This window comes from Pseudomonas migulae NBRC 103157 (assembly GCF_002091715.1).
In the GTDB taxonomy this organism is placed as follows: Bacteria; Pseudomonadota; Gammaproteobacteria; order Pseudomonadales; family Pseudomonadaceae; genus Aquipseudomonas; species Aquipseudomonas migulae_A.
The window spans coordinates 1-55,833 of sequence record NZ_BDAG01000010.1 but is presented as its reverse complement, the minus strand read 5'-3'; the positions used below and the strand labels follow the sequence as shown (position 1 = coordinate 55,833).

At 56.5% G+C, this 55,833-nt stretch carries 64 protein-coding genes and 4 tRNA genes (1 of these 68 only partly in view); 14 read left to right on the top strand and 54 right to left on the bottom strand.

The window, feature by feature from the left end:
• The 3 genes in view from PMI01S_RS10135 to PMI01S_RS10125 are tightly spaced (each overlapping or abutting the next) and all read left to right on the top strand, a layout consistent with a single transcriptional unit that may run on beyond the window.
• Nucleotides 1–83, top strand: partial view of an endonuclease/exonuclease/phosphatase family protein gene (locus tag PMI01S_RS10135; protein WP_084319657.1) — the final stretch only. It extends 715 nt beyond the left edge of the window; the window shows 83 of its 798 coding nt (coding positions 716–798); its start codon lies beyond the left edge, outside the window; the stop codon is at nt 81–83.
• Entirely contained in the window at nt 80–1,375 is a 1,296-nt protein-coding gene (gene clsB, locus PMI01S_RS10130; protein WP_084319656.1) for a cardiolipin synthase ClsB, read from the top strand. The genes PMI01S_RS10135 and clsB overlap by 4 nt, the downstream gene beginning before the upstream one ends.
• Entirely contained in the window at nt 1,362–2,363 is a 1,002-nt protein-coding gene (locus tag PMI01S_RS10125; RefSeq protein ID WP_084319655.1) for a lysylphosphatidylglycerol synthase domain-containing protein, read from the top strand. The genes clsB and PMI01S_RS10125 overlap by 14 nt, the downstream gene beginning before the upstream one ends.
• A 108-nt stretch (nt 2,364–2,471) precedes the next feature.
• On the opposite strand, the gene PMI01S_RS10120 is transcribed toward PMI01S_RS10125, so the two are convergent.
• The 3 genes from PMI01S_RS10120 to PMI01S_RS10110 form a co-directional block, all read right to left on the bottom strand.
• The gene (locus tag PMI01S_RS10120) at nt 2,472–3,230 is read right to left on the bottom strand and encodes an alpha/beta hydrolase family protein (protein WP_084319654.1); all 759 of its coding nucleotides are present in this window, start codon (nt 3,228–3,230) and stop codon (nt 2,472–2,474) included.
• Nucleotides 3,220–4,329, bottom strand: a complete 1,110-nt coding sequence (locus PMI01S_RS10115; RefSeq protein ID WP_084319653.1) for a DUF3182 family protein — start codon at nt 4,327–4,329, stop codon at nt 3,220–3,222. The genes PMI01S_RS10120 and PMI01S_RS10115 overlap by 11 nt, the downstream gene beginning before the upstream one ends.
• 303 nt (nt 4,330–4,632) lie before the next feature.
• Nucleotides 4,633–5,628 carry a GlxA family transcriptional regulator gene (locus PMI01S_RS10110; RefSeq protein ID WP_084319652.1) on the bottom strand — a complete coding sequence of 332 codons (996 nt, stop codon included), beginning with the start codon at nt 5,626–5,628 and terminating at the stop codon, nt 4,633–4,635.
• Nucleotides 5,629–5,729: 101 nt separating this feature from the next.
• Between PMI01S_RS10110 and PMI01S_RS10105 the strand changes: the two genes are divergently transcribed.
• From PMI01S_RS10105 to PMI01S_RS10060, 10 genes are all read left to right on the top strand, one after another.
• Nucleotides 5,730–6,278, top strand: a complete 549-nt coding sequence (locus PMI01S_RS10105; protein ID WP_084319651.1) for a cysteine hydrolase family protein — start codon at nt 5,730–5,732, stop codon at nt 6,276–6,278.
• A 347-nt stretch (nt 6,279–6,625) separates the two neighbouring features.
• Nucleotides 6,626–7,207: a YjfI family protein gene (locus tag PMI01S_RS10100; protein ID WP_090473980.1), complete on the top strand. Its 582-nt coding sequence runs from the start codon at nt 6,626–6,628 to the stop codon at nt 7,205–7,207.
• A 24-nt stretch (nt 7,208–7,231) separates the two neighbouring features.
• Nucleotides 7,232–7,930 carry a PspA/IM30 family protein gene (locus tag PMI01S_RS10095; RefSeq protein WP_084319650.1) on the top strand — a complete coding sequence of 233 codons (699 nt, stop codon included), beginning with the start codon at nt 7,232–7,234 and terminating at the stop codon, nt 7,928–7,930.
• Nucleotides 7,931–8,041: 111 nt separating this feature from the next.
• A complete protein-coding gene (locus PMI01S_RS10090) occupies nt 8,042–8,605 on the top strand; it encodes a rhomboid family intramembrane serine protease (RefSeq protein ID WP_084319649.1) in 564 nt (187 codons plus the stop codon).
• A 71-nt stretch (nt 8,606–8,676) separates the two neighbouring features.
• Complete coding sequence (locus PMI01S_RS10085; protein WP_084319648.1) at nt 8,677–9,711, top strand: ion channel; 1,035 nt, start codon at nt 8,677–8,679, stop codon at nt 9,709–9,711.
• Nucleotides 9,698–10,372, top strand: a complete 675-nt coding sequence (locus tag PMI01S_RS10080) for a DUF2491 family protein (protein WP_084319647.1) — start codon at nt 9,698–9,700, stop codon at nt 10,370–10,372. Before PMI01S_RS10085 ends, PMI01S_RS10080 begins: the two co-directional genes overlap by 14 nt.
• A gap of 14 nt (nt 10,373–10,386) precedes the next feature.
• Nucleotides 10,387–10,815, top strand: a complete 429-nt coding sequence (locus PMI01S_RS10075; protein ID WP_084319646.1) for a DUF350 domain-containing protein — start codon at nt 10,387–10,389, stop codon at nt 10,813–10,815.
• An 18-nt stretch (nt 10,816–10,833) separates the two neighbouring features.
• Entirely contained in the window at nt 10,834–11,547 is a 714-nt protein-coding gene (locus PMI01S_RS10070) for a DUF1190 domain-containing protein (RefSeq protein WP_084319645.1), read from the top strand.
• Nucleotides 11,548–11,559: 12 nt separating this feature from the next.
• A complete protein-coding gene (locus PMI01S_RS10065) occupies nt 11,560–12,717 on the top strand; it encodes a glutathionylspermidine synthase family protein (RefSeq protein WP_084319644.1) in 1,158 nt (385 codons plus the stop codon).
• A gap of 156 nt (nt 12,718–12,873) precedes the next feature.
• Complete coding sequence (locus PMI01S_RS10060) at nt 12,874–15,078, top strand: OsmC domain/YcaO domain-containing protein (protein WP_084319643.1); 2,205 nt, start codon at nt 12,874–12,876, stop codon at nt 15,076–15,078.
• Between the two features lie 187 nt (nt 15,079–15,265).
• On the opposite strand, the gene PMI01S_RS10055 is transcribed toward PMI01S_RS10060, so the two are convergent.
• Both PMI01S_RS10055 and PMI01S_RS10050 read right to left on the bottom strand, forming a co-directional pair.
• Nucleotides 15,266–15,793 (bottom strand): single-stranded DNA-binding protein, encoded by a 528-nt coding sequence (locus tag PMI01S_RS10055; RefSeq protein ID WP_056743429.1) that lies wholly within the window; start codon nt 15,791–15,793, stop codon nt 15,266–15,268.
• 9 nt (nt 15,794–15,802) lie between these two features.
• Nucleotides 15,803–17,200, bottom strand: coding sequence for an MFS transporter (locus PMI01S_RS10050; protein ID WP_084319641.1), 1,398 nt, complete (start codon nt 17,198–17,200; stop codon nt 15,803–15,805).
• 191 nt (nt 17,201–17,391) lie between these two features.
• Here PMI01S_RS10050 and uvrA point away from each other — a divergent pair, with 191 nt between their 5' ends.
• Nucleotides 17,392–20,226 carry an excinuclease ABC subunit UvrA gene (uvrA, locus tag PMI01S_RS10045; protein ID WP_084319639.1) on the top strand — a complete coding sequence of 945 codons (2,835 nt, stop codon included), beginning with the start codon at nt 17,392–17,394 and terminating at the stop codon, nt 20,224–20,226.
• Nucleotides 20,227–20,362: 136 nt separating this feature from the next.
• Here uvrA and bfr read toward each other — a convergent pair whose 3' ends face one another.
• The 49 genes from bfr to birA form a co-directional block, all read right to left on the bottom strand.
• On the bottom strand, nt 20,363–20,827 hold the full coding sequence (gene bfr, locus PMI01S_RS10040) for a bacterioferritin (RefSeq protein WP_084319637.1): 465 nt from the start codon (nt 20,825–20,827) through the stop codon (nt 20,363–20,365).
• A 149-nt stretch (nt 20,828–20,976) separates the two neighbouring features.
• Nucleotides 20,977–22,431: a catalase gene (locus PMI01S_RS10035; protein WP_084319636.1), complete on the bottom strand. Its 1,455-nt coding sequence runs from the start codon at nt 22,429–22,431 to the stop codon at nt 20,977–20,979.
• A 194-nt stretch (nt 22,432–22,625) separates the two neighbouring features.
• On the bottom strand, nt 22,626–23,012 hold the full coding sequence (rplQ, locus tag PMI01S_RS10030) for a 50S ribosomal protein L17 (protein ID WP_007943777.1): 387 nt from the start codon (nt 23,010–23,012) through the stop codon (nt 22,626–22,628).
• Nucleotides 23,013–23,054: 42 nt separating this feature from the next.
• The gene (locus PMI01S_RS10025; protein WP_003186012.1) at nt 23,055–24,056 is read right to left on the bottom strand and encodes a DNA-directed RNA polymerase subunit alpha; all 1,002 of its coding nucleotides are present in this window, start codon (nt 24,054–24,056) and stop codon (nt 23,055–23,057) included.
• A gap of 22 nt (nt 24,057–24,078) precedes the next feature.
• On the bottom strand, nt 24,079–24,699 hold the full coding sequence (gene rpsD / locus PMI01S_RS10020; protein WP_003210056.1) for a 30S ribosomal protein S4: 621 nt from the start codon (nt 24,697–24,699) through the stop codon (nt 24,079–24,081).
• An 18-nt stretch (nt 24,700–24,717) separates the two neighbouring features.
• Nucleotides 24,718–25,107: a 30S ribosomal protein S11 gene (gene rpsK, locus PMI01S_RS10015; RefSeq protein WP_002555466.1), complete on the bottom strand. Its 390-nt coding sequence runs from the start codon at nt 25,105–25,107 to the stop codon at nt 24,718–24,720.
• A gap of 30 nt (nt 25,108–25,137) precedes the next feature.
• Nucleotides 25,138–25,494, bottom strand: coding sequence for a 30S ribosomal protein S13 (rpsM, locus tag PMI01S_RS10010; protein ID WP_003186020.1), 357 nt, complete (start codon nt 25,492–25,494; stop codon nt 25,138–25,140).
• Nucleotides 25,495–25,624: 130 nt separating this feature from the next.
• Nucleotides 25,625–25,741 (bottom strand): 50S ribosomal protein L36, encoded by a 117-nt coding sequence (rpmJ, locus tag PMI01S_RS10005; RefSeq protein ID WP_002555468.1) that lies wholly within the window; start codon nt 25,739–25,741, stop codon nt 25,625–25,627.
• Between the two features lie 27 nt (nt 25,742–25,768).
• Nucleotides 25,769–27,097: a preprotein translocase subunit SecY gene (gene secY / locus PMI01S_RS10000; RefSeq protein ID WP_003228718.1), complete on the bottom strand. Its 1,329-nt coding sequence runs from the start codon at nt 27,095–27,097 to the stop codon at nt 25,769–25,771.
• The gene (gene rplO, locus PMI01S_RS09995; RefSeq protein WP_007896782.1) at nt 27,098–27,535 is read right to left on the bottom strand and encodes a 50S ribosomal protein L15; all 438 of its coding nucleotides are present in this window, start codon (nt 27,533–27,535) and stop codon (nt 27,098–27,100) included.
• A gap of 3 nt (nt 27,536–27,538) precedes the next feature.
• Nucleotides 27,539–27,715: a 50S ribosomal protein L30 gene (rpmD, locus tag PMI01S_RS09990; RefSeq protein ID WP_003186033.1), complete on the bottom strand. Its 177-nt coding sequence runs from the start codon at nt 27,713–27,715 to the stop codon at nt 27,539–27,541.
• A gap of 2 nt (nt 27,716–27,717) precedes the next feature.
• Nucleotides 27,718–28,218 (bottom strand): 30S ribosomal protein S5, encoded by a 501-nt coding sequence (gene rpsE, locus PMI01S_RS09985; RefSeq protein ID WP_003186035.1) that lies wholly within the window; start codon nt 28,216–28,218, stop codon nt 27,718–27,720.
• A gap of 3 nt (nt 28,219–28,221) precedes the next feature.
• Nucleotides 28,222–28,572: a 50S ribosomal protein L18 gene (rplR, locus tag PMI01S_RS09980; RefSeq protein WP_003186037.1), complete on the bottom strand. Its 351-nt coding sequence runs from the start codon at nt 28,570–28,572 to the stop codon at nt 28,222–28,224.
• A 10-nt stretch (nt 28,573–28,582) separates the two neighbouring features.
• The gene (gene rplF / locus PMI01S_RS09975) at nt 28,583–29,116 is read right to left on the bottom strand and encodes a 50S ribosomal protein L6 (protein WP_003176412.1); all 534 of its coding nucleotides are present in this window, start codon (nt 29,114–29,116) and stop codon (nt 28,583–28,585) included.
• A 12-nt stretch (nt 29,117–29,128) separates the two neighbouring features.
• Nucleotides 29,129–29,521 carry a 30S ribosomal protein S8 gene (rpsH, locus tag PMI01S_RS09970; protein WP_003186040.1) on the bottom strand — a complete coding sequence of 131 codons (393 nt, stop codon included), beginning with the start codon at nt 29,519–29,521 and terminating at the stop codon, nt 29,129–29,131.
• A gap of 210 nt (nt 29,522–29,731) precedes the next feature.
• Entirely contained in the window at nt 29,732–30,037 is a 306-nt protein-coding gene (rpsN, locus tag PMI01S_RS09965) for a 30S ribosomal protein S14 (protein ID WP_003176414.1), read from the bottom strand.
• A 13-nt stretch (nt 30,038–30,050) separates the two neighbouring features.
• Nucleotides 30,051–30,590 carry a 50S ribosomal protein L5 gene (gene rplE / locus PMI01S_RS09960; RefSeq protein ID WP_003176415.1) on the bottom strand — a complete coding sequence of 180 codons (540 nt, stop codon included), beginning with the start codon at nt 30,588–30,590 and terminating at the stop codon, nt 30,051–30,053.
• A 22-nt stretch (nt 30,591–30,612) separates the two neighbouring features.
• Nucleotides 30,613–30,927 carry a 50S ribosomal protein L24 gene (gene rplX, locus PMI01S_RS09955; protein ID WP_003176416.1) on the bottom strand — a complete coding sequence of 105 codons (315 nt, stop codon included), beginning with the start codon at nt 30,925–30,927 and terminating at the stop codon, nt 30,613–30,615.
• Nucleotides 30,928–30,938: 11 nt separating this feature from the next.
• Entirely contained in the window at nt 30,939–31,307 is a 369-nt protein-coding gene (gene rplN / locus PMI01S_RS09950) for a 50S ribosomal protein L14 (protein WP_002555479.1), read from the bottom strand.
• A gap of 23 nt (nt 31,308–31,330) precedes the next feature.
• On the bottom strand, nt 31,331–31,597 hold the full coding sequence (gene rpsQ / locus PMI01S_RS09945) for a 30S ribosomal protein S17 (RefSeq protein ID WP_003176419.1): 267 nt from the start codon (nt 31,595–31,597) through the stop codon (nt 31,331–31,333).
• A gap of 2 nt (nt 31,598–31,599) precedes the next feature.
• Nucleotides 31,600–31,791 carry a 50S ribosomal protein L29 gene (gene rpmC / locus PMI01S_RS09940; protein ID WP_008030901.1) on the bottom strand — a complete coding sequence of 64 codons (192 nt, stop codon included), beginning with the start codon at nt 31,789–31,791 and terminating at the stop codon, nt 31,600–31,602.
• Complete coding sequence (rplP, locus tag PMI01S_RS09935) at nt 31,791–32,204, bottom strand: 50S ribosomal protein L16 (protein ID WP_007943783.1); 414 nt, start codon at nt 32,202–32,204, stop codon at nt 31,791–31,793. Before rplP ends, rpmC begins: the two co-directional genes overlap by 1 nt.
• Nucleotides 32,205–32,216: 12 nt before the next feature.
• The gene (gene rpsC, locus PMI01S_RS09930; RefSeq protein ID WP_003176422.1) at nt 32,217–32,903 is read right to left on the bottom strand and encodes a 30S ribosomal protein S3; all 687 of its coding nucleotides are present in this window, start codon (nt 32,901–32,903) and stop codon (nt 32,217–32,219) included.
• 13 nt (nt 32,904–32,916) lie between these two features.
• Nucleotides 32,917–33,249, bottom strand: coding sequence for a 50S ribosomal protein L22 (rplV, locus tag PMI01S_RS09925; RefSeq protein ID WP_003103908.1), 333 nt, complete (start codon nt 33,247–33,249; stop codon nt 32,917–32,919).
• Nucleotides 33,250–33,260: 11 nt separating this feature from the next.
• Nucleotides 33,261–33,536 (bottom strand): 30S ribosomal protein S19, encoded by a 276-nt coding sequence (rpsS, locus tag PMI01S_RS09920; RefSeq protein WP_002555486.1) that lies wholly within the window; start codon nt 33,534–33,536, stop codon nt 33,261–33,263.
• Nucleotides 33,537–33,552: 16 nt separating this feature from the next.
• Nucleotides 33,553–34,377: a 50S ribosomal protein L2 gene (rplB, locus tag PMI01S_RS09915; RefSeq protein ID WP_008030897.1), complete on the bottom strand. Its 825-nt coding sequence runs from the start codon at nt 34,375–34,377 to the stop codon at nt 33,553–33,555.
• A 14-nt stretch (nt 34,378–34,391) separates the two neighbouring features.
• Entirely contained in the window at nt 34,392–34,691 is a 300-nt protein-coding gene (gene rplW, locus PMI01S_RS09910) for a 50S ribosomal protein L23 (protein WP_002555488.1), read from the bottom strand.
• Nucleotides 34,688–35,290 (bottom strand): 50S ribosomal protein L4, encoded by a 603-nt coding sequence (gene rplD / locus PMI01S_RS09905; protein ID WP_007896707.1) that lies wholly within the window; start codon nt 35,288–35,290, stop codon nt 34,688–34,690. Before rplD ends, rplW begins: the two co-directional genes overlap by 4 nt.
• Nucleotides 35,291–35,302: 12 nt before the next feature.
• Entirely contained in the window at nt 35,303–35,938 is a 636-nt protein-coding gene (gene rplC / locus PMI01S_RS09900; RefSeq protein WP_003186059.1) for a 50S ribosomal protein L3, read from the bottom strand.
• Nucleotides 35,939–36,018: 80 nt separating this feature from the next.
• Nucleotides 36,019–36,330, bottom strand: a complete 312-nt coding sequence (gene rpsJ / locus PMI01S_RS09895; RefSeq protein WP_003186070.1) for a 30S ribosomal protein S10 — start codon at nt 36,328–36,330, stop codon at nt 36,019–36,021.
• A gap of 156 nt (nt 36,331–36,486) precedes the next feature.
• Nucleotides 36,487–37,680: an elongation factor Tu gene (gene tuf / locus PMI01S_RS09890; RefSeq protein WP_007896660.1), complete on the bottom strand. Its 1,194-nt coding sequence runs from the start codon at nt 37,678–37,680 to the stop codon at nt 36,487–36,489.
• Nucleotides 37,681–37,710: 30 nt separating this feature from the next.
• Nucleotides 37,711–39,816: an elongation factor G gene (gene fusA, locus PMI01S_RS09885; protein WP_008030893.1), complete on the bottom strand. Its 2,106-nt coding sequence runs from the start codon at nt 39,814–39,816 to the stop codon at nt 37,711–37,713.
• Nucleotides 39,817–39,846: 30 nt separating this feature from the next.
• On the bottom strand, nt 39,847–40,317 hold the full coding sequence (gene rpsG, locus PMI01S_RS09880; RefSeq protein WP_002555493.1) for a 30S ribosomal protein S7: 471 nt from the start codon (nt 40,315–40,317) through the stop codon (nt 39,847–39,849).
• A gap of 119 nt (nt 40,318–40,436) precedes the next feature.
• Nucleotides 40,437–40,808 (bottom strand): 30S ribosomal protein S12, encoded by a 372-nt coding sequence (gene rpsL / locus PMI01S_RS09875; RefSeq protein WP_002555494.1) that lies wholly within the window; start codon nt 40,806–40,808, stop codon nt 40,437–40,439.
• A 216-nt stretch (nt 40,809–41,024) separates the two neighbouring features.
• Entirely contained in the window at nt 41,025–45,224 is a 4,200-nt protein-coding gene (gene rpoC, locus PMI01S_RS09870; protein ID WP_084319634.1) for a DNA-directed RNA polymerase subunit beta', read from the bottom strand.
• Between the two features lie 64 nt (nt 45,225–45,288).
• A complete protein-coding gene (gene rpoB / locus PMI01S_RS09865; RefSeq protein ID WP_084319632.1) occupies nt 45,289–49,362 on the bottom strand; it encodes a DNA-directed RNA polymerase subunit beta in 4,074 nt (1,357 codons plus the stop codon).
• Nucleotides 49,363–49,582: 220 nt separating this feature from the next.
• Nucleotides 49,583–49,948 (bottom strand): 50S ribosomal protein L7/L12, encoded by a 366-nt coding sequence (rplL, locus tag PMI01S_RS09860; protein ID WP_084319630.1) that lies wholly within the window; start codon nt 49,946–49,948, stop codon nt 49,583–49,585.
• 80 nt (nt 49,949–50,028) lie between these two features.
• Complete coding sequence (gene rplJ / locus PMI01S_RS09855; RefSeq protein ID WP_007896629.1) at nt 50,029–50,529, bottom strand: 50S ribosomal protein L10; 501 nt, start codon at nt 50,527–50,529, stop codon at nt 50,029–50,031.
• A 198-nt stretch (nt 50,530–50,727) separates the two neighbouring features.
• A complete protein-coding gene (gene rplA / locus PMI01S_RS09850; protein ID WP_008041297.1) occupies nt 50,728–51,423 on the bottom strand; it encodes a 50S ribosomal protein L1 in 696 nt (231 codons plus the stop codon).
• Nucleotides 51,423–51,854, bottom strand: a complete 432-nt coding sequence (gene rplK / locus PMI01S_RS09845; RefSeq protein ID WP_017341076.1) for a 50S ribosomal protein L11 — start codon at nt 51,852–51,854, stop codon at nt 51,423–51,425. The genes rplA and rplK overlap by 1 nt, the downstream gene beginning before the upstream one ends.
• Nucleotides 51,855–51,971: 117 nt before the next feature.
• Nucleotides 51,972–52,505, bottom strand: a complete 534-nt coding sequence (gene nusG / locus PMI01S_RS09840; protein ID WP_007896622.1) for a transcription termination/antitermination protein NusG — start codon at nt 52,503–52,505, stop codon at nt 51,972–51,974.
• A 9-nt stretch (nt 52,506–52,514) separates the two neighbouring features.
• Nucleotides 52,515–52,883, bottom strand: coding sequence for a preprotein translocase subunit SecE (gene secE / locus PMI01S_RS09835; RefSeq protein WP_007896620.1), 369 nt, complete (start codon nt 52,881–52,883; stop codon nt 52,515–52,517).
• 45 nt (nt 52,884–52,928) lie between these two features.
• Nucleotides 52,929–53,004 (bottom strand) — tRNA-Trp (locus PMI01S_RS09830).
• A gap of 166 nt (nt 53,005–53,170) precedes the next feature.
• Nucleotides 53,171–53,246, bottom strand: a tRNA-Thr gene (locus PMI01S_RS09825).
• 26 nt (nt 53,247–53,272) lie between these two features.
• Nucleotides 53,273–53,346 (bottom strand) — tRNA-Gly (locus PMI01S_RS09820).
• A 24-nt stretch (nt 53,347–53,370) separates the two neighbouring features.
• Nucleotides 53,371–53,455, bottom strand: a tRNA-Tyr gene (locus PMI01S_RS09815).
• A 143-nt stretch (nt 53,456–53,598) separates the two neighbouring features.
• Complete coding sequence (locus PMI01S_RS09810) at nt 53,599–54,039, bottom strand: hypothetical protein (protein WP_084319628.1); 441 nt, start codon at nt 54,037–54,039, stop codon at nt 53,599–53,601.
• A gap of 7 nt (nt 54,040–54,046) precedes the next feature.
• Nucleotides 54,047–54,796, bottom strand: coding sequence for a pantothenate kinase (locus tag PMI01S_RS09805; protein ID WP_084319626.1), 750 nt, complete (start codon nt 54,794–54,796; stop codon nt 54,047–54,049).
• Complete coding sequence (gene birA / locus PMI01S_RS09800) at nt 54,786–55,745, bottom strand: bifunctional biotin--[acetyl-CoA-carboxylase] ligase/biotin operon repressor BirA (RefSeq protein WP_084319624.1); 960 nt, start codon at nt 55,743–55,745, stop codon at nt 54,786–54,788. The genes PMI01S_RS09805 and birA overlap by 11 nt, the downstream gene beginning before the upstream one ends.
• Nucleotides 55,746–55,833 lie beyond the last annotated feature (88 nt).

Sequence of the window (55,833 nt, the reverse complement as noted above, 5' to 3'; positions counted from 1 at the left end):
CCAGCCACCCGAAAGTCCTGGCGACGCGGCCTTGGTCGCACCTTTCCGACCACGCACCGCTATCGGTGGAGATCGAGCTATGAGCAGCGCTCCGATGGAGAAAAGCACCGTGGAACACGTGTCCACCAACCCGCCGATCCGTGAGCCCGGCGCGGTCGACGTCCAGTACGGCTGGCAGGGCAACAACCTGGTGGAACTGCTGGAGAATGGCGAAGCATATTTTCCGCGGGTGTTCGAGGCCATGCGCCAGGCCAAGACTGAAATCCTCCTGGAAACCTTCATCGTGTTCGAGGACAAGGTTGGCAACGAACTGCAGCAAGTGCTGATCGAAGCGGCGCAACGCGGCGTGCGGGTCACCGCCAGCCTCGACGGTTTTGGCTGCGGCGAGTTGACCACCGGCTATCTCGCCGCATTGAGCGAGGCCGGCGTGCGCATTCAGATATTTGACCCGGCGCCGAAACGGCTCGGCATTCGCACCAATTGGTTTCGGCGCCTGCACCGCAAGATCGTGGTGGTCGACGGCACGATCGCGTTCATCGGCGGGATCAACTTTTCCGCTGACCATCTGGCCGACTTCGGCCCCGAGGCCAAGCAGGATTACTCGGTTGAAGTGCAAGGCCCGGCGGTGGCCGACATTCATCACTTCGCCCTGCTGCAAAGTGGTCGTCCGGCGCGGGCCAAATACTGGTGGCAACGAAGGCGGCAGCGGCGTTCGGAACTGGCTTTCAGCGATCACGATGGCCAGGTTCGCTTGGTGTACCGCGACAACGGCGATCACCAGACCGATATCGAAGAGGTTTATCGACAAGTCCTGCGCAGCGCCCAGCGTCGCGTAGTCATCGCCAATGCTTACTTCTTTCCCGGGTATCGCCTGCTGCGCGAGATACGCAACGCCGCCCGCCGTGGCGTCGAGGTGCGGCTGATTCTGCAAGGTCAGCCGGACATGATGGTGGCCAAACTGGCGGCGCGCATGACTTATGACTACCTGCTCAAGGCCGGAGTGCAGATTCATGAATATTGCGAGCGCCCGCTGCACGGCAAAGTCGCGCTGGTGGACGAGGACTGGAGCACCGTCGGGTCGAGCAACCTCGACCCGCTGAGCCTGTCGATGAACCTGGAAGCCAATGTGCTGATCCGCGATCGTGCCTTCAACCGCGACTTGTTCGAACGCCTCGAAACGCTGAGCAACAACCACTGCAAAGCCATGTGTGCGGACAAATCCCCGCGCGGACGGGTCTGGCACATGACCGTCGGTTTCCTGGTGTTTCACTTTCTGCGGCACTTCCCGGCGTGGGCCGGCTGGCTGCCGGCACACAAGCCGCGCCTGAAACCCTTCACCCACCTCGATGGAGGCGACCATCATGAACCGCGTTGAAGCGCACCCGGCGCCTCACGCCGACAGCCCGACACCCGACTCGATAAAAAAATCACGCTGGAGCCGCTGGAAAAAACCGCTGACGATGGTGTTTTTCCTGGCGCTGATCGTGCTCTTCACGATGCTGGCCCAGCGCATCGAATGGAGCGAGGTGTTCGACAACCTTGCCGACTTCAAGGTGCGCACGCTGATCATTGCCTCCGGGCTGACGCTGGTGAGTTTTCTGGTGTACGCCTGCTTCGACCTGATCGGCCGCACCTACATTCGTCAGGACCTGACCTGGAAGCAGATCCTGCCGGTGGGCATCATCAGCTACGCGTTCAACCTCAATCTCAGCGCCTGGGTCGGTGGCATCGCCATGCGTTATCGTCTGTATTCGCGACTCGGCGTGAGCAAAAGCAACATCGCGAAAATCCTCGGCCTGAGCCTGGCGACGAACTGGTTCGGCTACATGGTGATTGCCGGCGCGGTATTCAGCAGCGGCCTGGTGCGCATGCCGCCCGGTTGGAAACTCAGCACTGACGCGCTGCAAGGTGTGGGGATTTTATTATTGCTGGTGAGCGCGGGTTATCTGGCGGCGTGTCGGTTTTCCACGCGGCGCGAGTGGGCCATTCGGGGCGTGGAAATCAACCTGCCTTCCTTGCGCATGGCGATCCTGCAACTGTGTCTCGGCGCACTGAACTGGTCGCTGATGGCGGCGGTGATTTTCACCTTGCTGCCGAGCAAACTGGATTATCCGCTGGTACTCGGGGTGTTGCTGATCAGCGCCATCGCCGGGGTCATCACCCACATTCCGGCAGGGCTCGGGGTGCTGGAAGCGGTGTTTGTGGCATTGCTGCAGCATGAAGTTTCGCGGGGGAGCCTGGTGGCGGGGTTGCTGGCGTATCGGGCGATTTATTTTATCTTGCCGTTGCTGATTACGTTGGTGATGTATCTGATTGTCGAGGCCAAGGCCAAGTCGCTGCGGATTGCGAAAAAGCCCAAGTGATTGGGTGCCTTTGAAAACGCTATCGCGAGCAAGCCCGCGCCCACATTAGACCGCATTGCAATGTGGGAGCGGGCTTGCTCGCGAATGATCTCGAGAACACTGCAAATCTCATGTCGACTGGATAATACTCAACCGCTCACCCACCACCATCTCGGTAATCCAGTCCACCAGAATCGAGGTGTACGCCTGTTGCGAAACCGGCTCGCTCAATGCGTGATCGGCACCGTCGATAATGCGGTGCGTCAGCGAATGCGTCTGCTGGCACGCGGCGCGGTAGCTCATGATCGTCGCGTGTGGCACGTAGTCGTCGTTCTCAGACTCCACCAACAGCACATCCCCGGTAAATTGCGAACAGGCGTGCAACGCGCGATTGCTGTCGGCACGAACCAGCGTGCTGCGGTAATCACGCAAATCCATCTTGTCCAGATCGCGCTTGGGCGTATGCCATTGCTCGTCGCGATACAGCGCCGGCACCCGCAGCGCCAGCCAGCGTACCGGCCGCAAGGAAGTCAGGATCGACGCCAGGTAACCGCCATAACTGGTGCCGACCACGGCAATCGCCGAGGTATCGAGCGCCGGGTGCGCGAGCAATCGGTCGTATGCCGCCAGCAGGTCGCGCAGGTTGTCTTCGCGGGAGACCCGCGTCAGCGGAATGCCGGTCCCGCCGGTGTGCCCGCGCAAGTCGAACGTCAGGCACACGCAGCCTAGACCGGCGATGCCTTTTGCCCGCTCAAGGTCGCGTTCCTGGCTGCCACCCCAGCCGTGCACGAAGAGCACGCCGGGGACTTTCGATTTGGGGCTGAGAAAAGTCCCGCTCATCTGTTCATCGTCGATGTCGATCTGAATGGTTTCGCTTCTAGCCGTCATAGGAATGGACCGTTACGTACTTGAGAAGAAATTCACTGTTTTGCGCCGGCCCGCGGTACACCTCGATGGCGTCCGCCGGCAGCGCCTGATCGACGTAGGTTTCCACCGAAGACACGCGGATGGCGCGCATGCCCGGGTGATTGACGAAACTCTGCAACGCCGCCACTTCCGCACTGCTCGCGCCGCCCATGCGCCAGGACTGTTCGAGTACACCGCTGCGCTGCCGGCCGTTAGTGTCCAGGCCTTGCGCGATGTCGTAGTTGCGACGCGACGCGTAGAAACCGGGATAGGCCTCATTCGCGGCGTTGTCGAACACCTGGGCTTGCCGGATCGCCAATCGCACCTCATCGGGCAGATCCAGCCTGAGCAGATCGTCGTAGTCACCCTGCACCACCAGCAGGTTGGACCCTCCGTAAACCTGCTCGCCCTGAGCGTCTTTGGTCAAGTATTGATCACCGCAATAGCTCAGCACGTTGTCGCCGATGAAGCTTTGCCCGACGCTGTGGGTCACCACATCGGTCAGGTCCTGTTCCAAAACCACGCCTTCGGTGAACAGTGTTTGGGCCTCGGGCCTGGCCAGGATTTCGTCGAACTGATCAAGGCTCTTGATCACCTCCTGACCCCGCCCGGCACAGGCATGAATCGGCTTCAAGCGAATCGGGCCGCTGTACAGCAAGTGTTCCGCCGCAGGACGCGCATCGTCGAAGGAAAACACGCTGAAGCCATCGAGCACCACGCTGCGCACCCGCTCGGAAAACAGCGGCGACCAACCTTGCGGAGCATGGGCATTCTTGTTGCGCAGGCCGTGGCTGATGGCTTTGGTGCAGATGAAATCATGCTCGACGTAGCCACCCCACAAATCCTCCGGTCCGCTGACTCCGAGCTGTCGCGCGGCAGCGGCACCGACCAGGGTTTGAGTGGGCAACAGATAAAGGTCTCGACCGCTGTGCCGTTCGGGATCGTAACTGCCACCGAATTTGAGCCCGAGGATAAGCGCGAGCCAACGGGCCAGCGCGCGGTTGGTTTCGACTTCATGTTGTGGCGCGTCGGGGCGCACCGAATGGGCGACTACCAGCTTCTTGCGGTTTGTTGGGGTCATGCGTCCCCCTTCAATCGGCGCTAGATGAATGTAGTGGTAGGGGTGCAGAGATCAGGCCAATGGCACCCGGTGTGAAATGAGCGGCAAATCAAGAAGTTGTTGAAAAGGTGATAGCACTACGCCTGTCTTATTCTGCACGACACCTGTTTCAGTTCCGGCATTTTGCACGACTCTCGCCTTGCACAGATCAACTGTGGGAGCGGGCTTGCTCGCGAAGGCGGCATGTCAGTCAGCATCAATGTCGACTGACATGCCGCCTTCGCGAGCAAGCCCGCTCCCACATTTTGATCTGCGGCGTTCTGGCTAACGAGCCATGGCGGCAGTCGGCGTCACGCCAAACCGAGACCGATAATCACTCGGCGCCAGCCCGGTTATCTTCTTGAACGTCGCGCGAAAGGCACTCGGGTCCTGATAGCCCACGGTCCAGGCAATGTGATCGATGGTGCCGTTGGTGAATTCAAGCATTTCCCGAGCCTTGCCGACCCGCAGGTGCTGGCAGTATTCGGTGGGTTTCAACCCGGTCGCGGCGCGGAATCGGCGCAGGAACGTGCGCTCTTCCAGCCCTGCCCGTTCGGCCATCGCCGTCAGCGACACATCCGTCGCCCCCGTGCTTTGCAGCCAGTGCTGAACCTTGAGAATCGAGGCGTCGCCATGGCTGAGGATCGGTGAAAAATTACTGCCGCATTCGCTCGCGCTGTCGCTGTGTTCCACCACCAGAAAACGCGCCGTGCCGGTGGCGATGCTCGGCCCCAGCAGCCGGTCGACCAGACGCAAACCCAGCTCGGACCAGGCCATTAACCCGGCGGTGGTAATCAGGTCGCCGTCATCGACGATGGGTGTATCAGCCTTGAGTCTGATCGCCGGGTAACGTTCGGCGAAGGCCTTGGCCGAGGTCCAGTGGGTGGTAGCGCTGCGGCCGTCGAGCAGACCGCTTTCGGCCAATAGAATCGAGCCCACGCAAACGCCGCCAAGGGTCGCACCTTGTGCGTGTTGCTGCCGAATCCAGCTCAGCAAGCCTTGCGGCGCCTGTCCTTCGGAAAAACCGGCAATCGACGGCGGGATCAACACCGCCACCAATGCACCGTCCGGCGCGGGATGGCTGTCGTAGACGCGCTTGGGCGCCTGATCGCCATCGACCTGCCAATGGCTGACCCGCAACAGCGGCAACTGCGCCGCCTGATAGTCGGCGGCAATCCGGTTCGCCACCCCGAACAAGTCCGTCAGCCCGTGCACCGCCGCCATCTGCGCGCCCGGATAAATCAGCACGCCCAGCTCGGCGATTGCCCTTTGTGCGTCCATTGTCAGTTTTCCCCCTTCTATTGTCGGTGCGGCCAATCCTCGGACGGCCCGCCAGACCCGATACTTCATTCCACACCCAACACACACTCGAGGAAACAGTCATGGCCAAGCAAGCACTCATCGTAGTCGATATCCAAAACGACTACTTCCCCCAGGGCAAGTGGCCGCTGGTCGGTGCGGATGCCGCTGCGGACAATGCCGTCCGCCTGATCAAGGCCTTCCGCGATGCCGGCGATTCGGTGGTGCACATTCGCCACGAATTCACCTCCGATGAAGCGCCGTTCTTCACCCCCGGCTCTGAAGGCGCGAAGCTGCACCCCAAAGTCCTCAACCGCGCCGACGAGCCGGTGGTGCTCAAGCATTTCGTCAACTCGTTCCGCGAAACCGAACTGAAGTCGATCCTCGACGAACAAGGCATCAAGGAACTGGTGGTGGTCGGCAGCATGAGCCACATGTGCGTCGACGGCATTACCCGTGCCGCCGCTGACATGGGTTATGTCGTCACCGTCATTCACGACGCCTGTGCCTCACGGGATCTGGAGTTCAACGGCCTCACCGTTCCGGCCGCCCACGTTCACGCAGCCTTCATGTCGGCGCTGGGTTTTGCGTATGCCAGCGTGGTGTCTACCGACGAGTTCCTGGCTGGTTAAGACGAAAACCTGTGGGAGCGGGCTTGCTCGCGAAGGCGCCGGGTCAGTTGACATCAACGTTGACTGACCCGGCGCCTTCGCGAGCAAGCCCGCTCCCACAGTGGTGCGTGACGTACACATCAGTTGTGAACCCACAGGTTCAATAGCCCGAAAAAATCTCACGCGTGAGCTATTGAGGGCGGCGGAAATTGCCTGTAGTGTTTCTCACGCGTGAGTTTTTTCACAACGAGGTCAGCATCATGAACAGCAGCTCTCCACCAGATCCGGCTTCCGGTTCTGTGACCGATTCCGCGAGCCGCAAGGGAGAGCGCTCGAAGCCGTCCGCGAAAAAACCGTCGAGCTTCTACATGAAGCAGATGCGCGCGGGCCTGGGTGCCGCCGGTTATGTGAAACACGAGACTTGGGTGCTTCCCGAAAACCGAAGCCTGCTCAAGCAGATGGAGAAACAGCTACGCCAACCGATTCTGGCTGGCTCATTCATGTCGGAGAATTACATGAGCGCAGGTAACACCTGGAACATCGATCGCCTCTACAGCGCCCTTCAAGCCCTGGACGAAGTGGTCTCGAACGACATCACCCTCTCCCTGGTTCAAGGCTCCGAGTCCAGCATCAAGCTGGAAATGAACGACTTCGGTGGCTTGCCGATTTACATCGCAGTGGTGGGCGACCAGATCATCGTCGATACCGTGCTGGTCGACATCGAGTCGATCAAGGACGTGCCGGCCTTCAATGAGGCCGTGTTGCGCAGCCGGGAAATGTTTCCGCTGTCGTCGATCGGTATCGAGTCCATGCCCAACGGCCAGGTCGTTTACAACATGTTCGGCGCGTTGAGTTCCGACTCGAGCCTGACCAACGTCGTGACCGAGGTGAAAACCCTCGTCGACAACGTCCAGCGCGCCAGCGAAGCCTTCGAACGTTTCTTCAATTAATTATTCGGGATTAGGGAGTATCCAATGACTCAGTCCATCTGGAGCAAATTGTTCACCGCGCTGCGTGGCGGTGCCAATGAGGTCGGCGAATCGATCGTCGACCAGCAGGCCCTGCGCATCCTCGACCAGGAAATTCGCGATGCCGACAGCGCACTGGCCAACGCCAAGCGTGAGCTCGTCACCATCATGGCCAAGCACAAACTGTCGGCCGATCGCGTCGGCGAGTACAACGCCAAGATCAAGGACCTGGAATCCAAGGCTCTGGCCGCGATCCAGGCCAATCGCGAAGACCTGGCACTGGAAGTGGCCGAAGCCATTTCGACCCTGACCAACGAACTGGATGTCGAGCAAAAGCAGGCCACCGAATTTGGCGGTTATGCGGACAACATGCGCAAAGACATTACCAAGGCTGAAAGCCGCATCAGAAGCTTGCGCCAGCAAGTGGACATGGCCAAGGCGCGCGAAAGCGTACAGAAAGCCCAGGTCAGCGCGTCCATCGCCAGTGGCGGTGCCAACGGCAAGCTCGAAACCGCGGTCGGCACGCTGAACCGCTTGCAAGCCAAGCAGCAGCAACGCGCCGCTGAACTGGAAGCGCAGGACCAACTGGCCGATGCGTCGACCGGCACCGACCTGGAGCGCAAGCTTCGCGAAGCCGGCATCACGCCGGATACCGGCAGCGCCAACGCGATTCTGGAACGCCTGAAGCAGAAATCGGCTGAGTAACAGAGGCCGGATGCATAACCTGTGGGAGCGGCGGTGCGAGCAAGTCGAATCGTCGCACCGCCGCTCCCACATGGATTCTGCGCCATGTTTTTTGTTGATTCGAGGTCAAGGATGGATGCCCTGAAGGGTTTCAAGACAATCGCCAGCCTCGCCATTTTCATGGTGGCGCTGCAACTGCTCAATGTCGCGACCGGTTACAGCCTTGTGGCCTTCGGCCTGGTGCCGAGAACAGTCCACGGACTGGGCGGCATCATCACCTCACCCTTTTTGCACGCGTCCTTTGCACACCTCAGCGCCAACCTGATTCCCTTCCTGATTCTGGGCACCCTGGTCATTGTCGACGGGCTCAACCGGTTCCTGGGCGTCAGCGCGATCATCATTGTGCTGGGTGGCGCGCTGGTCTGGTTGTTCGGTTTTTCAGGCGTGCACATCGGCGCCAGCGGCTGGGTATTCGGATTGTGGGCGTACCTCCTGTCTCGTGCCTGGTTCCACAGGAGCTGGGGCAACCTGATCACGGCCAGCGTCGTGGCCTTGCTCTATGGCGGCCTGGTCTTTGGCTTCCTTCCCCGCCAGGGTGTTTCCTTCGAAGGGCATCTGTTTGGTGCGCTCGCCGGATTTATTGCAGCCAAGATACTTTTATCTGCACCGCGCAACAGGTTTAATGCCGCTCGGTAGCCGCACTCCAGCATTCAGACGCCGGGGCGATTACCTCGCCAGGAATGAGCCCCCATGGAGTCAGGGACGAAATGTCGATTTTCCTATTACTGCGCATGTACGCCTCGTCCCTCTTCCACCGGTTCGGTTGGGCAGGACTGGTCATTGCCTTGGGCGTGCACCTGAGCACAGCGTATCTGGGCCTGGTGTTGCTGGGCGAACAGCACCTCACCGCCCCCGCCACGTTTACCTACTTCTATCTCACCACCACGCTCACCGTCGGCTATGGCGATCTCGCGCCACAGACATCGGCGGGACGCATTTTCGTGGCCACCTGGGTCATGCTCGGGGGCATTGCGCTGTTGACGGCAGCCATTGGTAAAACCACCAGCAGCGTTATCGATGTATGGAGAAAAGGCATGAAGGGCAAAGGTGATTACACCGGCAAAGTCGGGCATACGGTGCTCATCGGCTGGGAGGGTGCAGCCAGCGAGCGGGTCGTTGAATTGTTGCTTCAGGATGAAACCTCCAACGACAACCTGATCGTCATTTGCGATTGCACCCTTGAAGAAAACCCCATGCCGGGCCAGGCATCTTTCATCAAGGGTGAAAGCCTGTCCTCGGTGACGCTGTTACTGCGCGCGGGTGTTCCGGGGGCCGAACGCGTCCTGGTGCGAACCCATTCAGACGACCTGACCCTGGCCACGGTGCTGGCGGTCAATCAACTGAAGCCTGTCGGGCATGTGGTCGCGCACTTCAATGACAGTGAAATCGCTGCGCTCGCCAGCGCCTACGCGCCCAGCCTGGAATGCACGTCTAGCATGGCCATCGAGATGCTGGTGCGCGCCTCTCAGGATCCGGGTTCGTCCGTGGTCATCAACGAGTTGCTGTGTGTGGGCCAAGGCGCCACCCAATACTTGATGAAACTGCCCGAGACGTTCAACGCTACGTTCGGCGATCTGTACACGCAGATGAAGGAACACCACAACGCCACGCTCATCGGCTACCGCGCCAAAGGCGCCCGGCAACCGTCGATCAACCCGCCCAGCGCGACGCGCGTTGACGGCGGCGAACTCTTCTATATCGCCTCCACCCGCCTGAAGGAAATCTCCAATGGGATGGTTTAAGCAGCTGATGGGGCTTGAGGCCCCGAACGCGAATACGGAATCGAATTGGACAGCCAGCGACACTCAGCCGACCACCGGCCCGTTGGGTCTGGCGTTGGGCAAAGGTGTGATGTTCGACAGCACGCTTAAATTGCTGTTCGACGGAAAAACCGCCGTGGCCATCCCGGACTCCCAACAGATCTGGAGCAACGGCACCCTTGACCTCGGCCAGTCGACCTGGCTGTCGCGCTACTACATGAATGACGAAGACTACTGGCTGCAAGTGCACACCACCGGCGACATCGCCGGCCAGGTCGAGTCAGTGATCCTGTTCAACTACCTCAGCTACATCACCATCAGCAGCGAAGCGGAGCTACGGCGGCTGGCCGGCCCGCAAAGCCTGATCGGGCTGCCGACTTACACACACAACGGCGTCGAGTACACCCGCGAATGGGGTACCGAGGATGGCCAGACTGAACTGGTGGCGTTGAGCGAGCAGCTGAAAAACCCGGATGAGTCCTACAGAGTCGAGCACCGTTCGATGCTGTACGCCCGCGACACCGGCCTGACCGATCGCCGGGAGTTCCTGCTGTTTTCCGTCGAAGAGGACGCCGAAGGCACCATCAGCTTGAGCACTTCGCTGGGCATTTCGCTGTACACCACCGACCTGAACACTTTTTAAAAAGGAAGAAACCCATGCTAGAAGCGCTCTCCATTTCCCTGAACAAAGCCGCCGTGTTCGGGTTTGTTGCTTACATCCTCGGCGCCGCCGTGCTGTTCGCGCTGTTCCAGTTCATCTACACCCGCCTCACCCCGCACAAAGAATTCGAACTGATCCGTTCGGGCAACGTGGCGGCCGCGATTGCCTTGGGTGGCGCGATCATCGGTTTCGCGATTCCGGCCAGCAACGTGATTGCCTACTCGATCAGCATTCTCGACTTCGTCGTCTGGGCCGTGATCGCCGCGTTCGTACAATTGCTGGCATTCCTGATGACCAGCCTGGTGCTCAAAGGCTCCTCCGAGCGCATCAAGAAAGGCGAAATCGCTGCGGGCATCTACGTGGCAGCGGTGGCCATCAGCGTCGGCATGTTGAACGCCGCCTGCATGACCCCTTCCCAGAACTGATCGCGCACGGAGCTCCCGATGAAACGAAGCAAGTACGTTCAGCTGTCGCTGGCAGCCTCGGTCGCCATGGCGATTTCAGGCTGCGGGCCGACGGAAAAAACCTACTCGATGCAGAAGAAGTACAACTTCCAGTCCGTTCAGCAATGCGCCGATGAAAAGCTTCCGGTGGACGTCTGCTCGGACGCCTTCATGACCGCTATGGCCGAACATCGGCGCATTGCACCGGTGTACGACAACCAGGCCGATTGCGAAGCCGACTTCGTCGCCGACTGGTGCCAGCAGGATTCCGCCGGCAAATTCATCCCGAAACTGGGCGGCTTCGAACTGACCGCCGATGGCGAGGTGACCCAATCCCAGGTGGACGCCGCCAAGGCTCAACTGCCCGCCTCGGAAGCGAACAGTGGCGGCTCCGGATTCTCCGGCACCAGCCTGCTGACCGGTCTGCTGATCGGCAACATGCTGAGCAACAACCGCAACAGCTACTACTCCGAGCCGGTTTACCGTTATCGGGATGACCGGGGCAGCTATTCGTCTTCGACGCTCGGCCAGCGGATTGCCAAGGGCTCGACTTTTACCAAATCCAATCAGGCGCGATACGGCAGCAGCAACTACGCCGACTCGATTCGTTCCACCAGCAAACCGATGTCCGTTGCCTCGTCCACTTCCCGTGGCGGCTTCGGCAGCAAAGCCAGTGCACGCAGCGGCTGGGGCGGCGGCGGGTCGAGCAGTTAAGGAAACAGGGCCATGAAGAAAATCCTCTGCGCAGAGCGTCATGACTGGAAACAAACTGCCGAGAACCTCGGCTTTCTGTTCCACACCATCGACGATGAACCTTATTGGGACGAGAGCGCGTACTACCAGTTCACGCTCAAGCAGATCGAGAACGATCTCGAAGACCCGACCACCGAGATTCATGAGATGTGCATGGATCTGGTGGCCCGCGTGGTGCAGAGCGAGGCGTTGCTGGAGCGCCTGAGCATTCCTGCACCGTTCCATGACATGGTTCGTACTTCATGGCTCGAAGGTCATCCGCATCTTTACGGGCGTATGGACTTTTCCTACAACGGCAGCGGCCCCGCCAAACTGCTGGAGCTCAACTACGACACGCCGACCAGCCTGTATGAAGCGGCGGCGTTTCAGTGGGGCTGGCTGGAGCAATGCATCGAACGCGGCTTGCTACCCAAGAACGCCGACCAGTTCAACAGCATCGACACCAAGCTGCATCAGGCCTTTGCTCAACTGCAGCTCTCACAGCCCTTCTATTTCGCCTCGATGAAGGACTCGGTCGAGGACAAAGGCACCACCGATTACCTGCGACTGGTGGCGGAAAAGGTCGGCATCGAATCCCGCCACATCGACATCGAAGACATCGGCCTCACCAGTGATGGACGCTTCGTCGATCTTGAAGATCGCTGGATTCCTCACCTGTTCAAACTGCACGCCTGGGAGTTCATCTTCCACGAGCCTTTTGGTACAGCGATTGCCCAGAGCGATACGCAGTTTTTCGAACCGGCCTGGAAATCCATCATCTCCAACAAAGGCATCCTGCCGCTGCTGTGGGAATTCAACAAAGGCCACCCGAACCTGCTCGCCGCCCATCTGGATACCGACCCGAACAAAGCGGTGCCCAAGGGCTGGGTGCGCAAGCCATTCTTCTCGCGGGAAGGCGCCAACATCGAGCTGCAAACGGCTGACGGCCTGATCGTGAAAGAGGACGGCCCCTACACAGACGCGCCGTTTATCCTTCAGGAGTTTGCGCCGTTGCCACAGTTTGGCGACAGCTACACCTTGATCGGTTCCTGGGTGATCGGTGATCAGGCGGCGGGGATTGGTGTGCGGGAGGACAACAGTTTGATCACCAAGGATTCGAGCCGGTTCTTGCCGCACTTGATACTCGACTGAACAATCACCGTTCGTGAAAAAGCCCACTGCCGTGCATCGGGCGTCGGGTTGAAACAGGTGTAAACCCGATCGAGGACCAGACAACCACAAGACTTACCGCTGAAAAGCCGGATAATGGCGTCCAAATCGTCTAGCCCGTTATTCTGGTAATCCCCCATGGAAATCAAGGTCAACTTTCTCGACAACCTTCGGCTTGAAGCCAAGTTCGACGACTTCACGGTGGTGGCCGATCAACCTATCCGCTACAAGGGCGATGGCTCGGCACCGGGTCCGTTCGACTACTTCCTGGCTTCGTCGGCGTTGTGTGCGGCGTACTTTGTGAAGTTGTACTGCAGCACACGCAATATCCCCACGGATAACATCCGCCTATCGCAGAACAATATTGTTGACCCGGAAAACCGCTACAACCAGATTTTCAAGATCCAGGTCGAGTTGCCGGCGGACATCTCCGACAAGGACCGCCAAGGCATCTTGCGCTCCATCGACCGTTGCACCGTGAAAAAAGTGGTGCAAGCCGGGCCTGAGTTTGTGATCGAAGAGGTGGAAAACCTCGACGCCGATGCCCAGGCCTTGTTGATGCCTGCTTCCAGTTCAGAAGCGAGCACTTACATTGCCGGCAAGGATCTGCCGCTGGAGCAAACCATTGCCAATATGTCGGCCATTCTGGCGGACCTGGGCATGAAGATTGAAATCGCCTCGTGGCGCAATATCGTGCCCAATGTGTGGTCGCTGCATATCCGCGATGCACACTCGCCGATGTGTTTCACCAACGGCAAGGGTGCGACCAAGGAAGGCGCGTTGGCGTCGGCGTTGGGCGAGTTTATCGAGCGGCTCAACTGCAACTTCTTCTACAACGACCAGTTCTGGGGCGAAGGCATCGCCAATGCAGAATTTGTGCATTACCCGGATGAGCGCTGGTTCAAGCCTGGCCGTAAAGACGCGCTGCCGACTGAAATTCTCGACGAGTACTGCCTGAAGATTTACAACCGCGACGGCGAGCTGCGCGGCTCCCATCTGATCGATACTAACTCGGGCAATGAAGAGCGCGGCATCTGCTCGCTGCCGTACGTGCGCCAGTCGGACGGCGAGGTCGTGTATTTCCCCTCCAACCTGATTGAAAACCTGTTCCTCAGCAACGGTATGAGCGCCGGTAACACGCTGGCAGAAGCCCAGGTGCAGTGCCTGTCGGAGATTTTCGAGCGCGCGGTCAAACGCGAAATCATCGAAGGTGAATTTGCGCTGCCGGATGTGCCGGCCCACGTGCTGGCAAAATACCCAGGGATCCTCGCCGGTATTCAGGCGCTGGAAGAACAGGGTTTCCCGGTATTGGTGAAGGATGCGTCCCTGGGCGGTGAATTCCCGGTGATGTGCGTCACGTTGATGAACCCCCGCACTGGCGGTGTGTTCGCCTCGTTCGGCGCGCACCCAAGCCTGGAAGTGGCGCTGGAACGCAGCCTGACCGAATTGCTCCAGGGTCGCAGCTTCGAAGGCCTCAACGACCTGCCCCAGCCGACGTTTGAAGGTCATGCAGTGACCGAGCCGAATAACTTCGTCGAGCACTTCATCGACTCCAGCGGCGTGGTGTCCTGGCGCTTCTTCAGTTCGAAGTCGGATTACGAATTCGTGGAGTGGGACTTCTCCGGCCAGGGTGAAAACTCGAATGCCGAGGAAGCTGCGACCTTGTTCGGCATTCTCGAAGGCATGGGCAAAGAAGTGTACATGGCGGTCTACGAGCATATCGGCGCAACGGCCTGCCGCATCCTGGTGCCGGACTATTCGGAAATTTATCCGGTAGACGATCTGATCTGGGATAACACCAACAAAGCGCTGTTCTTCCGCGAAGACATCCTGAACCTGCATCGCCTGGACGAAGACGAACTGCGAGCGCTGGTGGAGCGCCTGGTGGAAAGCGAGCTGGACGACTACACCGACATCACGTCCTTGATCGGCATCGAATTTGACGACAATACAGCCTGGGGTCAGCTGACGATTCTGGAGTTGAAACTGCTGATTTATCTCGCCTTGCAGCAATATGAAGAGGCGAAAGAGGCGGTGGAAATGTTCCTGCAGTACAACGACAACACGGTTGAGCGCGGCTTGTTCTACCAGGCCGTCAATGTGGTGCTGGAGATGAAGCTGGACGAAGACCTGGAACTGGAAGACTACGAGGCCAACTTCCGTCGGATGTTTGGCAACGAGCGGATGGATGCAGCGATCGGCTCAGTGGACGGCAGCGTGCGCTTCCATGGTTTGACGCCGACCAGCATGAAACTGGAGGGCCTCGACCGGCATCTGCGCCTGATCGACAGCTACAAAAAACTGCACCAGGCGCGGGCCAACGTCACGACGTTATCCCGTTGACCGCAATCCTGTAGGAGCCGGCTTGCTGGCGAAGAACGGTGACACGGTTTGCCTGATTTACCGTGTGATCTTCTTCGCCAGCAAGCCGGCTCCTACAGAACGAGGTGCAAAAGAAAACCCCCGACCAGTCCAGAGGATTGATCGGGGGTTTAGAGGCTAAACCTTATGGTCGAGTCTCAGATGTTTCCTAGAACGGGATATCGTCATCAAAGCTGTCGAAATCCGGAGCTGGCTGCGGAGCGGCCTGCTGTTGTGGAGCCGGACGCGACTGTTGCGGTGCTGCCGACTGCTGCGGACGCGGAGCCTGTTGGCGCGGGGCCGGAGCGGACTGCTGATAGTTGTTGCCCCCACCTTGTTGGTCGCCCTGCTGTGGACGGCCGCCGAGCAGTTGCATGGTGCCTTGCATGTCGACCACGATTTCAGTGGTGTAACGCTTGATACCGTCTTTTTCCCACTCACGGGTCTGCAGCTTGCCTTCGATGTAGACCTGCGAACCTTTACGCAGGTATTCACCGGCGATTTCCGCAACCTTGCCGAACATCGACACACGGTGCCATTCAGTCTTTTCAACTTTCTGACCGGTTTGCTTGTCGGTCCACTGTTCGCTGGTCGCCAGACTCAGGTTGGTCACGGCGTTACCGTTAGGCAAGTAGCGAACTTCGGGATCCTGGCCGCAAGTGCCGACCAATATGACTTTGTTAACCCCACGGGCCATAACGTTCTCCTAGGCTACGCACGCTGCCTCGGCCGGGTTGTTCACCAGGCGCTCAAGGGTGGTGCGATCCAATAGTTCGGTGTCCAATTTTATGTAAATCGCCGCTTCATCTTCGACGATTACTGCATCTGTTACCCCTACGACGGCCTTCAGGCGCTCGACCAGACCCGCTTCGCGGATCGCCTCGGGCGACAACGGCAAGCGCAGGCTCGTCACGTAAGGTGGTTCGCGCATGGTAACAGCAAAGGCCAGCCAGAGGGCAGCCAGGCCGGCGCATCCGAGGAATACCGCCGACAAACCGCCGTGCTGGAACATCCAGCCGCCGAGGATCCCGCCCAGCGCCGAACCGAGGAACTGGCTGGTGGAATAAACCCCCATCGCCGTGCCCTTGCCGCCAGCCGGTGAAACCTTGCTGATCAGCGACGGCAACGAAGCTTCCAGCAGATTGAACGCGGTAAAGAACACCACCGTCCCGATCACCAGAGCCCGCAAGCTATCGCCGAACTGCCAGAAGAATAGCTCAGTGAGCATCAGCGTCAGCACCGCGCCCAATAAAACTCGTTTCATTTTGCGTTTCTTCTCGCCGTAGATAATGAACGGGATCATGGCGAAGAAAGAAATCAGCAGCGCGGTCAGATAGACCCACCAGTGCTGTTCCTTGGGCAGCCCGGCCTTTTCGACCAGGGCCAGCGGCAATGCAACGAAGCTCGACATCAACATCGCGTGCAACACAAAAATACCCAGGTCCAGGCGCAACAGGTCCGGGTGCTTGAGCGTCGGCATCAGTGCCTGACGCGCGACGCCGGACTCGCGATGCTGCAACGGCCCGGTCGAGCGCGGCACCATGAACATCACAATCACGATACCGAACAGCGCCATGCCACCCGTGGCGAGAAACAATCCGGACAGACCGAAAGCGCGGGTCAGCAACGGTCCTACCACCATGGCGACCGCGAACGACAGACCGATCGTCATGCCGATCATGGCCATGGCTTTCGTCCGATGCTGTTCGCGGGTCAGGTCTGACAGCAACGCCATCACGGCTGCGGAAATGGCCCCGGCGCCCTGCAGGATTCGGCCGGCGATAACGCCCCAGATCGAATCGGCGTTGGCCGCCAGCACGCTGCCGAGGGCGAAGACGATCAGCCCCAGGTAAATCACCGGGCGGCGCCCGATGCGGTCGGAAATGAAACCGAAAGGAATCTGAAAAATCGCCTGGGTCAGGCCGTAAGCGCCAATCGCCAGCCCGATGAGGGCCGGGGTCGCTCCTGCCAGATCCATCCCATAGGTCGCCAATACCGGCAACACCATGAACATGCCAAGCATACGGAAGGCGAACACAAGGGCCAGACCGCTTGCTGCGCGGGTCTCACTGCCACTCATGCGTTCGCTGTGGGGATCGTGCATGGAAAAACCTCATGTGAACCGGCGGCGATTCTACCAGTCCCATCGATTGACGGGGTATATCGCGACGCTTTGACGCGCTCCGCTGACAGACTCTTCATGTACGACAGTCATCCACTCGTTTGATAGTGTGCATCCATCCAGTATTTGGCCGTATACTCCTACGTTTTCGACGCCCGCCGAGCGAGGCCACTTTGGACAAGATCCTGATTCGTGGGGCCCGAACCCACAACCTGAAGAACATCGACCTGACCCTGCCACGGGACAAACTGATCGTCATCACCGGCCTGTCCGGATCCGGCAAATCATCCCTGGCCTTCGACACGCTGTACGCCGAAGGCCAGCGCCGCTATGTCGAATCGCTATCGGCCTACGCCCGGCAGTTTTTGTCGATGATGGAAAAACCTGACGTCGACACCATTGAAGGCCTGTCGCCAGCCATTTCCATCGAGCAGAAGTCGACCTCGCATAACCCGCGTTCGACTGTCGGCACCATCACCGAAATCTACGATTACCTGCGCCTGCTTTACGCTCGCGTGGGCATTCCGCGGTGCCCGGATCACGACATTCCGCTGGAAGCGCAGACTGTCAGCCAGATGGTCGACCTGGTCCTCGCGCAACCGGAAGGCAGCAAGCTTATGTTGCTGGCACCGGTGATTCGCGAGCGCAAAGGTGAACACCTTTCGGTCTTCGAAGAGCTGCGCGCCCAGGGTTTTGTACGAGCCCGGGTCAACGGCAGGATCTGCGAACTGGATGAGCTGCCGAAGCTGGATAAACAGAAGAAGCACTCGATTGATGTAATAGTCGACCGCTTCAAGGTACGCGCCGACCTGCAACAGCGCCTCGCCGAATCGTTCGAGACCGCGCTGAAACTGGCGGACGGCATTGCCCTGGTTGCGCCGATGGACGATGAGCCGGGTGAAGAAATCATCTTCTCCGCGCGCTTCGCCTGTCCGATTTGCGGCCATGCCATCAGCGAACTGGAACCCAAGCTGTTCTCCTTCAACAACCCGGCCGGCGCCTGCCCGACATGCGATGGCCTGGGCGTGAAGCAGTTCTTCGACATCAAGCGCCTGGTCAATGGCGAACTGACCCTGGCCGAGGGCGCGATTCGCGGCTGGGACAGGCGCAACGTCTATTACTTCCAGATGCTCGGGTCACTGGCTTCGCATTACAAGTTCAGTCTGGAAGTGCCGTTCAACGACCTGCCGGCCGATCAGCAGAAATTCATCCTGCACGGCAGCGGCTCGCAGAACGTCGATTTCAAGTACCTGAACGACCGTGGCGACATCGTCAAACGCTCGCACCCGTTCGAAGGCATCGTGCCGAACCTGGAACGTCGCTACCGCGAAACCGAATCGGCCTCCGTGCGCGAAGAGCTGGCCAAATTCCTCAGTACCCAGCCGTGCCCGGATTGCCGTGGCACACGCCTGCGTCGCGAGGCGCGGCATGTCTGGGTGGGCGAGAAGACTTTGCCGGCCGTCACCAATCTGCCGATTGGCGATGCGTGCGAATACTTCGGTGTCCTGAAGCTGACCGGACGTCGCGGTGAAATTGCCGACAAGATTCTCAAGGAAATCCGCGAGCGCCTGCAGTTTCTGGTCAATGTCGGCCTCGACTACCTGTCGCTGGATCGCAGTGCCGACACGTTGTCTGGCGGTGAAGCTCAGCGGATTCGCCTGGCCAGTCAGATCGGTGCCGGTCTGGTTGGCGTTCTGTACATCCTCGATGAACCGTCGATTGGTCTGCACCAGCGCGACAACGATCGGTTGCTGGGCACACTCAAGCACCTGCGCGATATCGGCAACACGGTGATCGTGGTCGAGCACGATGAAGATGCGATTCGCCTTGCTGACTATGTAGTGGATATCGGCCCGGGGGCTGGCGTGCATGGCGGGCATATCGTCGCCGAAGGCACGCCGGCCGAGGTCATGGCCCACCCTGACTCGCTGACCGGCAAGTACTTGTCGGGCCGGGTGAAGATCGCCGTACCGGCCAAACGCACACCGCGTAACAAGAAGTTGTCGCTGTCCCTCAAGGGGGCTCGCGGCAACAACCTGCGTAACGTCGACCTGGATATTCCGATCGGTCTGCTGACCTGTGTCACCGGCGTGTCCGGCTCGGGCAAATCGACACTGATCAACAACACACTGTTTCCTTTGAGCGCTACCGCACTCAACGGTGCAACGACGCTCGAAGCGTCCGCTCACGACAGCATCAAAGGGCTGGAGCATCTGGACAAGGTCGTCGACATCGACCAGAGCCCGATCGGCCGCACCCCGCGCTCCAACCCGGCGACGTACACCGGGTTGTTCACGCCGATTCGAGAGCTGTTCGCCGGCGTGCCGGAATCCCGTTCGCGCGGCTACGGGCCGGGGCGCTTCTCCTTCAACGTGAAGGGCGGACGTTGCGAGGCCTGTCAGGGCGACGGCTTGATCAAGGTTGAAATGCACTTCCTGCCGGACATCTATGTCCCGTGCGACGTCTGCAAGAGCAAGCGCTACAACCGCGAAACGCTGGAAATCAAGTACAAGGGCAAGAGCATCCATGAAACCCTTGAGATGACCATCGAGGAGGCTCGGGTGTTCTTCGATGCGGTGCCTGCCTTGGCACGCAAGCTTCAGACGTTGATGGATGTCGGCCTGTCGTACATCAAGCTCGGGCAATCCGCGACCACGCTGTCCGGTGGTGAAGCGCAACGGGTGAAACTGTCCCGCGAACTGTCCAAGCGCGATACCGGCAAGACGCTGTATATCCTCGACGAGCCGACTACCGGTTTGCACTTCGCGGATATCCAGCAACTGCTCGACGTGCTGCATCGCCTGCGCGACCACGGCAACACCGTGGTGGTGATCGAGCACAATCTGGACGTGATCAAGACGGCTGACTGGCTGGTTGATCTTGGGCCGGAAGGTGGCTCCAAGGGCGGACAGATCATTGCGGTCGGTACGCCTGAAGAAGTCTCCGAGATGAAGCAGTCCCACACCGGTTTCTACCTCAAGCCGCTGCTGGCTCGCGACAAGGCCTGAATCAGGCCCATGAAAAAGCCCCTGTCACTTTGTCGGTGACAGGGGCTTTTTTGTGTTGAATGCAGGAGCACGGATTGCTGACGACAATAATTTCAGCGATGCCATCGCCGGCAAGCCGTGCTCCTGCAGTTCAGCGTCAGAACTGCGATTGCAGGTAATTCTCCAGACCGATCAACTTGATCAGACCCAACTGCTTCTCCAGCCAGTAGGTGTGATCTTCTTCAGTGTCGTTCAGCTGGATGCGCAACATCTCGCGACTGACGTAATCCTTGTGCAGCTCACAGAGCTCGATGCCCTTGCAGAGTGCAGCGCGGACTTTGTATTCCAGGCGCAGGTCGGCAGCGAGCATATCCGGCACGGTGGTGCCGACATCCAGGTCATCCGGACGCATGCGCGGCGTGCCTTCGAGCATCAGGATACGACGCATCAGCGCATCGGCGTGCCCTGCTTCCTCTTCCATCTCGTGGTTGATACGTTCGTAGAGCTCGGTGAAACCCCAGTCCTCATACATCCGCGAATGGATGAAATATTGATCACGCGCGGCCAGTTCGCCGGTCAGCAACGTGTTGAGGTAATCGATTACGTCTGGGTGGCCTTGCATCGCCCTACATCTCCCTGCTTGAAAGTCTGCAGTTTGAACCACGGCGACTGTTTGGTCACTCGGTTTGCGCGATAAAAGCGAAGATTTTCTGAGAAAAATGGTTTAAATAGCGCAAAAACCGCCCAAATGAGGGCGGTTCTGCTTAGCGTTTAGACTTCGTTAAGCTGTACGTTAAGAGCCTTTGCGATTGCTTCTCCATACGCCGGGTCGGCCTTGAAGAAATGCTGCAACTGACGATCAACCACATCGCTTGAAACGCCAGCCATCGCCCCGGCAATGTTGTTGACCAACAGCGCCTTCTGCTCATCACTCATGAGTCGGAACAGCGCACCGGCATGGCTGTAGTAGTCGGTGTCTTCACGATGATCGAAACGATCAGCCGCTCCACTCAATGCCAGAGCAGGCTCAGCATAGCGAGGTGCTTGTTTCGGCGACTCGACGTAGCTGTTCGGCTCGTAGTTCGGCGCGGCACCGCCATTGCTGCCAAATGCCATGGAGCCATCGCGCTGGTAACTGTTGACCGGGCTGCGAGGTGCATTCACCGGCAGTTGCTGGTGGTTGGTGCCGACACGGTAGCGGTGCGCATCTGCGTAAGCGAACACGCGACCTTGCAGCATGCGGTCTGGCGACAGGCCGACACCCGGCACCATGTTGCTCGGACCGAACGCCGCCTGCTCGACTTCAGCGAAGTAGTTCAGCGGATTGCGGTTGAGCTCCAGTTCGCCGACTTCGATCAGCGGGAACTCTTTCTGCGACCAGGTTTTGGTCACGTCGAAAGGGTTCTCGTAATGCGCCGCAGCCTGGGCCTCGGTCATGATCTGAATGCATACGCGCCATTTCGGGAAATCACCGCGCTCAATCGCACCGAACAAATCGCGCTGTGCGTAATCCGGATCCGTACCGGCCAGGCGAGCCGCCTCTGCCGGCGCAAGATTCTTGATCCCTTGTTGGGTCTTGTAGTGCCACTTCACCCAATGACGCTCGCCGCTGGCGTTGATCAGGCTGTAGGTGTGGCTGCCGAAGCCGTGCATGTGACGATAGCCGTCTGGAATGCCACGATCCGAAAACAGGATGGTGACCTGGTGCAGCGCCTCAGGCGAGTGCGACCAGAAGTCCCACATCATCTGCGCGCTTTTCAGGTTGCTCTGCGGCAGGCGTTTTTGAGTGTGGATAAAGTCCGGAAATTTGAGCGGATCGCGAATGAAGAACACCGGCGTGTTGTTGCCAACGATGTCCCAGTTGCCTTCCTCGGTGTAGAACTTCAACGCGAAGCCACGTGGATCGCGCTCTGTGTCGGCCGAACCGCGCTCACCTCCCACGGTGGAAAACCGCAGGAACGTTGGGGTTTGCTTGCCGACGGACTCAAACAGTTTGGCGCTGGTGTACTCGGTGATGTCACGCGTGACGGTGAACGTACCGTAAGCACCCGAACCTTTGGCGTGCACGCGACGCTCCGGGATGTTTTCACGGTTGAAGTGGGCAAGCTTCTCGATCAGGTGGAAGTCGTCGAGGAGCAGTGGGCCGCGAGGGCCGGCGGAGCGAGAATTCTGGTTGTCGGCGACAGGAGCGCCACTGGCGGTTGTAAGTGTTTTGTTTTGGCTCATGCGATCTCTTCCTCTGTCAGACTTTAACTGCCGGCTATCGGCTGAGAGGGAGTATTGATCAGGAACGTTACACCTACTAATTCATTAACCTGTAGGCGCCGATAGAAAATAACTAACGAGCCGTACGGCTAAACTTTTTGATCGCCCACAAAAAACCGGGCACAAGGCCCGGTTTTTCGTTTCAGACTGACGTCTTACTCAGCGGATACAGCTTCACCGCCGGTAGCACGATCAACCAACTCGACGTACGCCATAGGCGCGTTGTCGCCAGTGCGGAAACCGCACTTGAGGATGCGCAGGTAGCCACCCTCACGGGTAGCGTAACGCTTGCCCAGGTCGTTGAAGAGCTTACCAACGATAGCTTTCGAACGAGTACGGTCGAAAGCCAGACGGCGGTTAGCCAGGCTGTCTGTCTTGGCCAAAGTGATCAGCGGCTCAGCAACGCGACGCAGTTCTTTAGCTTTCGGCAGTGTAGTTTTGATCAGCTCGTGCTCGAACAGCGACACTGCCATGTTTTGAAACATGGCCTTGCGGTGCGAGCTAGTGCGGCTCAGGTGACGACCACTTTTACGATGACGCATGGTTCATTCCTTACCAAACACGACGTTCGGTGATTACGACGATCAGGCAGTCGCCTTGTCGTCCTTCTTAAGACTTGCAGGCGGCCAGTTGTCGAGGCGCATGCCGAGGGACAGACCGCGGGAGGCCAGAACGTCCTTGATTTCAGTCAAGGATTTCTTGCCAAGGTTCGGAGTCTTCAACAGCTCTACTTCGGTACGCTGAATCAGGTCACCGATGTAGTAGATGTTTTCCGCCTTAAGGCAGTTAGCCGAACGTACAGTCAGTTCCAGATCGTCAACCGGGCGAAGCAGGATCGGATCGATCTCGTCTTCCTGCTCGACAACCACTGGCTCACTGTCACCTTTGAGGTCGACGAACGCAGCCAACTGCTGTTGCAGAATGGTTGCAGCGCGACGGATAGCCTCTTCAGGATCCAGGGTACCGTTGGTTTCCAGATCAATAACCAGCTTGTCCAGGTTGGTACGCTGCTCGACACGGGCGTTTTCCACCACGTATGCGATGCGGCGAACCGGGCTGAACGAAGAGTCAAGCTGCAAGCGACCGATGCTGCGGCTTTCGTCTTCATCGCTCTGACGCGAGTCTGCCGGTTCATAACCACGACCACGAGCTACGGTGAGCTTCATGTTCAGGGCGCCGTTAGACGCCAGGTTAGCGATTACGTGATCGGGGTTAACGATCTCGACATCATGATCCAGCTGAATATCGGCAGCGGTAACCACCCCCGAACCCTTCTTCGACAAGGTCAGCGTAACTTCGTCACGACCGTGCAGCTTGATAGCCAGACCTTTAAGGTTCAACAGGATTTCAATTACGTCTTCCTGTACGCCTTCGATGGCGCTGTACTCATGAAGTACACCGTCAATCTCGGCCTCGACTACTGCACAGCCGGGCATTGAGGACAACAGGATGCGGCGCAGCGCGTTGCCCAGGGTGTGGCCGAAACCACGCTCGAGAGGCTCGAGAGTGATCTTGGCGCGGGTTGGACTGACAACCTGCACATCAATATGGCGGGGTGTCAGGAACTCATTTACCGAAATCTGCATGGATGCACCTATTTTCTAGCCCTTACTTGGAGTAGAGCTCGACAATCAGGCTTTCGTTGATGTCGGCGGACAGATCACTGCGAGCTGGAACGTTCTTGAAAACGCCCGACTTCTTCTCAGTGTCTACTTCTACCCATTCTACGCGGCCACGTTGGGCACACAGATCGAGAGCTTGGACAATGCGAAGTTGGTTCTTTGCTTTCTCGCGAATCGCGACCACGTCACCAGCACGAACCTGGTACGACGGCACGTTTACGGTCTGACCGTTAACGCTGACGGATTTGTGCGATACCAGCTGACGGGATTCGGCACGAGTAGAGCCAAAACCCATACGGTATACAACGTTGTCCAGACGGCATTCGAGCAGTTGCAGCAGGTTTTCACCAGTTGCACCTTTCTTGCCAGCAGCTTCTTTGTAGTAGCCGCTGAATTGACGCTCGAGAACGCCGTAGATACGACGGACCTTCTGCTTTTCACGCAGTTGGGTGCCGTAATCGGACTGGCGACCGCGGCGTTGGCCGTGGATACCAGGTGCTGCTTCAATGTTGCACTTCGATTCGATCGCGCGCACGCCGCTCTTCAGAAAGAGATCGGTGCCTTCGCGACGAGCGAGTTTGCATTTTGGACCAATGTAACGAGCCATTCTTTACAATCTCCTGGATTACACGCGGCGCTTCTTCGGCGGACGGCACCCGTTGTGCGGGATTGGCGTCACGTCGGTGATGCTGGCGATCTTGTAGCCACAGCCGTTCAAAGCGCGGACTGCAGATTCACGACCTGGGCCTGGACCTTTGACGTTAACGTCGAGGTTTTTCAGACCGTATTCCAGCGCAGCTTGACCAGCACGTTCAGCAGCTACTTGAGCAGCAAACGGGGTGGACTTGCGGGAACCGCGGAAACCCGAACCACCGGAGGTAGCCCAGGAAAGAGCGTTGCCTTGACGGTCGGTGATGGTCACGATTGTGTTGTTAAAAGAAGCATGGATGTGGGCGATGCCATCAACCACTGTCTTTTTAACTTTTTTACGAGGACGAGCAGCAGGTTTAGCCATGATTAATTTCCTGTCGATTCGCTGGGGCGATTACTTGCGGATCGGCTTACGCGGACCTTTACGGGTACGCGCGTTAGTCTTGGTACGCTGACCGCGCACTGGAAGACCACGACGATGACGCAGACCGCGATAGCAACCGAGGTCCATCAAACGCTTGATTTTCATGTTGATTTCGCGACGCAGGTCACCTTCAGTGGTGAACTTCGCCACTTCGCCACGCAGCTGTTCAATCTGCTCGTCGCTCAGATCCTTGATCTTTGCGGCTGGGTTTACCCCAGTCACTGCACAGATCTTCTGTGCAGTAGTGCGACCAACACCATAGATGTAGGTCAGCGAGATAACAGTATGCTTGTTATCTGGAATGTTAACGCCTGCAATACGGGCCATTCAGTGGGACTCCAATTGACAGCTACCTACGCCCCGGAAGCCAAGAAATAGGGCGCGAGATAATATCGCTGTAATAACAAATAATCAACCCGGTAGCGCACTAGCTACCGGGCTTGAAGCACAATCACACTCAGCCTTGGCGCTGTTTGTGACGCGGTTCCGCGCTGCAAATTACTCGAACAACACCTTCGCGGCGAATAATCTTGCAGTTACGGCACAGCTTTTTCACCGATGCACGAACTTTCATCACCAACTCCTCGAACCTTATGGGTACTCAGCGCAACATGCCGCTGCCGTAACCCTTCAGGTTGGCTTTCTTCATCAGGGATTCGTACTGGTGCGAAACGAGGTGCGATTGTACTTGGGACATGAAGTCCATCACAACCACGACGACGATCAGCAACGAGGTCCCGCCAAGGTAGAACGGTACGTTTGCCGCAACCACCAGAAACTGGGGAAGCAGACACACGGCCGTCATGTAAAGAGCACCGAACATGGTCAAGCGAGTCAGAACGCCATCAATGTAGCGCGCAGACTGCTCACCTGGACGGATACCCGGAATAAAGGCACCGGACTTCTTCAGGTTTTCCGCTACGTCTTTCGGATTGAACATCAACGCCGTATAGAAGAAGCAGAAGAAAATAATCCCTGCACTAAACAGCAGAATATTCAACGGCTGACCAGGAGCGATCGACTGCGAGATGTCCTGCAACCAGCCCATACCTTCAGACTGGCCGAACCAGGCACCCAACGAAGCCGGGAACAGCAAAATGCTGCTCGCGAAAATGGCCGGAATAACACCGGCCATGTTCACCTTCAGCGGCAAGTGGCTGGTCTGCGCAGCGAAGACCTTACGGCCTTGCTGACGCTTGGCGTAGTGAACAGCAATACGACGCTGACCACGCTCAATGAACACCACGAAACCGATAATCGCTACTGCCAGCAAACCGATGGCAACCAGGGCGAAGATGTTGATATCACCCTGACGTGCAGACTCGAAAGACTGCCCGATCGCTCTCGGAAGACCGGCGACGATACCCGAAAAAATCAACATCGAGATACCGTTGCCAACACCACGCTCAGTAATCTGCTCACCCAGCCACATCATGAACATCGCACCAGCCACAAAAGTGGATACCGCGACGAAATGGAAGCCAAAGTCACCAGTGAACGCAACGCCCTGCCCTGCCAGACCAATGGACATGCCAATTGCCTGAACAAGAGCGAGGACGACAGTGCCGTAGCGGGTGTACTGGCTGATCTTGCGACGGCCAGCTTCACCTTCCTTCTTCAACTGCTCCAGCTGCGGGCTGACGGCGGTCATCAGTTGCATGATGATCGATGCCGAGATGTACGGCATGATCCCCAGTGCAAAGATACTCATCCGCTCCAGCGCGCCGCCGGAAAACATGTTGAACAAGCTAAGAATGGTCCCCTCATTCTGTCGAAACAGGTCCGCGAGTCGGTCCGGGTTGATACCTGGAACCGGGATGTGTGCGCCTATTCGGTAGACGATAATCGCCAGGAACAGAAAACGCAGACGAGCCCAGAGTTCAGACATACCGCCTTTGCCGAGCGCAGAGAGAGCACCTTGCTTAGCCATTTATTCCTCGAACTTGCCGCCAGCTGCTTCGATAGCCGCACGCGCACCTTTGGTGGCGCCGATTCCCTTTCCGATGGTAACAGCGCGAGTCACTTCGCCGGACAGCATGATTTTCACACGCTGTACGTTGACGTTGATCACGTTGGCATCTTTCAAGGACTGCACAGTGACGATGTCGCCTTCCACTTTAGCCAGCTCGGACAGACGCACTTCTGCGCGATCCATGGCTTTCAGGGAAACGAAACCGAACTTTGGCAGGCGACGATGCAGCGGCTGTTGACCGCCTTCAAAGCCTGGAGCAATGGTGCCACCGGAGCGGGAGGACTGACCTTTGTGGCCACGGCCACCGGTCTTACCCAAACCACTACCGATACCACGGCCCGGACGATGCTTTTCGCGACGGGAACCCGGCGCTGGACTCAGATCATTGAGTTTCATCGATTAACCCTCGACACGCAGCATGTAGTAAGCCTTGTTGATCATCCCGCGATTCTCGGGAGTATCAAGTACTTCTACAGTGTGACCGATGCGACGCAGACCCAGACCCTTAACGCACAGTTTGTGGTTAGGGATGCGGCCGGTCATGCTTTTGATCAGCGTAACTTTAACGGTAGCCATGATCAGAAGATCTCCTTGACGCTTTTGCCACGCTTGGCGGCAATGGATTCAGGAGACTGCATAGCCTTCAAACCTTTAAAAGTGGCGTGAACCACGTTTACCGGGTTAGTCGAGCCGTAGCACTTGGCCAGAACGTTCTGAACGCCAGCAACTTCGAGAACGGCACGCATAGCGCCGCCAGCGATGATACCGGTACCTTCAGAAGCAGGCTGCATGTACACCTTCGAAGCGCCATGGGCGGACTTCATTGCGTACTGCAGAGTGGTGCCGTTCAGATCAACTTGGATCATGTTGCGGCGAGCAGCTTCCATTGCCTTCTGGATCGCAGCAGGCACTTCACGCGACTTGCCACGGCCGAAGCCAACGCGCCCTTTACCATCACCAACCACGGTCAACGCGGTGAAAGTGAAGATACGGCCGCCTTTAACGGTTTTGGCTACGCGGTTAACTTGAACCAGCTTCTCGATGTAGCCTTCGTCGCGCTTTTGGTCGTTATTTGACATAACTTAGAACTCCAGCCCAGCTTCACGAGCAGCATCAGCCAGCGCCTTGACGCGGCCGTGGTACTTGAAGCCAGAGCGGTCGAAAGCCACCTGCGAGACGCCAGCGGCTTTAGCACGCGTAGCGACCAGCTGGCCAACCTTAGTGGCCGCGTCGATGTTGCCAGTGGCGCCATCACGCAGTTCTTTATCCAAAGTCGAGGCAGATGCCAGGACTTTGTTGCCGTCGGCCGAAATGACCTGGGCGTAGATGTGCTGCGACGAGCGGAACACGCAGAGACGCACGACTTCGAGTTCGTGCATTTTCAGGCGTGCTTTGCGAGCGCGACGCAGTCGAGTAACTTTTTTGTCGGTCATTTGCTATGCCCTACTTCTTCTTGGCTTCTTTACGACGGACGACTTCGTCCGCGTAGCGCACACCTTTGCCTTTGTACGGCTCTGGTGGACGGAAGTCGCGGATCTCGGCGGCCACTTGACCTACCAGCTGCTTATCGATGCCCTTGATCAGGATATCGGTCTGGCTAGGAGTCTCAGCGGTGATGCCTTCCGGCAGTTCATAATCCACTGGGTGCGAGAAGCCAAGAGCCAGGTTCAGCACTGTGCCTTTTGCTTGCGCTTTGTAACCAACACCGACCAGCTGGAGCTTGCGCTCGAAGCCTTGGCTTACGCCTTGGACCATGTTGTTTACCAACGCACGAGTGGTACCAGCCATTGCGCGAGTTTGTTGATCGCCATTGCGAGCAGCGAAACGCAGCTCACCAGCTTCTTCAACGATCTCAACGGACGAATGGATGTTCAGTTCGAGAGTGCCCTTGGCACCCTTCACCGAAAGCTGTTGGCCTGCGAATTTGACTTCGACACCAGCTGGCAGCTTAACGGGGTTCTTAGCGACGCGTGACATGCTTATCCCCCCTTAGAACACAGTGCAAAGAACTTCGCCGCCGACACCGGCAGCGCGCGCAGCACGATCCGTCATCACACCTTTGTTGGTGGAGACGATAGACACACCGAGACCGCCACGAACTTTTGGCAGATCATCGACGGACTTGTACTGACGCAGGCCTGGACGGCTAACGCGCTTCACTTCCTCGATGACCGGACGGCCTTCGAAGTACTTCAGCTCGATGGACAGCAGTGGCTTGATTTCGCTGCTGATCTGATAACCCGCAATGTAACCTTCGTCCTTCAGGACTTTGGCAACAGCTACCTTCAAAGTAGAAGATGGCATGCTTACGACGGACTTTTCAGCCATCTGGGCATTACGGATTCGAGTTAGCATGTCCGCTAACGGGTCCTGCATACTCATGGGCTAGACGCTCCTAATACACAAAAAATTAGCCTTGCGGCTACTACGTGTCGCCGAGTACATCCGCGCGAAAAAAGCACGGGCTCAGGCGAGCCGGGTATTCTAGACACACCCCACAAATGAATCAAGCCCCAAAAGGGGCTTGATTCAAGTTCAAGGTCACCGGCGGTCAGGATCTTGCGACCCCGAACACCGAGACTTTGATAGTGCTTACCAGCTGGCTTTAACCAGACCAGGTACGTCACCACGCATTGCAGCTTCACGCAGTTTGTTACGGCCAAGGCCGAACTTGCGGTAAACGCCGTGTGGACGACCGGTCAGGCGGCAGCGGTTACGCATGCGCGAAGCGCTTGCGTCACGTGGCTGCTTCTGCAGAGCTACTGTAGCTTCCCAACGCGCTTCTGGACTTGCGTTCAGATCAACGATGATAGCTTTCAGTGCTGCACGCTTTTTGGCGTACTTGGCAACCGTGAGCTGACGCTTCAGCTCGCGGTTTTTCATGCTCATCTTGGCCATTTTCCTACTCCAATCAGTTGCGGAACGGGAATTTGAAAGCACGCAACAGGGCGCGACCTTCATCATCGTTCTTGGCAGTGGTGGTCAGGGTAATGTCCAGACCGCGGAGAGCATCGATCTTGTCGTAGTCGATTTCCGGGAAGATGATCTGCTCTTTAACGCCCATGCTGTAGTTACCACGACCATCGAAGGACTTGGCATTCAGGCCGCGGAAGTCGCGAACCCGAGGCAGGGAGATCGACAGCAGACGATCCAGGAACTCGTACATACGCTCACGGCGCAGGGTCACTTTGACGCCGATCGGCCAACCTTCACGGACTTTAAAGCCAGCGATGGATTTCCGAGCGTAAGTCACAACGACTTTCTGGCCGGTGATCTTTTCCAGGTCAGCAACTGCGTGCTCGATGACTTTTTTGTCACCGACCGCTTCGCCCAGACCCATGTTCAGGGTGATTTTGGTAACGCGTGGAACTTCCATCACGTTCGAAAGCTTAAGTTCTTCCTTAAGCTTCGGTGCGATTTCTTTCCAGTAAATCTCTTTTAGTCGTGCCATGGTCTCATCTACCTAGCAGTGTTCAAGCATCAACCGCTTTTTGGGTCGACTTGAAGACACGAATTTTTTTGCCGTCTTCTACTTTGAAACCAACGCGATCAGCCTTGTTGGTTTCGCCGTTGAAAATGGCTACGTTAGAAGCATCCAGTGGAGCTTCTTTCTCGACGATACCGCCTTGTACGCCCGACATCGGGTTAGGCTTGGTATGACGCTTGACCAGGTTCAGACCACCGATAACCAGACGGTTATTAGCGAGAACCTTAAGCACCTTACCGCGCTTACCTTTGTCTTTGCCGGCGATCACGATGATCTCGTCGTCACGACGAATCTTTTGCATGTCGGATCTCCTTACAGCACTTCTGGGGCGAGCGAGACGATCTTCATGAACTTCTCAGTACGAAGTTCACGGGTCACTGGCCCAAAGATACGGGTGCCGATCGGCTCTTGCTTGTTGTTCAGAAGAACAGCAGCGTTGCCATCAAAGCGGATAATGGAGCCATCAGCACGACGAACGCCGTGACGAGTGCGGACTACAACAGCAGTCATCACTTGGCCTTTTTTCACTTTACCGCGAGGAATTGCTTCCTTCACGGTAACTTTGATGATGTCACCGATACCAGCGTAACGACGATGGGAGCCACCCAGCACCTTGATGCACATAACGCGGCGAGCGCCGCTGTTATCGGCCACATCGAGCATGGATTGAGTCTGAATCATATAATTTCTCCGACCCCTAGTCCTTAGACTTCCACAGCGCGTTCGAGAACATCAACCAGCGCCCAAGACTTGGTCTTGGCCAAAGGACGAGTTTCACGAATAGTGACTTTGTCGCCGATGTGGCACTGATTAGTTTCGTCGTGCGCGTGCAGCTTAGTCGAACGCTTAACGTATTTACCGTAGATCGGGTGCTTAACGCGACGCTCGATCAGAACGGTGATGGTCTTGTCCATTTTGTCGCTGACAACACGGCCAGTCAGCGTACGGACGGTTTTTTCGGCTTCAGCCATGATTACTTACCTGCCTGCTGTTTGAGCACAGTCTTCACGCGAGCGATGTCACGCTTAACTTGCCGGAGCAGGTGAGACTGCCCCAACTGGCCAGTTGCTTTCTGCATGCGCAGATTGAACTGGTCGCGCAGCAGGCCGAGCAGTTGCTCGTTAAGCTGCGGCGCGTCTTTTTCACGAAGTTCGTTCGCTTTCATCACATCACCGTCCGTTTAACGAAGGCAGTGGCGAGCGGCAGCTTTGCAGCAGCCAGGGCAAATGCCTCACGCGCCAGCTCTTCAGAAACACCCTCGATTTCATACAGGACTTTGCCTGGCTGAATCTGGGCAACCCAGTATTCCACGCTACCTTTACCTTTACCCATCCGAACTTCGAGTGGCTTCTTGGAAATAGGCTTGTCCGGGAATACACGGATCCAGATCTTGCCGCCACGCTTAACGTGACGGGTCAGTGCACGACGCGCTGATTCGATCTGACGAGCGGTGAGACGACCACGAGCTACAGACTTCAGCGCATATTCGCCGAAGCTGACTTTGCTACCGCGCTGAGCCAAGCCACGGTTGTGGCCAGTCATCTGCTTGCGGAACTTCGTACGCTTTGGTTGCAACATTTGGCGTACCCCTTACTTAGCAGCTTTTTTACGAGGCGCTGGTGCTTGTGGTTTCAGTTCTTCTTGGCGACCACCAATTACTTCGCCTTTGAAGATCCAAACCTTTACACCGATCACACCGTAAGTGGTGTGAGCTTCGTAGTTGGCATAGTCGATGTCGGCACGCAGGGTGTGCAGTGGCACACGACCTTCGCGATACCATTCAGTACGTGCGATTTCAGCACCGCCGAGACGACCGCTCACTTGGATTTTGATGCCTTTGGCACCAATGCGCATAGCGTTCTGTACAGCGCGCTTCATAGCGCGACGGAACATTACGCGACGCTCCAGCTGCTGAGCTACGCTCTGCGCAACCAACATACCGTCGAGTTCCGGCTTGCGGATTTCTTCGATATTGATGTGCACAGGCACACCCATTTGCTTGGTCAGGTCCTGACGCAGTTTCTCAACATCTTCACCTTTCTTCCCGATAACGATACCTGGACGAGCGGTGTGGATGGTGATACGTGCAGTTTGGGCCGGACGATGGATATCGATACGGCTTACGGACGCGCTTTTTAGTTTGTCTTGGAGATACTCACGCACCTTCAGATCAGCGAACAAATAGTCCGCATAAGTCCGACCGTCTGCGTACCAGACGGAGGTGTGCTCCTTGACGATTCCCAGGCGAATGCCAATGGGATGTACTTTCTGACCCATCTCTTCGACTCCGTTACTTGTCAGCAACCTTGACAGTGATATGGCAAGACCGCTTGACGATGCGATCAGCACGGCCTTTGGCACGTGGCATGATGCGCTTCAGCGAACGCCCTTCGTTGACGAAAACGGTGCTGACCTTGAGGTCATCAACGTCTGCGCCTTCGTTATGCTCGGCGTTGGCTACGGCCGACTCCAGCACTTTCTTCATGATCTCGGCGGCTTTCTTACTGCTGAAAGCCAACAGGTTGAGCGCTTCGCCCACCTTCTTCCCGCGGATCTGGTCGGCGACCAAGCGGGCTTTCTGGGCGGAGATTCGAGCGCCCGACAACTTAGCGGCTACTTCCATTTCCTAACCCCTTAACGCTTGGCTTTCTTGTCAGCCACGTGCCCACGATAAGTGCGGGTACCGGCGAACTCGCCCAGTTTGTGGCCGACCATGTCTTCGTTCACGAGAACTGGAACATGTTGACGACCGTTGTGTACTGCGATGGTCAGACCGACCATTTGTGGCAGGATCATCGAACGACGCGACCAGGTTTTCACCGGTTTGCGATCGTTCTTTTCCGCCGCCACTTCGATCTTCTTCAGTAGGTGAAGATCGATAAAAGGACCTTTTTTCAGAGAACGTGGCACTGTCGTATCCCTCTATTTACTTGCGACGACGGACGATCATTTTGTCGGTACGCTTATTACCACGAGTCTTCGCGCCCTTAGTCGGGAAGCCCCATGGCGATACCGGATGACGACCACCAGAGGTACGACCTTCACCACCACCATGTGGGTGGTCAACCGGGTTCATGGCAACACCACGAACGGTTGGGCGAACGCCACGCCAGCGTTTGGCACCAGCTTTACCCAGCGAACGCAGGCTGTGCTCGGAGTTCGAGACTTCGCCCAGGGTCGCGCGGCATTCAGCCAGCACTTTACGCATCTCACCAGAACGCAGACGCAGGGTCACATAGACACCTTCACGAGCGATCAGCTGAGCCGAAGCACCAGCGGAACGAGCGATTTGCGCGCCTTTACCTGGCTTCAATTCGATGCCGTGTACGGTACTACCAACTGGAATGCTGCGCAGTTGCAACTGGTTGCCCGGCTTGATCGGAGCCAAAGCACCCGAAATAAGCTGGTCACCAGCGTTCACGCCTTTAGGGGCGATGATGTAACGGCGTTCGCCGTCTGCGTACAACATAAGAGCAATGTGAGCAGTACGGTTTGGATCGTATTCGATACGCTCGACAGTGGCTGGAATGCCATCTTTGTCGTTGCGACGGAAATCGACCAGACGATAATGCTGCTTATGGCCACCACCGATGTGACGAGTGGTAATACGACCATTGTTGTTACGACCACCAGACTTCGATTTCTTCTCGAGCAGCGGTGCGTGAGGAGCGCCTTTATGCAGCTCCTGGTTGACCACCTTGACCACATGACGGCGGCCAGGGGAAGTCGGTTTGCATTTAACGATTGCCATGATGCACCCCTTCCTTACTCAGCACTGCTGCTGAAATCGAGATCTTGGCCTGGCTGAAGGGAGATAACTGCCTTCTTCCAGTCATTACGCTTGCCCAGACCGCGAGCAGTACGCTTGCTCTTACCCAGAACATTCAGGGTAGTAACACGCTCTACTTTCACGCTGAACAGGCTTTCGACGGCCTTCTTGATTTCCAGCTTGGTTGCGTCAGTTGCAACCTTGAAAACGAACTGGCCTTTCTTGTCAGCCAGAACCGTAGCCTTCTCGGAAACGTGCGGGCCAAGCAGAACTTTAAATACGCGTTCCTGGTTCATCCCAGCAGCTCCTCGAATTTCTTCACGGCCGACACGGTGATCAACACCTTGTCGTATGCGATCAGACTAACTGGATCGGAACCTTGCACGTCACGTACATCAACGTGTGGCAGGTTACGAGCAGCCAGGTACAGGTTCTGATCAACCACTTCAGACACGATCAAGACGTCAGTCAGGCCCATGCCGGTCAGTTTGTTCAGCAGATCTTTGGTCTTCGGTGCATCAACAGCGAAGTCCTGAACCACAACCAGACGATCAGTACGCACCAGCTCAGCAAGAATGGAACGCATCGCTGCGCGATACATCTTCTTGTTCAGCTTCTGGGTGTGATCCTGAGGACGAGCTGCGAAAGTGGTACCGCCGCCACGCCAGATTGGGCTACGGATAGTACCGGCACGAGCACGGCCAGTACCTTTCTGACGCCATGGGCGCTTACCGCCACCACGAACGTCGGAACGGGTCTTTTGCTGCTTGCTACCTTGACGGCCGCCGGCCATGTAGGCCACGACTGCTTGGTGAACCAGCGTCTCGTTGAATTCGCCGCCAAATGTCAGTTCGGAAACTTCGATCGCTTGAGCGTCATTTACATTTAATTGCATGTCAGCTTCCCCTTAACCGCGAGCCTTGGCTGCTGGACGTACAACCAAGTTGCCGCCAGTAGCGCCAGGAACAGCGCCCTTGACCAACAACAGATTGCGTTCAGCGTCCACGCGCACTACTTCGAGGGACTGCACGGTCACGCGCTCAGCGCCCATATGACCGGACATTTTTTTGCCCTTGAATACACGACCAGGAGTCTGGCACTGGCCGATAGAGCCTGGAACGCGGTGGGACACGGAGTTACCGTGGGTATTATCTTGCCCGCGGAAGTTCCAACGCTTGATCGTACCCTGGAAGCCTTTACCTTTGGACTGACCGGTTACATCAACCAGTTGACCAGCAGCGAAGATTTCAGCGTTGATCAGATCGCCGGCCTGGTACTCGCCTTCTTCAAGGCGGAATTCCATTACGGTACGACCAGCGGCAACGTTCGCTTTAGCGAAGTGGCCAGCCTGAGCAGCTGTTACACGCGAAGCACGACGCTCGCCTACAGTGACTTGCACTGCACGATAGCCATCGGTCTCTTCAGTTTTGAACTGGGTGACGCGATTCGGCTCGATCTCAATGACCGTGACCGGAATGGAGACACCTTCTTCGGTGAAAATACGGGTCATACCGCATTTACGACCGACTACACCAATAGTCATGTTGTAAACCTCATGAGTGTACGGGGCTTTCACCCGCTATGGCCGCCCATTTCAGAGCGTTACACGACTAAGACCGAGTCTTAGCCGAGGCTGATCTGCACTTCCACACCGGCCGCAAGATCAAGCTTCATAAGAGCATCAACGGTTTTATCCGTTGGCTGGACGATGTCCAGAACGCGCTTATGAGTACGGATCTCGTACTGGTCACGCGCGTCTTTGTTGACGTGCGGGGAGACCAGAACGGTGAACCGCTCTTTACGGGTAGGCAGTGGAATTGGACCACGCACTTGAGCACCAGTACGTTTCGCGGTTTCCACGATTTCCTGGGTGGATTGGTCGATCAGGCGATGGTCAAAAGCCTTCAACCTGATACGGATTTGCTGATTTTGCATTGGATTTCAGACTCCGGCTGCTATTCCCACCGGGCGCAATACGCCCGTTAAAAGGAGGCGCAATTCTATAGACGCCCCAGATAGGTGTCAACCCAATAAAAAAGCCCCCGCTAAGCGGAGGCTTTTTCAACTCATCAAAGCTTACTCAAAAAGAGCTTACTCGATGATTTTGGCTACGACGCCAGCGCCGACGGTACGACCGCCTTCACGGATAGCGAAACGCAGACCGTCTTCCATTGCGATGGTCTTGATCAGGGTGACAACCATTTTGATGTTGTCGCCTGGCATTACCATTTCAACGCCTTCCGGCAGCTCGCAGTTACCAGTCACGTCAGTAGTACGGAAGTAGAACTGTGGACGGTAGCCTTTGAAGAACGGAGTATGACGGCCGCCTTCTTCTTTGCTCAGAACGTAGACTTCAGCTTCGAACTTGGTGTGTGGCTTAACCGAACCCGGCTTAACCAGAACCTGACCACGTTCAACGTCATCACGCTTGGTACCACGCAGCAGAACGCCGCAGTTCTCGCCAGCACGACCTTCGTCGAGCAGCTTACGGAACATTTCAACACCGGTGCAGGTGGTGACGGTGGTGTCACGCAGACCAACGATTTCCAGTGGATCCTGAACCTTGACGATACCGCGCTCGATACGACCAGTTACAACAGTACCGCGACCGGAGATCGAGAATACGTCTTCGATTGGCATCAGGAACGGCTTGTCGATAACACGAACTGGATCTGGGATGTAGCTGTCCAGAGTTTCAACCAGTTTACGAACGGCAGTAGTGCCCATTTCGTTGTCGTCTTGGCCGTTCAGAGCCATCAGAGCCGAACCAATGATGATCGGAGTGTCGTCACCCGGGAAGTCGTAAGTGCTCAGCAGATCGCGCACTTCCATCTCAACCAGTTCCAGCAGCTCAGCGTCGTCAACCATGTCAGCCTTGTTCAGGAAGACAACGATGTACGGAACGCCAACCTGACGGGACAGCAGGATGTGCTCACGGGTTTGTGGCATCGGACCATCAGCGGCCGAGCAAACCAGGATAGCACCGTCCATCTGAGCAGCACCGGTGATCATGTTCTTCACATAGTCAGCGTGACCTGGGCAGTCAACGTGAGCGTAGTGACGGATCAGCGAGTTGTATTCAACGTGCGCAGTGTTGATGGTGATACCACGAGCCTTCTCTTCCGGAGCGCTGTCGATTTTGTCGAAAGCAACAACAGCGGAACCGAAAACTTCGGAGCAAACACGAGTCAGAGCAGCGGTCAGCGTGGTTTTGCCATGGTCAACGTGACCAATGGTGCCAACGTTGACGTGCGGGAGGGTACGGTCAAATTTTTCTTTAGCCACGACAATTAACTCCTAGCCTAAAGGACTGAATCAGCCTTGTTTTTTGGTTACAGTTTCGACGATGTGCGACGGAGCTGTATTGTATTTTTTGAATTCCATAGAGTAGCTTGCGCGACCTTGGGACATGGAACGAACGTCGGTCGCATAACCGAACATCTCGCCCAACGGAACCTCGGCACGAATTACTTTACCGGAAACCGTATCTTCCATACCCAGGATCATGCCGCGACGACGGTTAAGGTCGCCCATCACGTCACCCATATAGTCTTCAGGTGTAACAACCTCTACCGCCATGATCGGCTCGAGCAACTCACCGCCGCCCTTCTGGGCCAGTTGCTTGGTCGCCATGGAAGCAGCCACCTTAAACGCCATCTCATTCGAGTCGACGTCGTGGTAGGAACCATCAAACACGGTAGCCTTCAGGCCGATCAGCGGATAGCCGGCAACTACGCCGTTCTTCATCTGCTCTTCGATGCCTTTCTGGATAGCCGGGATGTATTCCTTAGGAACCACACCACCCACTACTTCGTTCAAGAATTGCAGACCTTCCTGACCTTCGTCAGCAGGAGCAAAACGAATCCAGCAATGACCGAACTGGCCACGACCGCCGGACTGACGAACGAACTTGCCTTCGATTTCGCAGCTCTTCGTGATGCGCTCACGGTACGAAACTTGAGGCTTACCGATGTTGGCTTCGACGTTGAACTCACGGCGCATCCGGTCAACCAGGATGTCCAGGTGCAACTCGCCCATGCCGGAGATGATCGTTTGACCAGTCTCTTCATCAGTCTTGACGCGGAAAGACGGGTCTTCCTGAGCAAGTTTGCCCAGTGCAATACCCATTTTTTCCTGGTCGTCCTTGGTCTTAGGCTCTACGGCAACCGAAATAACCGGCTCCGGGAAGTCCATGCGAACCAGGATGATTGGCTTGTCAGCGTTGCACAAAGTCTCACCAGTGGTGACGTCCTTCATGCCGATCAAGGCCGCGATGTCACCAGCGCGCACTTCCTTGATTTCTTCACGGGCGTTCGCGTGCATTTGCACCATACGACCCACGCGCTCTTTCTTGCCCTTAACCGAGTTGATCACGCCGTCGCCGGAGGCCAACACGCCCGAGTAAACCCGAACAAAGGTCAAGGTACCCACGAATGGGTCGGTAGCGATCTTGAACGCCAGAGCCGAGAACGGCTCGCTGTCGTCTGCGTGACGCTCCATTTCCTTGGTCTCGTCATCCGGGTCTGTACCCTTGATGGCAGGAATGTCGGTAGGAGCAGGCAGGTAGTCGATAACGGCGTCGAGAACCAGGGGAACACCCTTGTTCTTGAAGGAAGAACCGCAAACAGCCAGAACGATCTCGCCAGCGATAGTACGCTGACGCAGAGCGGCCTTGATTTCCGCGTTGGTGAGTTCTTCACCTTCGAGGTACTTGTTCATCAGCTCTTCGCTAGCTTCGGCTGCAGCTTCAATCATGTTGCTGCGCCACTCGTCAGCCAGTTCCTGCAGTTCAGCAGGGATAGGCTCGCGACGAGGAGTCATGCCTTTGTCAGCATCGTTCCAGTAAACAGCTTCCATGGACATCAGATCGATCTGACCCTGGAAGTTGTCTTCGGAACCGATAGCCAACTGGATTGGCACCGGGGTGTGACCCAGACGCTGCTTGATCTGACCGATCACGCGCAGGAAGTTCGCACCAGCACGGTCCATCTTGTTTACGTAAACAAGACGTGGAACACCGTATTTGTTGGCTTGACGCCATACGGTTTCCGACTGAGGCTCAACACCCGAGGTGCCGCAGAACACAACGACCGCGCCGTCGAGAACACGCAGGGAACGTTCAACTTCAATAGTGAAGTCAACGTGGCCCGGGGTGTCGATGACGTTGAAGCGGTATTGATCTTTGTGCTGCTTCTCGGAACCCTGCCAGAAGGCGGTAATGGCAGCAGAAGTAATGGTAATACCACGCTCCTGCTCCTGCACCATCCAGTCGGTGGTCGCGGCGCCGTCATGCACCTCGCCCATTTTGTGACTTTTGCCAGTGTAAAAAAGGACGCGCTCGGTGGTGGTGGTTTTACCAGCATCCACGTGAGCAACGATACCAATGTTACGGTAGCGATTAATCGGTGTTGTACGAGCCATAAAGCCCTCGCAAAATTAGTGACGCTAAAATTAGAAGCGGTAGTGCGAGAAAGCCTTGTTGGCCTCAGCCATACGGTGCACGTCTTCACGCTTCTTAACTGCAGCACCTTTACCTTCAGCAGCGTCCAACAGTTCGCCAGCCAAACGCAGAGCCATAGACTTCTCGCCGCGCTTACGGGCGAAGTCTACCAACCAGCGCATTGCCAGAGCGTTACGACGGGACGGACGAACTTCAACCGGAACCTGGTAAGTAGCACCGCCTACACGGCGCGACTTTACTTCGACCAGCGGAGCGATGGCGTCGAGAGCTTTCTCGAAGATTTCCAGGGGGTCGCTGTTCTTGCGTTCTTTAACCTTTTCCAGCGCGCCATAAACGATACGCTCGGCAACGGCTTTCTTGCCGCTTTCCATCACGTGGTTCATGAACTTGGCCAGGATCTGGCTGCCGTATTTTGGATCGTCAAGCACTTCGCGCTTGGCTGCTACGCGTCTTCTTGGCATGGATAAGCCCTCAAACGGTCTTCAGGTTCGCTCGGAATCGGTGCCCTTTCGGGACGCCTCCGACCTTACTCTTATCGACTCAGAAAAATAGATGATTCAGTTTTTACAAAAAGCCACTACTACTTAGGCTTCTTGGTACCGTACTTCGAACGACCCTGGTTACGACCTTTAACGCCGGAAGTATCCAAAGAACCGCGAACGGTGTGGTAACGAACACCTGGCAAGTCTTTTACACGGCCGCCACGGATCAGTACGACGCTGTGCTCTTGCAGGTTGTGGCCTTCACCGCCGATGTACGAGGAAACCTCGAAACCGTTGGTCAGACGCACACGGCATACTTTACGCAGTGCCGAGTTAGGTTTTTTCGGCGTGGTGGTATACACACGGGTGCATACGCCACGACGTTGCGGGCAGTTCTGCAGCGCAGGCACGTCGGATTTCTCGACGATACGCTTACGCGGCTGACGTACCAGCTGGTTGATAGTTGCCATCTACTAGCTCCACTGTTGTCTTGCGACGCTATTGTCTTGCAAGAAAAGCAAAATGGCAGGAACGAATTCCCGCCAAATTTAGGGGTACAAGAGTCTAAAGAGGATCTTGCCCCCAGTCAAGGCAAGGCCCCGACCTCCCCGCTCATCCAACCTCGACAATTTGTCTCGACTCGATGAACGGAATGGCCAGGGCCTCACACTCATTTATCGCAGAACTCAGTTACCGCTCGAGTTCAGCGCTTCGGTCAGTGCAGCTTCCACTTCACTGGCGCTTACGCGCAACGGTTTGTCAGCATCACGGCGGCGTTTGCGCTCGCTGTGATAAGCCAGACCGGTACCGGCCGGGATCAGACGACCCACGACCACGTTCTCTTTCAGGCCGCGCAGGTAATCGCGCTTGCCGGTTACCGCCGCTTCGGTCAGCACGCGAGTGGTTTCCTGGAAGGAAGCCGCCGAGATGAACGATTCGGTGGACAACGACGCCTTGGTGATACCCAACAGCACGCGAGTGAACTTGGAAACGAATTTCTCATCGTTCGCCAGGCGCTCGTTCTCTACCAGAACGTGAGTCAATTCCATCTGGTCACCCTTGATGAAACTGGAATCGCCGGATTCAGCGATTTCAACTTTACGCAGCATCTGACGCAGGATGGTCTCGATGTGCTTGTCGTTGATCTTCACGCCTTGCAGACGATAAACGTCCTGGATCTCGTTCACGATGTACTTGGCCAGCGCACTCACACCCAGCAGACGCAGGATGTCGTGTGGATCGCTCGGGCCGTCGGAGATAACTTCGCCGCGGTTTACCTGTTCGCCTTCGAAGACGTTCAGGTGGCGCCACTTCGGAATCAGCTCTTCGTACGGATCGCTACCGTCGTTCGGGGTGATAACCAGACGACGCTTGCCTTTGGTCTCTTTACCGAACGCGATGGTGCCGCTGACTTCAGCCAGAATCGAGGCTTCTTTCGGACGACGGGCTTCGAACAAGTCGGCAACACGCGGCAGACCACCGGTGATGTCACGGGTTTTCGAAGTCTCTTGCGGAATACGAGCGATAACATCACCGATCGCAATTTTCGCACCGTCCGCAACACCGACCAGGGCGTTGGCTGGCAGGAAGTACTGAGCGATAACGTCAGTGCCTGGCAGCAACAGATCCTTGCCGTTGTCATCAACCATCTTCACAGCTGGACGGATATCTTTACCGGCAGCTGGACGGTCTTTGGCGTCGAGTACTTCAATGTTGGTCATACCGGTCAATTCGTCAGTCTGACGCTTGATCGTGATGCCTTCTTCCATGCCCACGTAGGTCACGGTACCTTTCATTTCGGTAACGATTGGGTGAGTGTGCGGATCCCACTTGGCCACGATTGCGCCAGCGTCGACCTTGTCACCTTCTTTAACCGAAATCACAGCACCGTACGGCAGCTTGTAGCGCTCGCGCTCGCGACCGAAGTCATCAGCGATTGCCAGCTCACCGGAACGGGACACAGCTACCAGGCAGCCATCCACTCGCTCAACGTGCTTCAGGTTGTGCAGACGGACGGTACCGCCATTCTTCACCTGAACGCTGTCGGCTGCGGAGGTCCGGCTTGCCGCACCACCGATGTGGAACGTACGCATGGTCAGCTGGGTACCCGGCTCACCGATGGACTGGGCAGCGATAACGCCGACCGCTTCACCGATGTTCACCTGGTGACCACGAGCCAAATCACGGCCGTAGCACTTGGCACAAATACCGTAGCGGGTTTCGCAGCTGATCGGCGAACGCACGATCACTTCGTCGATGCTGTTCAGCTCGATGAACTCGACCCACTTCTCGTCTACCAGCGTGCCGGCAGGAACGATAACTTCTTCGGTACCCGGCTTGAATACGTCACGGGCAATGACACGACCCAATACGCGCTCACCCAATGGCTCAACAACGTCACCGCCTTCAATGTGCGGAGTCATTACCAGGCCATGTTCGGTGCCGCAATCGATCTCGGTCACAACCAGATCCTGCGCCACGTCTACCAGACGACGAGTCAGGTAACCGGAGTTCGCCGTTTTCAACGCGGTATCCGCCAAACCTTTACGAGCACCGTGAGTGGAGATGAAGTACTGAAGTACGCTCAAACCTTCACGGAAGTTCGCAGTAATCGGCGTTTCGATGATGGAGCCGTCCGGCTTGGCCATCAGGCCACGCATACCGGCGAGCTGACGGATCTGCGCAGCAGAACCCCGTGCGCCCGAGTCGGCCATCATGTACATCGAGTTGAAGGACTCTTGATCGACTTCGACGCCATGACGGTCGATGACTTTCTCTTTCGAGAGGTTGGCCATCATCGCCTTGGAAACTTCGTCGTTCGCCTTGGACCAAAGGTCGATCACTTTGTTGTACTTCTCGCCCTGGGTTACCAGGCCGGAGGCGTACTGGCTTTCGATCTCTTTCACTTCATCGGTAGCAGCACCGATGATGCGGGCTTTTTCATCCGGGATAACGAAGTCGTTAACACCGATGGAAACGCCGGAAATGGTCGAATAGGCAAAACCGGTGTACATCAACTGGTCAGCGAAGATCACGGTCTCTTTCAAACCAACCACGCGGTAGCACTGGTTGATCAGCTTGGAGATCGCTTTTTTCTTCATCGGCTGGTTGACGACATCGTACGACAGGCCAGGTGGAACAACCTGGAACAACAGCGCACGGCCGACAGTGGTGTCGACGATACGGGTGTTCTTGACGCTACCACCGTCACGATCGTTAACGGTTTCGTTGATCCGCACTTTGACTTTAGCGTGCAGTGCGGCTTCGCCGGCACGGAACACACGGTCAACTTCCTGCAGATCCGCGAACACACGACCTTCGCCCTTGGCGTTGATCGCTTCACGAGTCATGTAGTACAGACCCAATACAACGTCCTGCGACGGAACGATGATTGGCTCACCGTTGGCTGGCGACAGGATGTTGTTGGTCGACATCATCAACGCACGCGCTTCCAGCTGGGCTTCCAGTGTCAGCGGTACGTGCACGGCCATTTGGTCGCCGTCGAAGTCGGCGTTGTACGCAGCACAGACCAGAGGGTGCAGCTGGATAGCCTTGCCTTCGATCAGTACCGGTTCAAACGCCTGGATCCCCAGACGGTGAAGGGTCGGTGCACGGTTGAGGAGAACCGGGTGTTCGCGAATCACTTCAGCGAGAACGTCCCAAACTTCCGGCAGCTCGCGCTCGACCATCTTCTTGGCAGCTTTGATGGTGGTAGCGAGACCACGCATTTCCAGCTTGCCGAAAATGAACGGCTTGAACAGCTCGAGAGCCATTTTCTTCGGCAGACCGCACTGGTGCAGACGCAGGGTCGGACCAACGGTAATTACCGAACGACCGGAGTAGTCAACACGCTTACCGAGCAAGTTCTGACGGAAACGACCTTGCTTACCCTTGATCATGTCAGCCAGGGATTTCAGAGGACGCTTGTTGGAACCGGTGATAGCGCGGCCACGACGACCGTTGTCGAGCAGTGCGTCGACGGCTTCCTGCAACATACGCTTTTCGTTGCGCACGATGATGTCCGGAGCGGACAGATCCAGCAGGCGCTTCAAGCGGTTGTTACGGTTGATCACTCGACGATACAGATCGTTGAGGTCGGAAGTCGCGAAGCGACCGCCATCCAGCGGGACCAGTGGACGCAGATCTGGCGGAAGAACCGGCAGAACGGTCAGCACCATCCATTCTGGAAGGTTGCCGGAACCCTGGAAGGCTTCCATCAACTTCAGACGCTTGGACAGCTTCTTGATTTTGGTTTCGGAGTTGGTTTGCGGAATTTCTTCACGCAGACGGCCAATCTCGTGCTCCAGGTCGATAGCGTGCAGCAGTTCACGGACAGCTTCGGCACCCATGCGGGCATCGAAATCGTCACCGAACTCTTCCAGCGCTTCGAAGTACTGCTCGTCGTTCAGCAGCTGACCTTTTTCAAGGGTGGTCATGCCTGGATCGATAACGACATAGCTCTCGAAGTAGAGAACGCGTTCGATATCACGCAGGGTCATGTCCATCAGCAAGCCGATACGGGACGGAAGCGATTTCAGGAACCAGATGTGGGCAACTGGCGAGGCCAGTTCGATGTGTGCCATGCGCTCACGACGAACTTTAGCCAGCGCGACTTCAACGCCGCACTTCTCGCAGATCACACCACGGTGCTTCAAGCGCTTGTACTTACCGCACAGGCACTCGTAATCCTTTACCGGGCCAAAGATCTTGGCGCAGAACAGGCCGTCACGTTCAGGTTTGAACGTACGGTAGTTGATGGTTTCCGGCTTTTTAACTTCACCGAACGACCACGAACGGATCATCTCAGGCGATGCCAATCCAATACGGATGGCGTCGAACTCTTCGACTTGACCCTGGTTTTTCAGCAAATTCAGTAGGTCTTTCAAGGCCTTTCCTCCTGGCGGAGCAGAGAGCGGGCAATCCTGCCCCGCTCTCGATTCGCGTCACGTGTTATTCGGTTTCCAGATCGATATCGATGCCGAGGGAACGAATTTCCTTGATCAACACGTTGAAGGACTCGGGCATGCCCGGCTCCATACGGTGATCGCCATCCACGATGTTTTTGTACATCTTGGTACGGCCGTTCACATCGTCCGACTTCACTGTGAGCATTTCTTGCAGAGTGTAAGCAGCACCGTATGCTTCCAGTGCCCAGACCTCCATCTCCCCGAAACGCTGACCACCGAACTGCGCCTTACCACCCAGCGGCTGCTGGGTAACCAGGCTGTACGAACCGGTAGAACGAGCGTGCATCTTGTCGTCTACCAAGTGGTTCAGCTTCAGCATGTACATATAGCCAACAGTTACCGGGCGCTCGAACTTGTTGCCGGTACGGCCGTCGGTCAGCTGCATCTGGCCGCTTTCTGGCAGGTCTGCCAGTTTCAGCATGGCCTTGATTTCGCTTTCCTTGGCACCGTCGAACACTGGAGTGGCCATTGGAACGCCGCCACGCAGGTTCTTCGCCAGATCCAGGATTTCCTGGTCGGAGAAGCTATCCAGATCTTCGTTACGGCCGCCGATCTGGTTGTAGATCTCGTCGAGGAATTTACGAAGTTCAGCGACTTTGCGCTGTTCTTCGATCATCCGGTTGATCTTTTCGCCCAGGCCTTTAGCCGCGAGGCCGAGGTGGGTTTCAAGGATCTGACCAACGTTCATACGCGAAGGTACGCCCAACGGGTTGAGGACGACGTCGACCGGGGTGCCATTGGCATCGTGCGGCATGTCTTCAACCGGCATGATCACGGAGACCACACCTTTGTTACCGTGACGACCGGCCATCTTGTCGCCCGGCTGGATGCGACGACGGATTGCCAGGTAAACCTTGACGATTTTCAGCACGCCTGGAGCCAGGTCATCGCCCTGCTGCAGTTTGCGCTTCTTGTCTTCGAACTTGTCGTCCAGCAGACGGCGGCGATCAACGATGTAGGCCTGAGCCTTCTCGAGTTGCTCGTTCAGAGCATCTTCAGCCATGCGCAGTTTGAACCACTGACCATGCTCAAGACCGTCGAGAACCTCGTCGGTGATTTCCTGACCTTTCTTCAGACCGGCGCCGCCTTCGGCTTTGTGGCCGACCAGAGCGGAACGCAGACGTTCGAAAGTGGCGCCTTCAACGATACGGAACTCTTCGTTCAGGTCCTTGCGGATCTCGTCGAGTTGAGTCTTCTCGATCGACAGTGCACGAGCATCGCGCTCAACACCATCGCGGGTGAAGACCTGCACGTCGATGACAGTACCTTTGGTGCCGGTAGGCACACGCAGGGAAGTGTCTTTAACGTCGCTGGCTTTTTCACCGAAGATGGCACGCAGCAGCTTCTCTTCCGGAGTCAGCTGGGTCTCGCCTTTCGGAGTGACCTTACCAACCAGAATGTCGCCGGCGCCAACTTCAGCACCTACGTAAACGATACCGGCTTCGTCCAGTTTGTTCAGTGCAGCCTCACCCACGTTCGGGATGTCTGCAGTGATTTCCTCTGGCCCAAGCTTGGTGTCACGTGCCACACAGGTCAGTTCCTGGATGTGGATCGTGGTAAAGCGATCTTCCTGAACCACACGCTCGGACAGGCAGATGGAGTCTTCGAAGTTGAAGCCGTTCCATGCCATAAACGCGATGCGCATGTTCTGACCCAGAGCCAGCTCACCCATATCGGTGGACGGACCGTCGGCCATGATGTCGCTACGCTGAACCCGATCACCTTTACGCACCAGCGGACGCTGGTTGATGCAGGTGTTCTGGTTGGAGCGGGTGTACTTGGTCAGGTTGTAGATGTCGACACCAGCTTCGCCAGTTTCAACTTCGTCATCAGCAACACGAACCACGATACGGCTGGCGTCGACGGAATCGATAACGCCGCCACGACGAGCCACGACGCAAACGCCGGAGTCACGGGCTACGTTACGCTCCATGCCGGTACCGACCAGCGGCTTGTCAGCACGCAAGGTTGGCACAGCTTGACGCTGCATGTTCGAACCCATCAACGCACGGTTGGCGTCGTCGTGCTCGAGGAACGGGATCAGCGACGCTGCAACCGAAACTACCTGCTTCGGCGAAACGTCCATCAAGGTGACGTCTTCCGGCGCCTTGACAGTGAACTCGTTCAAGTGACGAACAGCTACCAGCTCGTCGATCAGGACTTTCTTGTCGTTCATCGTGGCCGAGGCCTGAGCGATCACGTGATCAGCTTCTTCGATGGCAGACAGGAACACGATCTCGTCGGTGACCAGAGCGTCTTTCACCACACGGTACGGGCTCTCGAGGAAGCCGTACTGGTTGGTGCGCGCATAGGCAGCCAGGGAGTTGATCAGACCGATGTTCGGACCTTCCGGCGTTTCAATCGGGCATACACGACCGTAGTGAGTCGGGTGTACGTCACGAACTTCAAAGCCAGCACGCTCACGAGTCAAACCGCCAGGGCCGAGTGCAGAAACACGACGCTTGTGGGTGATCTCGGACAGCGGGTTGTTCTGGTCCATGAACTGGGACAGCTGGCTGGAACCGAAGAACTCTTTCACCGCCGCAGCCACTGGCTTGGCGTTGATCAGGTCTTGCGGCATCAGGCCTTCGCTTTCCGCCATCGACAGACGCTCTTTGACCGCACGCTCAACACGTACCAGGCCAACGCGGAACTGGTTCTCGGCCATTTCGCCTACGCAGCGAACACGACGGTTACCCAGGTGGTCGATGTCATCGACGATGCCTTTACCGTTACGGATGTCGACCAGAGTCTTCAGAACCGCGACGATGTCTTCTTTGCACAACACGCCCGAACCTTCGATCTCGGTACGACCGATACGACGGTTGAACTTCATCCGGCCGACCGCAGACAGGTCATAGCGCTCAGGGCTGAAGAACAGGTTGTTGAACAGAGTCTCGGCAGCATCTTTGGTTGGCGGCTCGCCAGGACGCATCATGCGATAGATCTCGACCAGCGCTTCCAATTGGTTGCTGGTGGAGTCGATCTTCAGAGTGTCGGAGACGAACGGACCGCAGTCGATGTCGTTGGTGTACAGAGTTTCGATGCGAACAACGCCGGCCTTGGCGATTTTCGCCAGGATCTCGGTGTTCAGCTCAGTGTTGCACTCTGCCAGGATTTCGCCGGTTGCCGGATGCACGATGACCTTGGCGGTAGTGCGACCCAGGACGTAGTCCAGAGGCACTTGCAGCTCTTTGATCCCTGCTTTTTCCAGCTGGTTGATGTGGCGAGCAGTGATACGACGACCTTGCTCGACAATAACCTTGCCTTTGTCATCCAGGATATCCAGGACAGCAATTTCACCACGCAGGCGCTGAGGCACCAGTTCCAGGCTGAGGTTTTCACCTTGCACGTGGAAGACGTTGGTGGTGTAGAACGCGTCCAGCACTTCTTCAGTGGTATAGCCGAGCGCGCGCAGCAGTACCGATGCAGGCAGCTTGCGACGACGGTCGATACGCACGAATACGCAGTCTTTCGGGTCGAACTCGAAGTCCAGCCACGAACCGCGGTAAGGAATGATGCGCGCGGAGTACAGCAGTTTGCCGGAGCTGTGCGTCTTGCCACGGTCGTGGTCGAAGAACACGCCCGGGGAACGGTGCAGCTGGGAAACGATTACACGCTCGGTACCGTTGATTACGAAGGTACCGTTTTCAGTCATCAGGGGGATTTCACCCATGTAGACTTCTTGCTCTTTGATGTCCTTGATCGCTTTGTTCGACGATTCTTTGTCGAAAATGATCAGGCGCACTTTTACCCGCAAAGGTACGGCGTAAGTTACACCGCGCAATACGCATTCTTTGACATCAAATGCCGGTTCGCCCAGGCGATAACCGACGTACTCCAGCGCAGCATTGCCGGAGTAGCTGATGATCGGGAAAACGGATTTGAAGGCCGCATGCAGGCCCACGTCGCGGAACTGATCTTTAGTCGCTCCCGCTTGCAAGAATTCACGATACGAATCCAGCTGGATGGCCAGGAGGTACGGCACATCCATGACGTCCGGCAACTTGCTAAAGTCCTTGCGGATACGTTTTTTCTCAGTATATGAGTAAGCCATCAGCGTTCCCCAGCTTGGTCACCTGCTTGTTTGGCCCCTCCCGACGGGAGCAGCCAGAAAATCGTGCAAACCCCATGGTTTGCGCCACCGCATCGGGTGGTTACAGCTCGTTACCAGCACCGACCCAGTCGGTTGCCAATAACGGAAAAAGGCCGGTGGCAAGAGCCACCAGCCATCAGCCTTTCGCTTAACGCTCGGGCTGGAGGAGCAAAGTCGATGCTTACTTCAGCTCGACTTTAGCGCCTGCTTCTTCCAGTACTGCTTTGGCTTTGTCAGCTGCGTCTTTGGCAACAGCTTCCAGAACCATGGCAGGAGCGCCGTCAACTACAGCCTTGGCTTCTTTCAGGCCCAGACCGGTCAGTTCACGTACTGCCTTGATCACGTTAACTTTCTTCTCGCCAGCTTCGGTCAGCATGACGTTGAATTCAGTTTGTTCTTCAACAACGGCAGCAACAGCAGCTGGACCAGCGGAAGCAGCGGCAGCGGAAACGCCGAACTTCTCTTCCATGGCCTTGATCAGCTCAACGATTTCCAGAACGGATTTTTCGCCGATTGCTTCGATGATTTGGTCGTTAGTCAGAGACATGACTATAAATTCCTGTATTGGGGTGACAGCCTACGCGGCCATCGAAATAAACAATAAACGCTGAAAGGAGTCGCTCAGCCTTAGGCTGCGGCAGCTTCTTTCTGGTCGCGAAGGGCCGCCAGAGTACGAGCCAATTTGCTGGTTGCGCCTTGAATCACGCTCATCAGCTGAGAAATTGCTTCGTCACGGGTCGGCAGACTTGCCAGTACGTCGATCTGATTAGCTGCGAGGAACTTGCCCTCGAACGCAGCTGCCTTGATCTCGAACTTATCCTGACCTTTTGCGAATTCTTTGAAGATACGAGCAGCAGCGCCCGGATGTTCTTTAGAGAATGCAATCAAGGTCGGGCCAGTGAACACGTCGTTGAGCACGTCATATTGAGTGCCAGCAACGGCGCGCTTGAGCAGGGTGTTACGTACAACACGTACGTAAACGCCAGCTTCACGAGCCTCTTTACGGAGTCCGGTCATAGCGCCTACTGTCACACCGCGGGCATCAGCCACAACAGCAGACAGGGCAACATTGGCAGCCTCGTTGACTTCAGCGACGATGGCCTTCTTGTCTTCGAGTTTAATTGCCACGGGTTTAACTCCTGCTTGTTACCGTTTCATCCAACCGGAGCCGGATGTCGTTTTGGTGTCTGATTCGGTAAGGAACCGGGAGCACCATCTGCGTAGGCTTGAGGTTTAAGACTTGCGTCGCCTACGGTCTTGGATAGCCCCCGCCAGGCAGGGACCCCAATCTTTCAATTGACGCGATCGCTCGCGCCAACCTGTGTCTTAAGCGTCGAGCGAGCTTTGGTCGATGACCAGACCTGGGCCCATAGTGGTGCTCAGGGTAACGCGCTTGACGTAAATGCCTTTCGAGGAAGCTGGCTTGATACGCTTCAGATCAGCGATCAGGGCTTCAACGTTTTCCTTCAGCTTGACGGCGTCGAAGCCGATCTTGCCAACGGAGGTGTGGATGATGCCGTTTTTGTCGGTGCGATAACGAACCTGACCAGCCTTGGCGTTTTTAACCGCGGTAGCTACGTCTGGGGTTACGGTGCCGACTTTAGGGTTAGGCATCAGACCACGTGGACCGAGGATCTGACCCAACTGACCTACAACGCGCATTGCATCCGGGGATGCGATAACTACGTCATAGTTCAGGTCGCCGCCTTTCATTTCGGCAGCCAGGTCGTCCATACCTACACGGTCAGCGCCGGCAGCCAGAGCGGCCTCAGCAGCTGGACCCTGGGTGAACACAGCAACGCGAACAGTCTTGCCAGTACCGTGTGGCAGCACAGTAGCGCTACGAACGACCTGGTCGGATTTACGCGGGTCAACACCCAGGTTCACAGCAACATCGAACGACTCGCTGAACTTGACAGTCGACAGCTCAGCCAGCAGAGCAGCAGCGTCTACAAAGTTGTAGGACTTGCCTGCTTCGATTTTACCGGCGATAGCCTTTTGACGCTTGGTCAACTTAGCCATTACACACCCTCCACGTTAAGGCCCATGCTACGAGCAGAACCGGCGATGGTACGCACGGCTGCTTCCATATCAGCTGCAGTCAGATCCGCATTTTTAACTTTCGCGATATCTTCCAGCTGAGCACGAGTCACGGTGCCGACCTTAACGGTGTTCGGACGAGCGGAACCGCTAGTCAGACCGGCCGCCTTCTTCAGCAGAACCGAAGCAGGGGTGGATTTGGTTTCGAACGTGAAGCTACGGTCGCTGTAAACAGTGATGATCACTGGAGTCGGCAGACCTGGCTCAATACCCTGAGTACGGGCGTTGAAAGCCTTGCAGAATTCCATGATGTTCACGCCGTGCTGACCCAGAGCAGGACCAACAGGTGGGCTTGGGTTAGCCTGAGCGGCCTTCACTTGCAGCTTGATGTAAGCGGTAATCTTCTTGGCCATGAGGCACTCCAATTACGGGTTCGAACGCCTCGAAAGGCTCCCCGGTTACTTGCGCGTTTATCCCAGTGACGACAAAACCCCACAGCCTAGGGCTGCGGGGTTGGGATGCTTGCCCAGCTAGACCTTTTCGACCTGGCTGAACTCGAGCTCTACCGGAGTAGAGCGACCGAAAATGAGCACTGCCACTTGGATCCGGCTCTTTTCGTAGTTAACTTCTTCAACCGTGCCAGTAAAATCGGCAAACGGCCCATCATTGACTCGTACCGACTCACCTGGCTCGAACAATGTCTTCGGCTTCGGCTTGTCGCTACCGTCAGCAACACGACGCAGAATCGCTTCTGCCTCTTTATCTGTGATTGGCGCAGGCTTATCAGCGGTACCGCCAATGAAACCCATCACCCGAGGAGTATCCTTGACCAAGTGCCAAGTACCCTCATTCATGTCCATCTGAACCAGCACATAACCCGGGAAGAACTTGCGCTCGCTTTTGCGTTTCTGGCCATTACGCATTTCAACCACTTCTTCAGTGGGAACCAGAATTTCGCCAAAGCCATCTTCCATGCCAGCCAGCTTTACGCGCTCTACCAACGAGCGCATGACATGCTTCTCGTAACCGGAGTAAGCATGCACAACGTACCAACGCTTAGCCACGGGACACCCTTAGCCGACAATCAAGGAAACAAGCCAGCCGAGCAGGGAATCGAGCCCCCACAACAGCAACGCCATTACCAGAACAACAGCCACAACAATCAACGTGGTCTGCGTGGTTTCTTGGCGAGTTGGCCATACGACTTTACGAATCTCGGTGCGAGCTTCCTTCACCAGCACAAAGAAAGACTTGCCCTTGACTGTCTGCAGGCCTACAAAGGCAGCTACAGCAGCAATGACAAGCAATGCAAGCACACGGTACAGGATCGGCGAAGCAGAGTAATACTGATTACCAACAACGCCAACAACCACCAAAGCGACTACCACTAGCCACTTGAGCAGATCGAAGCGAGAGCCTTGAGCTTCAGCTTTAGGAGTCATCTATGAAGATCCTGTGAAAAGAAAGCCAGACACACCAAGTGAATCTGGCAGGTCAGGAGGGAATCGAACCCCCAACCTACGGTTTTGGAGACCGTCGCTCTGCCAATTGAGCTACTGACCTAAAACAAAATCAGGCCGACCATTATGCCGGCCCGAAAAAGACATTACAACAATTTACTCAACAGCCTTTGCGCCCCGTCAGCACCGGGATTTAACCCCCGAGGAACAACGAAACACAACCAGACCATTAAAACAAAGGCAGATATTTTCATATCTGCCTTGTTATATGGAGCTCTTGAGCGGATTTGAACCGCTGACCTCACCCTTACCAAGGGTGTGCTCTACCAACTGAGCTACAAGAGCGTAACACTGTGCAAAACCTGCAAACTTGGAGCGGGTAGCGGGAATCGAACCCGCATCATCAGCTTGGAAGGCTGAGGTTCTACCACTAAACTATACCCGCGAGGCTTGCAGCTCTCGCTAAAAATGGTGGAGGGGGAAGGATTCGAACCTTCGAAGTCGTAGACGTCAGATTTACAGTCTGATCCCTTTGGCCGCTCGGGAACCCCTCCTAAGCGAGCCGGCATTCTATATCATGCCAGCCTTCTGTCAAGCATTTTCTCATTAAAAAACCTGAGGTTAGCTGCGTTGACCTCGCTTCGCACCGTTGACCCTCAAAGGTCTTCACTGCGAAGCGGGCGCCATTCTATGCAAACTATTCAGCGGGTGCAACCCCCTCGCATGGCATTATTTTATGTTTTAACTCGTTGAATTCTCTAGAAAGGTTTTGCAACTGCACTTCATCCAGCCAGCGACGGCTTTCAGGGGCCACGCGCACCCAGTAACCAGCAAACTCGGGGAGATCCTTCGGCAAGGACTGATACTTGATCTCCATGCCTTTCAAGCGTCGCTCAACAGCCTCAACGACCTCTGGACGAACAAAACCACCCAAGTACAAGCAGCTATTGTCCGCCTGGGCAGCTTTTCCTCTATCTCGGGATGCATCAGTCGTCTCGCTCAACAAGCGAATATCCTGCTGAGACCCCCGGTACAAACTCAAAGGAGTGACATCCTTCGCGCGCAGAGGAGCCTCTTGTTGGTGCCAGATGTAATAGAAGACGTTGAGAACAAGCAGCAACAGGAACAACCAACGCATACGAACCTCAGGACAAAGGACATGCCATAGCCAAACCCACAAATACCAGATCTGGAACCACTCTGGCCTCAGGAACGATTTCGGAAACCAACCCCGCATCCCCCCCAGTAAGGAATACGGAAAAATCTGTCCCCCAATAACTACGTGCGAGCTCCAACTGAGTCAGGACAAACCCCCTGAGCATCAATAAGCAACCCCGCTCAACCGCCTCGACGGTTGTCCGACCCGGGACGAGACTTTCCAGCGCGCGCTCTGCGGCCAGATCTCCATAACGAATTTTACGGGTATGGGTACGCAACTGATTCCGCATCAACGGCATACCCGGACAAATGAATCCTCCGAGATGCTCTCCATCACCGGCGACATAATCCGCAGTGACAGCAGTACCGAAATCCAGCACCAGGCAAGCACGCGATGCCAAATGGAATCCTCCAAGCATCGCCAGCCAGCGATCCAGCCCCAAGCGCTCGAACTCTTCGTAGCCATTGCGAACACCCAACATTTCGCGAGCGGGTGCTGCGCAAGCTACCGACACCCCAAAAGCCTCTTTCAGCAGAGAAACCAATGCACTGGTTTCCTCGGCCGTTCTGACACTGACTAACCGACAGAACTTGAGAGCGAGCCCCTTGAGCGCACTCAAACTCTCCAGCAATGCGAGATTCGAATCGACAACTCCCTCACCGACCGTCTGACGCGCATCCGCGCCAAGCACTCGCCACTTGATGAAGCTATTTCCGCAGTCGAGCTCAAGAATCATCACGCAACCTCAAGCTGAGCTCACCACCACTAAATACTTTTTCCACACCACCCACCTTCAAGCGCAGAGCCCCCTGACTATCAATACCCAGCACTTCACCATCTACTTGGTTAACACCAGCGATCAACGACACCGCCCGCCCCTGCCATAGATGATTTTGCTCCCACTCAGCCTGGATAGCGGGAAATCCGTCGACCTGATGCCGCTCCAAATAGACCTGGAGCATCTGACCTAACTCTGCGACCAGATGATTTCGATCGAACGCTCGCCCCGACTCGAGCCGCATGGACGTCCATTGCTGATCAACCTCATCGGTCTTCTGCATATTCACATTTATTCCAACACCCAGCACCACATGACACACGTCAGCGGGATCCCCAACCAACTCAAGCAATATTCCCGCGATTTTTTTCTGACCGACCAGAACATCGTTCGGCCACTTCAAACCCGCCTCAGAAACACCCAGCCCCCTCAGGGTTTGCATGACGGCAAGCCCGACAACAAGGCTCAAGCCTTCGAGCTGACGCATGCCACCATCAATACGCAGCACCAGACTGTAATAGATATTTTCTGCGAAAGGACTCGCCCATTTACGCCCTCGGCGCCCACGACCAGACGTCTGCCGCTCGGCGAGCACAAGGAATGGGGCTGTTTGGCCACGATCAATTGCACGCAACGCCTCAGCATTAGTGGAGTCAATTGAATCGAAAACAAGAATGGGCCAATCACAAGAAGGCGCCTGCTCTGCAATCGTGACAGAATCAAGCAGCGTCAACGGCGAAGCCAGCTGATAACCGCGCCCTCGCACCTTGTGGATGGACAAGCCAAGTTCAGCTTCTAAAAGCTGAAGTTGTTTCCATACAGCGCTGCGACTGACACCCAAAGCGGAACCCAGGGCCTGACCTGAATGAAATCGACCATCCTTAAGAAGCTTTAACAATGTCAGCATGCAAATCTCGCCTCACAATGAGGACCGCATGATAGCCACGCCTTGATCTGTTGCATAGAAACCGTCTCGGGCTGATTTTCCTGCGGGC

Coding starts and splice junctions, on each gene's coding strand:
- PMI01S_RS10115 (WP_084319653.1), bottom strand. CDS start 4,329: ATGACCCCAACAAACCGCAAGAAGCTGGTAGTCGCCCATTCGGTGCGC.
- rplN (WP_002555479.1), bottom strand. CDS start 31,307: ATGATTCAGACTCAATCCATGCTCGATGTGGCCGATAACAGCGGCGCT.
- rplO (WP_007896782.1), bottom strand. CDS start 27,535: ATGAAACTCAATGATCTGAGTCCAGCGCCGGGTTCCCGTCGCGAAAAG.
- rplW (WP_002555488.1), bottom strand. CDS start 34,691: ATGAACCAGGAACGCGTATTTAAAGTTCTGCTTGGCCCGCACGTTTCC.
- PMI01S_RS10105 (WP_084319651.1), top strand. CDS start 5,730: ATGGCCAAGCAAGCACTCATCGTAGTCGATATCCAAAACGACTACTTC.
- rplA (WP_008041297.1), bottom strand. CDS start 51,423: ATGGCTAAGTTGACCAAGCGTCAAAAGGCTATCGCCGGTAAAATCGAA.
- secY (WP_003228718.1), bottom strand. CDS start 27,097: ATGGCTAAGCAAGGTGCTCTCTCTGCGCTCGGCAAAGGCGGTATGTCT.
- rpmC (WP_008030901.1), bottom strand. CDS start 31,791: ATGAAAGCGAACGAACTTCGTGAAAAAGACGCGCCGCAGCTTAACGAG.
- PMI01S_RS10050 (WP_084319641.1), bottom strand. CDS start 17,200: ATGCACGATCCCCACAGCGAACGCATGAGTGGCAGTGAGACCCGCGCA.
- PMI01S_RS10035 (WP_084319636.1), bottom strand. CDS start 22,431: ATGAGCCAAAACAAAACACTTACAACCGCCAGTGGCGCTCCTGTCGCC.
- PMI01S_RS10120 (WP_084319654.1), bottom strand. CDS start 3,230: ATGACGGCTAGAAGCGAAACCATTCAGATCGACATCGACGATGAACAG.
- fusA (WP_008030893.1), bottom strand. CDS start 39,816: ATGGCTCGTACAACACCGATTAATCGCTACCGTAACATTGGTATCGTT.
- rplP (WP_007943783.1), bottom strand. CDS start 32,204: ATGTTGCAACCAAAGCGTACGAAGTTCCGCAAGCAGATGACTGGCCAC.
- rpsM (WP_003186020.1), bottom strand. CDS start 25,494: ATGGCCCGTATTGCAGGCGTTAACATTCCAGATAACAAGCATACTGTT.
- PMI01S_RS10055 (WP_056743429.1), bottom strand. CDS start 15,793: ATGGCCCGTGGGGTTAACAAAGTCATATTGGTCGGCACTTGCGGCCAG.
- rpsK (WP_002555466.1), bottom strand. CDS start 25,107: ATGGCTAAACCTGCTGCTCGTCCTCGTAAAAAAGTTAAAAAGACAGTG.
- secE (WP_007896620.1), bottom strand. CDS start 52,883: ATGACTCCTAAAGCTGAAGCTCAAGGCTCTCGCTTCGATCTGCTCAAG.
- rplQ (WP_007943777.1), bottom strand. CDS start 23,012: ATGCGTCATCGTAAAAGTGGTCGTCACCTGAGCCGCACTAGCTCGCAC.
- PMI01S_RS10110 (WP_084319652.1), bottom strand. CDS start 5,628: ATGGACGCACAAAGGGCAATCGCCGAGCTGGGCGTGCTGATTTATCCG.
- rplL (WP_084319630.1), bottom strand. CDS start 49,948: ATGTCTCTGACTAACGACCAAATCATCGAAGCAATCGGCGAAAAATCC.
- rpsE (WP_003186035.1), bottom strand. CDS start 28,218: ATGTCAAATAACGACCAAAAGCGCGACGAAGGCTACATCGAGAAGCTG.
- rpsD (WP_003210056.1), bottom strand. CDS start 24,699: ATGGCTCGTTACATTGGTCCAAAATGCAAACTCGCTCGTCGCGAAGGC.
- rplC (WP_003186059.1), bottom strand. CDS start 35,938: ATGACTATTGGTGTAGTCGGTCGTAAATGCGGTATGACCCGTATTTTC.
- rplB (WP_008030897.1), bottom strand. CDS start 34,377: ATGGCAATCGTTAAATGCAAACCGACTTCCCCTGGCCGCCGTCATGTG.
- birA (WP_084319624.1), bottom strand. CDS start 55,745: ATGCTGACATTGTTAAAGCTTCTTAAGGATGGTCGATTTCATTCAGGT.
- PMI01S_RS10080 (WP_084319647.1), top strand. CDS start 9,698: ATGGGATGGTTTAAGCAGCTGATGGGGCTTGAGGCCCCGAACGCGAAT.
- rpsG (WP_002555493.1), bottom strand. CDS start 40,317: ATGCCAAGAAGACGCGTAGCAGCCAAGCGCGAAGTGCTTGACGATCCA.
- rplF (WP_003176412.1), bottom strand. CDS start 29,116: ATGTCACGCGTCGCTAAGAACCCCGTTAAGCTGCCAGCTGGTGTCGAA.
- PMI01S_RS10070 (WP_084319645.1), top strand. CDS start 10,834: ATGAAACGAAGCAAGTACGTTCAGCTGTCGCTGGCAGCCTCGGTCGCC.
- rplR (WP_003186037.1), bottom strand. CDS start 28,572: ATGACCGACAAAAAAGTTACTCGACTGCGTCGCGCTCGCAAAGCACGC.
- bfr (WP_084319637.1), bottom strand. CDS start 20,827: ATGCAAGGCCACCCAGACGTAATCGATTACCTCAACACGTTGCTGACC.
- rplX (WP_003176416.1), bottom strand. CDS start 30,927: ATGCAAAAGATTCGTCGTGACGACGAGATCATCGTGATCGCCGGCAAA.
- PMI01S_RS10090 (WP_084319649.1), top strand. CDS start 8,042: ATGGATGCCCTGAAGGGTTTCAAGACAATCGCCAGCCTCGCCATTTTC.
- rpoB (WP_084319632.1), bottom strand. CDS start 49,362: ATGGCTTACTCATATACTGAGAAAAAACGTATCCGCAAGGACTTTAGC.
- rplD (WP_007896707.1), bottom strand. CDS start 35,290: ATGCAATTAAATGTAAATGACGCTCAAGCGATCGAAGTTTCCGAACTG.
- PMI01S_RS10025 (WP_003186012.1), bottom strand. CDS start 24,056: ATGCAGATTTCGGTAAATGAGTTCCTGACACCCCGCCATATTGATGTG.
- PMI01S_RS10060 (WP_084319643.1), top strand. CDS start 12,874: ATGGAAATCAAGGTCAACTTTCTCGACAACCTTCGGCTTGAAGCCAAG.
- rpsJ (WP_003186070.1), bottom strand. CDS start 36,330: ATGCAAAATCAGCAAATCCGTATCAGGTTGAAGGCTTTTGACCATCGC.
- PMI01S_RS09810 (WP_084319628.1), bottom strand. CDS start 54,039: ATGCGTTGGTTGTTCCTGTTGCTGCTTGTTCTCAACGTCTTCTATTAC.
- PMI01S_RS10100 (WP_090473980.1), top strand. CDS start 6,626: ATGAAGCAGATGCGCGCGGGCCTGGGTGCCGCCGGTTATGTGAAACAC.
- PMI01S_RS10065 (WP_084319644.1), top strand. CDS start 11,560: ATGAAGAAAATCCTCTGCGCAGAGCGTCATGACTGGAAACAAACTGCC.
- rpsC (WP_003176422.1), bottom strand. CDS start 32,903: ATGGGTCAGAAAGTACATCCCATTGGCATTCGCCTGGGAATCGTCAAG.
- rpsQ (WP_003176419.1), bottom strand. CDS start 31,597: ATGGCTGAAGCCGAAAAAACCGTCCGTACGCTGACTGGCCGTGTTGTC.
- rpsH (WP_003186040.1), bottom strand. CDS start 29,521: ATGAGTATGCAGGACCCGTTAGCGGACATGCTAACTCGAATCCGTAAT.
- clsB (WP_084319656.1), top strand. CDS start 80: ATGAGCAGCGCTCCGATGGAGAAAAGCACCGTGGAACACGTGTCCACC.
- rplK (WP_017341076.1), bottom strand. CDS start 51,854: ATGGCCAAGAAGATTACCGCTTACATCAAGCTGCAAGTGAAGGCCGCT.
- PMI01S_RS10125 (WP_084319655.1), top strand. CDS start 1,362: ATGAACCGCGTTGAAGCGCACCCGGCGCCTCACGCCGACAGCCCGACA.
- PMI01S_RS10075 (WP_084319646.1), top strand. CDS start 10,387: ATGCTAGAAGCGCTCTCCATTTCCCTGAACAAAGCCGCCGTGTTCGGG.
- rpmD (WP_003186033.1), bottom strand. CDS start 27,715: ATGGCTACCGTTAAAGTTACGCTGATCAAAAGCATGACCGGCCGCATC.
- rplE (WP_003176415.1), bottom strand. CDS start 30,590: ATGGCACGACTAAAAGAGATTTACTGGAAAGAAATCGCACCGAAGCTT.
- rpsN (WP_003176414.1), bottom strand. CDS start 30,037: ATGGCCAAGATGAGCATGAAAAACCGCGAGCTGAAGCGTCAGCTCACG.
- PMI01S_RS10095 (WP_084319650.1), top strand. CDS start 7,232: ATGACTCAGTCCATCTGGAGCAAATTGTTCACCGCGCTGCGTGGCGGT.
- PMI01S_RS09805 (WP_084319626.1), bottom strand. CDS start 54,796: ATGATTCTTGAGCTCGACTGCGGAAATAGCTTCATCAAGTGGCGAGTG.
- rpsL (WP_002555494.1), bottom strand. CDS start 40,808: ATGGCAACTATCAACCAGCTGGTACGTCAGCCGCGTAAGCGTATCGTC.
- rpmJ (WP_002555468.1), bottom strand. CDS start 25,741: ATGAAAGTTCGTGCATCGGTGAAAAAGCTGTGCCGTAACTGCAAGATT.
- rplV (WP_003103908.1), bottom strand. CDS start 33,249: ATGGAAGTAGCCGCTAAGTTGTCGGGCGCTCGAATCTCCGCCCAGAAA.
- PMI01S_RS10085 (WP_084319648.1), top strand. CDS start 8,677: ATGTCGATTTTCCTATTACTGCGCATGTACGCCTCGTCCCTCTTCCAC.